The sequence below is a fragment of the Roseateles oligotrophus genome, from assembly GCF_025717515.1.
In the GTDB taxonomy this organism is placed as follows: domain Bacteria; phylum Pseudomonadota; class Gammaproteobacteria; order Burkholderiales; family Burkholderiaceae_C; genus Paucibacter_A; species Paucibacter_A oligotrophus.
The window spans coordinates 111,049-167,526 of the sequence record NZ_JAJIRN010000012.1 but is presented as its reverse complement, the minus strand read 5'-3'; the positions used below and the strand labels follow the sequence as shown (position 1 = coordinate 167,526).

The 56,478-nt window shown below is 62.4% G+C and carries 50 protein-coding genes (2 of these 50 cut by a window edge); 25 read left to right on the top strand and 25 right to left on the bottom strand.

Features of this window, described 5'->3' with window-relative positions; all coding sequences use genetic code 11:
- The 6 genes from LNV07_RS24035 to LNV07_RS24010 all read right to left on the bottom strand — a co-directional run.
- Nucleotides 1–550 carry the 5' portion of a hypothetical protein gene (locus tag LNV07_RS24035; RefSeq protein WP_263573737.1) on the bottom strand. It extends 257 nt beyond the left edge of the window, so the window shows 550 of its 807 coding nt (coding positions 1–550); it begins with the start codon at nt 548–550; its stop codon lies beyond the left edge, outside the window.
- Nucleotides 550–1,578, bottom strand: coding sequence for a hypothetical protein (locus LNV07_RS24030; RefSeq protein ID WP_263573736.1), 1,029 nt, complete (start codon nt 1,576–1,578; stop codon nt 550–552). Before LNV07_RS24030 ends, LNV07_RS24035 begins: the two co-directional genes overlap by 1 nt.
- Nucleotides 1,579–1,703: 125 nt before the next feature.
- On the bottom strand, nt 1,704–1,937 hold the full coding sequence (locus LNV07_RS24025; RefSeq protein ID WP_263573735.1) for a DUF2805 domain-containing protein: 234 nt from the start codon (nt 1,935–1,937) through the stop codon (nt 1,704–1,706).
- Nucleotides 1,938–1,970: 33 nt separating this feature from the next.
- Nucleotides 1,971–2,522, bottom strand: a complete 552-nt coding sequence (locus LNV07_RS24020; protein ID WP_263573734.1) for an adenine phosphoribosyltransferase — start codon at nt 2,520–2,522, stop codon at nt 1,971–1,973.
- A 61-nt stretch (nt 2,523–2,583) separates the two neighbouring features.
- Nucleotides 2,584–4,068 (bottom strand): sensor domain-containing diguanylate cyclase, encoded by a 1,485-nt coding sequence (locus tag LNV07_RS24015; protein WP_263573733.1) that lies wholly within the window; start codon nt 4,066–4,068, stop codon nt 2,584–2,586.
- A 67-nt stretch (nt 4,069–4,135) separates the two neighbouring features.
- Nucleotides 4,136–5,395: an acyl-CoA dehydrogenase family protein gene (locus tag LNV07_RS24010; RefSeq protein WP_263573763.1), complete on the bottom strand. Its 1,260-nt coding sequence runs from the start codon at nt 5,393–5,395 to the stop codon at nt 4,136–4,138.
- Between the two features lie 181 nt (nt 5,396–5,576).
- On the opposite strand from LNV07_RS24010, the gene gshA reads away from it, so the two are divergent.
- The 4 genes from gshA to LNV07_RS23990 all read left to right on the top strand — a co-directional run bounded on the left by gshA (nt 5,577) and on the right by LNV07_RS23990 (nt 10,496).
- On the top strand, nt 5,577–7,130 hold the full coding sequence (gene gshA, locus LNV07_RS24005) for a glutamate--cysteine ligase (RefSeq protein WP_263573732.1): 1,554 nt from the start codon (nt 5,577–5,579) through the stop codon (nt 7,128–7,130).
- Nucleotides 7,131–7,178: 48 nt separating this feature from the next.
- Nucleotides 7,179–7,394, top strand: coding sequence for a hypothetical protein (locus LNV07_RS24000; protein ID WP_263573731.1), 216 nt, complete (start codon nt 7,179–7,181; stop codon nt 7,392–7,394).
- Nucleotides 7,395–7,552: 158 nt separating this feature from the next.
- Complete coding sequence (locus tag LNV07_RS23995) at nt 7,553–9,154, top strand: M20/M25/M40 family metallo-hydrolase (protein ID WP_263573730.1); 1,602 nt, start codon at nt 7,553–7,555, stop codon at nt 9,152–9,154.
- Between the two features lie 4 nt (nt 9,155–9,158).
- Nucleotides 9,159–10,496, top strand: coding sequence for a M48 family metallopeptidase (locus LNV07_RS23990; RefSeq protein WP_263573729.1), 1,338 nt, complete (start codon nt 9,159–9,161; stop codon nt 10,494–10,496).
- Nucleotides 10,497–10,504: 8 nt separating this feature from the next.
- Here LNV07_RS23990 and LNV07_RS23985 read toward each other — a convergent pair whose 3' ends face one another.
- The 4 genes from LNV07_RS23985 to LNV07_RS23970 are packed head-to-tail and all read right to left on the bottom strand — an operon-like array spanning nt 10,505 to nt 13,947.
- On the bottom strand, nt 10,505–10,855 hold the full coding sequence (locus LNV07_RS23985; RefSeq protein WP_263573728.1) for a DUF3147 family protein: 351 nt from the start codon (nt 10,853–10,855) through the stop codon (nt 10,505–10,507).
- Between the two features lie 14 nt (nt 10,856–10,869).
- On the bottom strand, nt 10,870–11,310 hold the full coding sequence (locus tag LNV07_RS23980; protein ID WP_263573727.1) for a GNAT family N-acetyltransferase: 441 nt from the start codon (nt 11,308–11,310) through the stop codon (nt 10,870–10,872).
- Nucleotides 11,311–11,316: 6 nt separating this feature from the next.
- Complete coding sequence (locus LNV07_RS23975) at nt 11,317–13,128, bottom strand: DUF885 domain-containing protein (protein ID WP_263573726.1); 1,812 nt, start codon at nt 13,126–13,128, stop codon at nt 11,317–11,319.
- A 60-nt stretch (nt 13,129–13,188) separates the two neighbouring features.
- Nucleotides 13,189–13,947, bottom strand: a complete 759-nt coding sequence (locus tag LNV07_RS23970) for a class II aldolase/adducin family protein (protein ID WP_397545599.1) — start codon at nt 13,945–13,947, stop codon at nt 13,189–13,191.
- A 158-nt stretch (nt 13,948–14,105) separates the two neighbouring features.
- On the opposite strand from LNV07_RS23970, the gene LNV07_RS23965 reads away from it, so the two are divergent.
- The 4 genes from LNV07_RS23965 (at nt 14,106) to LNV07_RS23950 (ending at nt 23,158) form a co-directional block, all read left to right on the top strand.
- Nucleotides 14,106–16,337, top strand: a complete 2,232-nt coding sequence (locus LNV07_RS23965) for an ATP-binding protein (RefSeq protein ID WP_263573724.1) — start codon at nt 14,106–14,108, stop codon at nt 16,335–16,337.
- Between the two features lie 175 nt (nt 16,338–16,512).
- Nucleotides 16,513–19,041: a phosphoenolpyruvate--protein phosphotransferase gene (gene ptsP / locus LNV07_RS23960; RefSeq protein WP_263573723.1), complete on the top strand. Its 2,529-nt coding sequence runs from the start codon at nt 16,513–16,515 to the stop codon at nt 19,039–19,041.
- 37 nt (nt 19,042–19,078) lie between these two features.
- Nucleotides 19,079–20,857, top strand: coding sequence for a PTS glucose transporter subunit IIBC (ptsG, locus tag LNV07_RS23955; protein ID WP_263573722.1), 1,779 nt, complete (start codon nt 19,079–19,081; stop codon nt 20,855–20,857).
- A gap of 39 nt (nt 20,858–20,896) precedes the next feature.
- The gene (locus tag LNV07_RS23950) at nt 20,897–23,158 is read left to right on the top strand and encodes a glycoside hydrolase family 3 C-terminal domain-containing protein (protein ID WP_397545598.1); all 2,262 of its coding nucleotides are present in this window, start codon (nt 20,897–20,899) and stop codon (nt 23,156–23,158) included.
- Nucleotides 23,159–23,178: 20 nt separating this feature from the next.
- Here the strand turns inward: LNV07_RS23950 and LNV07_RS23945 are convergent, their stop codons facing one another.
- Nucleotides 23,179–23,667, bottom strand: a complete 489-nt coding sequence (locus LNV07_RS23945; protein WP_263573721.1) for a cache domain-containing protein — start codon at nt 23,665–23,667, stop codon at nt 23,179–23,181.
- A 100-nt stretch (nt 23,668–23,767) separates the two neighbouring features.
- On the opposite strand from LNV07_RS23945, the gene LNV07_RS23940 reads away from it, so the two are divergent.
- Entirely contained in the window at nt 23,768–24,373 is a 606-nt protein-coding gene (locus LNV07_RS23940) for a DUF2242 domain-containing protein (protein ID WP_263573720.1), read from the top strand.
- A gap of 111 nt (nt 24,374–24,484) precedes the next feature.
- A complete protein-coding gene (locus LNV07_RS23935) occupies nt 24,485–24,970 on the top strand; it encodes a GNAT family N-acetyltransferase (RefSeq protein WP_263573719.1) in 486 nt (161 codons plus the stop codon).
- Here the strand turns inward: LNV07_RS23935 and LNV07_RS23930 are convergent.
- The 4 genes from LNV07_RS23930 to LNV07_RS23915 form a co-directional block, all read right to left on the bottom strand.
- Nucleotides 24,938–26,359, bottom strand: a complete 1,422-nt coding sequence (locus tag LNV07_RS23930) for a GTPase/DUF3482 domain-containing protein (RefSeq protein WP_263573718.1) — start codon at nt 26,357–26,359, stop codon at nt 24,938–24,940. The genes LNV07_RS23935 and LNV07_RS23930 overlap by 33 nt on opposite strands.
- Nucleotides 26,352–27,785 (bottom strand): DUF2868 domain-containing protein, encoded by a 1,434-nt coding sequence (locus tag LNV07_RS23925; RefSeq protein ID WP_263573717.1) that lies wholly within the window; start codon nt 27,783–27,785, stop codon nt 26,352–26,354. The genes LNV07_RS23930 and LNV07_RS23925 overlap by 8 nt, the downstream gene beginning before the upstream one ends.
- 58 nt (nt 27,786–27,843) lie before the next feature.
- A complete protein-coding gene (kefC, locus tag LNV07_RS23920; RefSeq protein WP_263573716.1) occupies nt 27,844–29,697 on the bottom strand; it encodes a glutathione-regulated potassium-efflux system protein KefC in 1,854 nt (617 codons plus the stop codon).
- Nucleotides 29,698–29,825: 128 nt separating this feature from the next.
- A complete protein-coding gene (locus LNV07_RS23915) occupies nt 29,826–30,629 on the bottom strand; it encodes a CHAP domain-containing protein (protein ID WP_263573715.1) in 804 nt (267 codons plus the stop codon).
- 147 nt (nt 30,630–30,776) lie between these two features.
- Here LNV07_RS23915 and LNV07_RS23910 point away from each other — a divergent pair, with 147 nt between their 5' ends.
- The 10 genes from LNV07_RS23910 (at nt 30,777) to LNV07_RS23865 (ending at nt 39,222) form a co-directional block, all read left to right on the top strand.
- A complete protein-coding gene (locus LNV07_RS23910; protein ID WP_263573714.1) occupies nt 30,777–33,014 on the top strand; it encodes a helicase-related protein in 2,238 nt (745 codons plus the stop codon).
- Between the two features lie 176 nt (nt 33,015–33,190).
- Nucleotides 33,191–33,907, top strand: a complete 717-nt coding sequence (locus LNV07_RS23905) for a class I SAM-dependent methyltransferase (RefSeq protein WP_263573713.1) — start codon at nt 33,191–33,193, stop codon at nt 33,905–33,907.
- Nucleotides 33,908–34,207: 300 nt separating this feature from the next.
- Nucleotides 34,208–35,314 carry a 6-carboxytetrahydropterin synthase gene (locus tag LNV07_RS23900; protein ID WP_263573712.1) on the top strand — a complete coding sequence of 369 codons (1,107 nt, stop codon included), beginning with the start codon at nt 34,208–34,210 and terminating at the stop codon, nt 35,312–35,314.
- Between the two features lie 10 nt (nt 35,315–35,324).
- Nucleotides 35,325–35,960 carry a 7-carboxy-7-deazaguanine synthase gene (gene queE / locus LNV07_RS23895; protein WP_263573711.1) on the top strand — a complete coding sequence of 212 codons (636 nt, stop codon included), beginning with the start codon at nt 35,325–35,327 and terminating at the stop codon, nt 35,958–35,960.
- Nucleotides 35,961–36,291: 331 nt separating this feature from the next.
- Nucleotides 36,292–36,618: a nucleotide pyrophosphohydrolase gene (locus LNV07_RS23890; protein WP_263573710.1), complete on the top strand. Its 327-nt coding sequence runs from the start codon at nt 36,292–36,294 to the stop codon at nt 36,616–36,618.
- Nucleotides 36,615–37,292 carry a 3'-5' exonuclease gene (locus LNV07_RS23885; protein ID WP_397545597.1) on the top strand — a complete coding sequence of 226 codons (678 nt, stop codon included), beginning with the start codon at nt 36,615–36,617 and terminating at the stop codon, nt 37,290–37,292. The genes LNV07_RS23890 and LNV07_RS23885 overlap by 4 nt, the downstream gene beginning before the upstream one ends.
- 127 nt (nt 37,293–37,419) lie before the next feature.
- Nucleotides 37,420–37,938, top strand: a complete 519-nt coding sequence (locus LNV07_RS23880; protein WP_263573708.1) for a GNAT family N-acetyltransferase — start codon at nt 37,420–37,422, stop codon at nt 37,936–37,938.
- Nucleotides 37,939–38,184: 246 nt separating this feature from the next.
- Nucleotides 38,185–38,547: a hypothetical protein gene (locus tag LNV07_RS23875; protein WP_263573707.1), complete on the top strand. Its 363-nt coding sequence runs from the start codon at nt 38,185–38,187 to the stop codon at nt 38,545–38,547.
- Nucleotides 38,544–38,975: a PIN domain-containing protein gene (locus tag LNV07_RS23870; protein WP_263573706.1), complete on the top strand. Its 432-nt coding sequence runs from the start codon at nt 38,544–38,546 to the stop codon at nt 38,973–38,975. Before LNV07_RS23875 ends, LNV07_RS23870 begins: the two co-directional genes overlap by 4 nt.
- Before the next feature lie 22 nt (nt 38,976–38,997).
- Nucleotides 38,998–39,222 carry a hypothetical protein gene (locus LNV07_RS23865; protein ID WP_263573705.1) on the top strand — a complete coding sequence of 75 codons (225 nt, stop codon included), beginning with the start codon at nt 38,998–39,000 and terminating at the stop codon, nt 39,220–39,222.
- Between the two features lie 32 nt (nt 39,223–39,254).
- Here the strand turns inward: LNV07_RS23865 and LNV07_RS23860 are convergent, their stop codons facing one another.
- Nucleotides 39,255–40,016 (bottom strand): PEP-CTERM sorting domain-containing protein, encoded by a 762-nt coding sequence (locus tag LNV07_RS23860; protein ID WP_263573704.1) that lies wholly within the window; start codon nt 40,014–40,016, stop codon nt 39,255–39,257.
- A 186-nt stretch (nt 40,017–40,202) separates the two neighbouring features.
- Entirely contained in the window at nt 40,203–41,357 is a 1,155-nt protein-coding gene (locus LNV07_RS23855) for a hypothetical protein (protein WP_263573703.1), read from the bottom strand.
- Between the two features lie 119 nt (nt 41,358–41,476).
- On the opposite strand from LNV07_RS23855, the gene LNV07_RS23850 reads away from it, so the two are divergent.
- Nucleotides 41,477–42,463 (top strand): helix-turn-helix transcriptional regulator, encoded by a 987-nt coding sequence (locus LNV07_RS23850; protein WP_263573702.1) that lies wholly within the window; start codon nt 41,477–41,479, stop codon nt 42,461–42,463.
- A gap of 3 nt (nt 42,464–42,466) precedes the next feature.
- Here the strand turns inward: LNV07_RS23850 and LNV07_RS23845 are convergent, their stop codons facing one another.
- Nucleotides 42,467–43,069 (bottom strand): cob(I)yrinic acid a,c-diamide adenosyltransferase, encoded by a 603-nt coding sequence (locus LNV07_RS23845; protein ID WP_263573701.1) that lies wholly within the window; start codon nt 43,067–43,069, stop codon nt 42,467–42,469.
- Between the two features lie 145 nt (nt 43,070–43,214).
- On the opposite strand from LNV07_RS23845, the gene LNV07_RS23840 reads away from it, so the two are divergent.
- The gene (locus LNV07_RS23840; protein ID WP_263573700.1) at nt 43,215–44,006 is read left to right on the top strand and encodes a GNAT family N-acetyltransferase; all 792 of its coding nucleotides are present in this window, start codon (nt 43,215–43,217) and stop codon (nt 44,004–44,006) included.
- 52 nt (nt 44,007–44,058) lie between these two features.
- Here LNV07_RS23840 and LNV07_RS23835 read toward each other — a convergent pair whose 3' ends face one another.
- On the bottom strand, nt 44,059–44,316 hold the full coding sequence (locus tag LNV07_RS23835; RefSeq protein WP_263573699.1) for a hypothetical protein: 258 nt from the start codon (nt 44,314–44,316) through the stop codon (nt 44,059–44,061).
- A gap of 134 nt (nt 44,317–44,450) precedes the next feature.
- Between LNV07_RS23835 and LNV07_RS23830 the strand changes: the two genes are divergently transcribed.
- A complete protein-coding gene (locus tag LNV07_RS23830; protein ID WP_263573698.1) occupies nt 44,451–45,872 on the top strand; it encodes an FAD-binding oxidoreductase in 1,422 nt (473 codons plus the stop codon).
- Nucleotides 45,873–45,881: 9 nt separating this feature from the next.
- On the opposite strand, the gene LNV07_RS23825 is transcribed toward LNV07_RS23830, so the two are convergent.
- Nucleotides 45,882–47,123 carry an MFS transporter gene (locus LNV07_RS23825; RefSeq protein WP_263573697.1) on the bottom strand — a complete coding sequence of 414 codons (1,242 nt, stop codon included), beginning with the start codon at nt 47,121–47,123 and terminating at the stop codon, nt 45,882–45,884.
- Nucleotides 47,124–47,361: 238 nt separating this feature from the next.
- Here LNV07_RS23825 and LNV07_RS23820 point away from each other — a divergent pair, with 238 nt between their 5' ends.
- Nucleotides 47,362–48,783 (top strand): aminotransferase-like domain-containing protein, encoded by a 1,422-nt coding sequence (locus LNV07_RS23820; RefSeq protein ID WP_263573696.1) that lies wholly within the window; start codon nt 47,362–47,364, stop codon nt 48,781–48,783.
- Between the two features lie 40 nt (nt 48,784–48,823).
- On the opposite strand, the gene LNV07_RS23815 is transcribed toward LNV07_RS23820, so the two are convergent.
- The 5 genes from LNV07_RS23815 to LNV07_RS23795 form a co-directional block, all read right to left on the bottom strand.
- Entirely contained in the window at nt 48,824–50,332 is a 1,509-nt protein-coding gene (locus tag LNV07_RS23815) for a SpoVR family protein (RefSeq protein WP_263573761.1), read from the bottom strand.
- Between the two features lie 132 nt (nt 50,333–50,464).
- Nucleotides 50,465–51,745 (bottom strand): YeaH/YhbH family protein, encoded by a 1,281-nt coding sequence (locus LNV07_RS23810; RefSeq protein WP_263573695.1) that lies wholly within the window; start codon nt 51,743–51,745, stop codon nt 50,465–50,467.
- 115 nt (nt 51,746–51,860) lie between these two features.
- A complete protein-coding gene (locus LNV07_RS23805) occupies nt 51,861–53,783 on the bottom strand; it encodes a PrkA family serine protein kinase (protein WP_263573694.1) in 1,923 nt (640 codons plus the stop codon).
- Between the two features lie 304 nt (nt 53,784–54,087).
- The gene (locus tag LNV07_RS23800) at nt 54,088–54,999 is read right to left on the bottom strand and encodes a ParB/RepB/Spo0J family partition protein (RefSeq protein ID WP_263573693.1); all 912 of its coding nucleotides are present in this window, start codon (nt 54,997–54,999) and stop codon (nt 54,088–54,090) included.
- 14 nt (nt 55,000–55,013) lie between these two features.
- On the bottom strand, nt 55,014–55,565 hold the full coding sequence (locus LNV07_RS23795) for an RBBP9/YdeN family alpha/beta hydrolase (protein WP_263573692.1): 552 nt from the start codon (nt 55,563–55,565) through the stop codon (nt 55,014–55,016).
- Between the two features lie 51 nt (nt 55,566–55,616).
- Between LNV07_RS23795 and argC the strand changes: the two genes are divergently transcribed.
- On the top strand, nt 55,617–56,478 hold the 5' portion of the coding sequence (argC, locus tag LNV07_RS23790; protein WP_263573691.1) for an N-acetyl-gamma-glutamyl-phosphate reductase. 80 nt of this gene lie beyond the right edge of the window; 862 of the gene's 942 nt are visible here — the first part of the coding sequence; the start codon lies at nt 55,617–55,619; the stop codon falls past the right edge of the window.

The window sequence follows — 56,478 nt, the reverse complement described above, 5'->3', positions numbered from 1 at the left end:
TGCGCACCCGCCCGCTCGGGCCGCCGCCCAGCCAGGCGCCAAGGCGCCAGCGCGACTCGCCCCAGGCGGCGCCCTCCGAGAGCAGACCCAAGGCATAGATCCAATGCCCATGCTGCTCCGGGTAGCCAAGCACCGCTCCCGTCGTCGCCAACTCGCGCCGCGTCTGTTGGTGCTGCATCCGCATACCGAGCTTGAGCCCATCGAACAAGGGCCGCTGCACGCTCAAGCTCCACTCGTTGATGCGCAGCCTGCTATGTGTCTGTACCGACGCGCCGTGGTTGCTCAGGCCTTGGTAATCTCGCCGGCCGGCGCTATGTCGCCAAGACAGATCGGCCGACCAACTGCCGCAGGCCCCGCCGACGGTGAGCGTCGCCTCGGGCAGCTGCCCATGCTCCCGCAGCAAACGCCGACCTTCAGCGTCATGCTCCGTCCATTGGCTGTCATGGGCGCCGGCGCTCATTGCCAGCGCGTCGAGGCCGCAGGCGGCATGCGCTGAATTCGCCCACAGCAAGGGCGCAGCCGCCAGGGCCAGCAGCAGCGCCCGCCACATCAGTACAACTCGCTCCAGGCCTTGTTGACGCTGGTCTCGAAACTGCCGTTGCCGTCGGCATCGAGTTCGATCAAGACACGGCCGTTCGGCTGCACCGTCATCTGCACAACGCTATTGTTGGCGCCCTTGATCACCAACTTGCCCGCCGTCGGGTAGTTCAGATTCGAGGGCATCGTCAAGGCGATCGGCGTGTCGATGCTGAGGGTCTTGCCCTCCAAGGCCGTGCTGGAGAAGGTGCCGCGGAAGATGGCCGAGTCGGTGGACTGGCCATTTGCCTGCGTGGTGGTGCTGATGCTGATGACAAAGCCGGTCATCGTCTGCTGATACTCAAGCGCGCCCATCCGTCCGCTGCTGCTGAAGTTGGGAGCTTCGATTTGCAGACTGGTTTGCGTCGCGCTGCTGCTCGCGATCGAGAGCTTGAGCTCGCCTTTACCGATGGAACTGCTGGTCGGCGTCGTGACCGAAAAGTTATCCAACTTCATCCCTATCGTGGCGCTGAAGTTGGTGGAGTCGAAGACGCCGGACAGCTTGCTCATGCTGATCTCGATGCGCCCGGCCATCAGCGAACTGCCTTCCTTGCATGCGTTGGCCACCATGACGACGCTCTCGCCTTCATCGGGCAGGCCATTGTTGTTGCTGTCGGTGAGCGTGAAGTCGATCTTGCCGCCGTCGCTGCAGGGCTTGGAATCGCTGATGACGGCGCCGGCCAACAGGGCGGGCCGTTTGAACTGCTTCAGCAGACCGGGCAACTGTTTGACCGCGACACCCAAGGCCGAAGGCGCGGCGCCGGCTTGCGCACCATTCAGCAGGTCGCCGGAGTTCAACAGGTAATTGCCGGCGCTCAGCGCCTGTTGCGATGCCGACTGGTAATTGCTCGACGTCAGGCTCAGGGCCTTTTCCGGCACCGGCGTTGCCGAAGCAGGCTCATTGGTGGTGCTGCTGCTGCCTCCACCACCACAAGCGCTCAAGGCCGCAACGGCCAGCAGCGAAACCAGCGGGGCATGGCCCGCCAAAAGATTGACTTTCATGTTTGAAAACTCCCTGTTCTTGCCGCTCTATGTGGCCGGCGCAGGGAGTGTAGAGGTGCCAGCGCCGATCTGCAGGGCTGTCAGACACCCCCTGATGGGGGAGCCGGCAAGCGTCACCGACGCCTTCAGCGCCCGTGCGGGAACGTCGACTTGACGGTCGGCTTCTTGACGCCCTTGCCCTGCGCGACCCAGAGCTTGTAGGCGGTCGAGGTCAACTCGCGCTTCATCAACTGCATCAGCTCGCCTTCGCTGATGGCATGCTCTTGCAACACCTTGTTGTAAGGCGGTTTGTCCTCAAACGCGGTCGCGATCACGCGCTTGATTTGATCGGGGCTGAGACGGGGGATTGGTTTGGCCATAGCCGCTATTGTCGGTCAGTCGGGCCCGAGGATTCAAGCGCCCTCAACGTCCAGCAAGCTGAACAAGGCCAGCCCCTCGCCGCGCAGCTTGGCCGAGCCGCCCAGCTCGGGCAGATCAACGATGGCGCCGCATTCGATCAACTCGGCACCCAGACGCTGCAACAGCCGGGCACCGGCCAGCATGGTGCCACCGGTAGCGACCAGGTCATCAATCAGCACGATCCGGTCGCCCGGCTTGACCGCATCCGAGTGAATCTCCACCGTCGCGCTGCCGTACTCCAGCTCATAACTCTCCGCCACCGTGGTGAAAGGCAGCTTGCCTTTTTTACGGATCGGGATGAAGCCGACGCCCAACTCATAGGCCAAGACCGAGCCGATGATGAAACCGCGTGCATCGAGGCCGGCAATGGCGGTCGGTCTATGGTCAAAGTAGCGGTGCACAAACTGATCGATCAAGACCCGGAACACGCGCGGGTTCGAGAGCAGCGGCGTGATGTCGCGGAACTGCACACCAGCGACGGGCCAATCGGGTACGGTACGAATATGGCTGCGGATGTAGTCGGCGGGGCTGAGGTTGTGGGACATGAGGGCTCATTCCGAGACGCTGCTGAAGCGGCCGATGGTAAACCCAAGTGCTAGCGCGGACTCAGGCCGCCTGTTCGCTGCAAACCAGCCGCGCGCGGCCGTTTTGTTTGGCCGCGTAGAGCGCCGCATCGGCATGCTCGACCAAGCTAACGGCATCGCCCTGCGGACTCGCCACGCAGGCCGCCACGCCCAGACTGAGGCTGAGCTTGCGGCGCAAGGGTGAGGCCTCATGCTCGATGGCGGCCAGCCGGATGCTGTCTAGGCAGCGTTGCGCCACCACCTGCGCACCGGCCAGATCACAATCGGCCAGCAGCAAGACGAACTCTTCGCCACCATAGCGGCAAACCGCCTCGCCGCTGCGCCCGGCGCAGGCGCGCAAGAGCTCGGCCACGCGGATCAAGCATTCGTCACCTGCGACATGGCCGTAGCGGTCGTTGTAAAGCTTGAAGTGATCGATGTCGACCATGATGCAGGCCAGCGGATGGCCATGACGCGCGCTGCGCTGCCATTCCTGCTGCAGCAGCTGATCAAAGTAACGCCGATTGCCCACGCCGGTCAGGCCATCGGTGATCGATTGTTTGGCCAGTTGCGCGTTGGCCTCTTGCAGCGCCACTTCTTGGCGTTTGCGCTCGCTCAGGTCGGTGATGATGCAGACAAAGCTGTGGGCGGTCTCGGTCTTGACCTCGGCCACGCTCAAGAGCAGGGTCATCTCTTGCCCGTCACGATGCCGCGCCGTCATTTCCTGCGGGCTAGCCACCAAGGCTTGAGGACTCAAGCGCGCGCCCATCCAGATGCCGAACAGCAGATCGATATGGCTGCCCACCAATTCATTTGCCGCGAAACCGAACAAGGCCTCGGCGGCCGGATTCAAGGCCAGCACATGTCCGTCGACATCCAGCGTCAGCACACCATTTGGTGTGGTTCGCACAAAGGCCTGCAAATGGGCCTTGCTGGCGGCCAGGCGTTGCTGCTCATGGATCAGGTCGCTGACGTCCATGCGCACGCCGATGATGCCGCCGGCGCGGGTGTGGCGCTCATGGATGCGCACCCAACGGCCTTCATGCACATTCTGCAGCAGCGGCTCGGCCGGCGACTTGCGCGATGCCGCCCTGGCCGCCAGACGCTGCGCCAGCCATTCTTCTTCACAGCCCTTGGCCGCCGGCACACCACCCTGGGCAATCGACTTGCGAACCAGCTCTTCAAAGCGAACGCCGCGCTTGAAGTCGGTCGACATATGCGGGTAGATTTCGAGCAGATGCCGGTTGAACGCGACCAGACGGTCGGATTCGTCAAAAATTTCAACACTGGCCGGCAGCGCCTCAATGGCTTCCTCCAGAGTCCGTTTGGCACTCGCGGTTTCAAGCCAAGCTCGCCGCAGCGCCAAACCACCCAGCAGCAGCATCGTGCCTGCGCCGAGCAAGGCCACGGTCGCCAAACCGGGTTCCGCCGCAGGCCCAATCCATAGACTTCCCGACAGCAACACCATGACCGAGCCGGCGGCTATGGCCAGCAGGTAGCGAGGGTGAAGGGGTTTGAGGCCAAGCATGGGGGGCTAGCCTAAAGCAAACCCCCGCTTTCTGGATAGCACCCCCAAAAGATGGAAGCGTTAACCCTTAGCTTCCGCGCGTCACCGGCATGCTGACTTCGCCCGGCATGGCCATATGCCTTGCCAGCTCCAGCTTGGCGAGCGAGTTACGGTGGACTTCATCGGGCCCGTCGGCCAGGCGCAGCGTGCGCTGGTGCGCCCACATCATCGCCAGCGGCGTGTCGTCGCTGACGCCCATGCCGCCGTAGACCTGGATCGCCCAATCGATCACCTTCAAGGCCATATTCGGGGCGACGATCTTGATCATCGCGATCTCGGCCTTGGCACCCTTGTTACCGACCGTGTCCATCATGTAAGCGGCCTTCAGCGTCAGCAGGCGGGCCTGCTCGATGCTGCAGCGCGCCTCGGCAATACGCTCCTGCGTGACGGTCTGCTGGGCGATGGTCTTGCCGAAGGCGACCCGCGCGATCGCGCGTTCACACATCAGCTGCAGCGCCCGCTCGGCCGCGCCGATGCTGCGCATGCAATGGTGGATGCGGCCGGGGCCGAGGCGCCCCTGCGCAATCTCGAAGCCACGCCCTTCGCCCAGCAAGATATTGCTGGCCGGCACCCGCACATTGCTCAGCCGCAGCTCCATATGGCCATGCGGTGCATCGTCATAGCCGAACACGCTCAAGGGTCGCAGCACCGTGATGCCGGGCGTGTTGGCCGGCACCAACACCATCGCCTGCTGCTCATGTCGGCCGGCCTCCGGGTTGGTCTTGCCCATCACGATATAGATCGCGCAACGCGGGTCGCCGGCGCCGGACGACCACCATTTCGTCCCGTTGATCACATAGTCATCGCCATCGCGCTCGATCCGGCATTGGATATTGGTCGCGTCGCTGGACGCCACCTCGGGTTCGGTCATCAAAAAGGCCGAGCGCATCTCGCCTCGCAGCAGCGGCTCCAGCCACGCGCTCTTGTGGGCCTCGCTGCCGTAGCGCTCAATGGTTTCCATATTGCCGGTGTCGGGCGCCGAGCAATTGAACACCTCGGCGGCCCAGGACACCCGACCCATGATCTCGCACAGCGGTGCATATTCGAGGTTGGACAAGCCCTCGGGCGCCCGACTCGATTTGGGCAGAAACAGATTCCACAGCCCGGCGGCACGCGCCAGCGGCTTCAGCTCTTCGATCAGTTTCGTCGGCACCCAGGCATTGCCGGCGCGCCGGTTCGCCTCGACCTCGGCGAAGAAGCGACGCTCATTCGGGTAGATATGCGCGTCAAAAAACGCCAGCAAGCGCGCCTGCATTTCTTGCACCTTGGGGCTGTAGTCGAAGTTCATCATCAAACATCCTTGATTGGCCGGCAGACACGCAGTGTGGCCCAGCTTTAAGCGCTGGCCTGTCGCCGAGGCGGCAATGTCTTCCACATTAAGATCAGCCCCGCTCAAGACAGGTCTAGCCCGCGTCTGTTACCGTGCGCGGCTAACAAATGAAGTAGTTGCTGAATTGGACGGAAAACGGATGAGCGAACATACACAAGGCGTCAAGGCGAGCGCCATCGCTACGGCCGACTTAAGCGGCATTCGCCGCGGCATCGAGAAAGAAAGCCTGCGCGCAAGGCCCAATGGCCAGCTTGCACTCACACCCCACCCGGCCGCCCTCGGCTCGGCGCTGACCCACCCCCATATCACCACCGACTACAGCGAGTCGCAGGTTGAATTGATCACCGGCGTGCATGGCGACGTGGAAGCCTGCCTGGCCGAGCTGACCGAGGTGCATCAAGGCGTGTACAAGGTGATGCAGGATCTTGGCTGCGGGCAGGAAGCCGAGCGCCTGTGGGTCGGCTCGATGCCTTGCGAATTGCCGACCGACGAGACCATCCCGCTCGGCCGCTACGGCAAATCCAATGTCGGCCGCTCCAAAAGCGTCTACCGCATGGGCCTGGGCCAGCGCTATGGGCGGCGCATGCAGACGATCTCGGGCATCCACTACAACTGGTCGATGCCGGGCGTCACAAGCGAGCAATACTTTGCGCTGATCCGCAACTTCCGCCGCCATTCCTTCTTGCTGCTCTATCTGTTCGGGGCCTCGCCGGCGCTGAGCTCAAGCTTTGTCGAGGGCCGCCAGCACCGCCTGCAAAAGTTCGGCGACCATAGCCTCTACCTGCCGCACGCGACCTCGCTGCGCATGGGTCGCCTGGGCTATCAAAGCGACGCGCAATCGGCGCTGGCGGTCAGCTACAACTGCCTGAGCAGTTACGCCGACTCACTGCAGGAGGCACTGACCCGGCCCTACCCGCCCTATGCGGCGATTGGCGTGCGCAACCCGGGTGGCGACTACAACCAGCTCAGCACCAGCTTGCTGCAGATCGAGAACGAGTTCTACGGCACCATCCGCCCCAAGCGCGTGGTGCGCAGTGGTGAGCGCCCACTGCATGCGCTGCGCGAACGCGGCGTCGAATATGTCGAAGTGCGCTGCATGGACCTCGACCCCTTTGTGCCCGTCGGCATCACCGCCCAGACCGCGCGCTTTCTGGATGTCTTTCTGCTGCATTGCCTGATGAGCGCCAGCCCGGCCGACTCGACCGCCGAGATCGCCGCGCTGGGTGAGAACCAGCATCTGGTGGCCGAGCGCGGCCGCGAGCCCGGCCTGCAACTGCTAGACGCAGCGGCGCCCGGTGGCCGCCGGCTGATGAGCGAATGGGGCGCCGAGCTGCTGGATCAATGCGAGCCAATGGCAGCGCTGCTGGACCAGGCACAAGGAAGCCCAGCCCATGCCGAGGCGCTGGCCGCCGCAAGGCGCACGCTGGCCGAGCCCGACAGCACGCCGTCGGCGCGGGTCTTGAGCACGATGGCGCGCGACTTCGACAATCGCTATGTCGACTTCATGCGCCAGCAGTCCGAGCAAACCCGCGAGTTTCTGCTGGCCCTGCCCTATAGCGAGGCGATGGCACAGAAGTTTGCGGCCCAGGCGCGGGATTCGGTGGCGGCGCAACAAGCGATCGAGGCGGCCGACCAATTGCCCTTCGACGCCTATCTGCAGCAGTACATGGCACCCGAGCAGATTCGGGTTTAGCTGGGCCGGCTGCGAGTCACCGAGAGCGTCATTCCTCTCGGTGTCACCATGCCTCTTTATTGCATGTCCTTGCTGGCCGATCAACAGCGGCATTGCTTCGCCTCGACCTCGGGCATTCACCCCGTCCAAGCCGCGTCGCTGGGTATTGGCCCTGGCCACCTGCCTGTAGGTGCGGCCATTGCGGGCGTCAACCGCGCGCGCCAGCCCCTCACCACGCAGGTAGCAACCCTTACGCCCTCACCCGAGGCTGCTCCAAGCGCCTGACGAAAACCCTCTCTCTCGTCCTTCTACCGCGCTCTAACATCCGGCGGTCCTTGCTTACCAGCCGGGGCAACACCGAACGGGCCTCCACGCTTGGCCATCCAGCCACCGGCGTCGCAGGTCGGCCCGAATCAGACAAAAACCTACAGGGAAAGAATCACATGCGTCGTCATCCAAAATTTGGCGCTCTGGCCGCCATCGCTGCCGGATTGTTGTTGGCCGCCAGCCCCGCCGCCCAGGCCGGCGAGAAGGTCTGGATCAGCCTTGGCGACGCCGCCTTTGCCCAGCTCAAAAAACATGCGCCCGCCAGCATTGCGGTCGCGAGCACAGCGTCGGCGCAAAGTGAGCCGGTGACGGCAAAGTCGGGCCGCGTGGCCGGCAAGGTCGCCAGCAAGGTCGAAACCATTCACTTGGTCGAAGTTGACGAAGATCTGCTTGCCGCTTTGTCCGGCTCGGTACACGAAGAGCTGAACCGCTGCGGCGGTTTTATGTATCACCCGAACAAGCAGGCTGGCCTGGCCAATCTGCAGTCGCACGCCATCGTCGCTAACCGGCCATCGCGAGTGACCCGCCCCAGCTATGTGATTGACGAGCAGGCGACGCTGACACCGCTGTTGGCGCAGATGCAATCCAGCAATATTGGCCAGACCATACTGGATCTGTCCGCCTTCACCAATCGGTATTACAAGACCGCCGGCGGCGTCAGCGCCTCAAGCTGGTTGACGCAGCGCTGGACCAATATCGCCGCCGGGCGCAGCGACGTCACGGTGGAGCAATTCAGTCACCCGAACTGGGCGCAAAAGTCTGTCATCCTGACCATTCGCGGCAGCGACAACGCCCGCGAAGTGGTGGTGCTGGGCGCGCATCTGGATTCGATCAACAAGAACGGCACCACCGAGACCACCATCGCTCCGGGCGCCGACGATGATGCATCGGGCGTGGCCAGCCTGACCGAAATTCTGCGCGTGTTGATGAACGCTAACTACAAGCCCCGGCGCACGCTGAAGTTCATGGCCTATGCCGCCGAGGAGGTGGGTCTGCGTGGCTCGCAAGAGATCGCCCAGAACTACGCAAGTTTCGGCGTCAATGTGGTCGGCGTGATGCAGCTGGACATGACCAACTATATGGGCTCGCCCAAAGACATTTACATCTATACCGACTACACCGACGGCGGCCAGAACGACTTCGTCACCCGCTTGATCCAGACCTATCTGCCGACCTTGCAGATTGGCAGCGACAAGTGCGGCTATGCCTGCTCGGATCATGCCTCGTGGAATGCGCAGGGCTTCGCCACATCGATGCCGTTCGAGGCCGCCTTCACCCAGGACAACCCCTTCATTCACACCGCCAACGACACCTATGCCAACAGCGGCAACCAGGCCGAGCACTCGCTCAAGTTCGCCCGCATGGGCCTGGCCTACGCGGTGGAGTTGGGCACCGATGGCCCCGGCACCGCGCCGCCACCGGACAAGGTCGAATCCTTCAAGGGCAGCCTGGCCTTGAACGAGAACAAGAGCTTCGGCCCCTTCAAGGTCAAGGCCGGCGGCTCGCTCAAGGCCAGCACGGTGGGTACCGGTGACGTTGATGTGTATGTCAAGATCGGCGCACCCGCCAGCAGCGGCAGTTATGACTGCAAGTCCGATGGCGGCAGCTCGACCGAGAGCTGCAGCGTCAACGTTGCGGCGAACGGCGATGTCTACGTGCAGCTGATTGGCTACAAGGCCAGCAGCTATCGTCTGGACGTCAGCTACAGGCCGCAATAAGGCCATGCGCGCGAAGCTGCTCAAGCAAGGTTTCGGCGCGCTGCTGGCGTTTGGTCTCTTGACGGGAGCTGGCGCCGCGCCCGCCGAGGCAGTGACAGTAACGGCGGCGGCGCCCGCCCTGGCAAAGTTCCACATCAGCGCGGTCGAGCCCGGCTGGCAGGCCGGCTTGCCGCGCGACGCCGAGGCCGCGACGCAAGCCTATCTGGATCGACTGCCGGCCGACGTGGTGGCGCGCTCGAACGCCTACTTCGAAGGTGGCTACTGGTTGCAGCTGTGGAACTTGCTGCTCGGCTTGGCTGTCGCCGGGCTGATGCTGCGCGGCCGCAGCTCGGCGCGGCTGCGCGACTGGGCCAAAGGCGTTGGCCGCAAGGCCTTTGCGCGTGACGCAATCTATGGCTCCGTCTATATGCTGGTGGCCTGGGCTTTGTCGCTGCCGCTGACGATCTACCAAGGCTTTGTGCGCGAACATGCTTACGGCATGGCGACGCAGACCTTTGGCCCCTGGTTCGGCGAACAGCTGATCGGTTTGGGCGTCTCGATGCTGATAGGCGGCCTGGTCGTGGCGACGTTGTATGCGGTGATACGCCGCGCCGGCGAGCGCTGGTGGCTCTGGGGCACGCTGACCTCGACCGCGCTGCTGGCCGTCATGCTGCTGCTCGGGCCTATCCTGATCGAGCCGCTGTTCAATACCTACAAACCGGTCGAAGACGGGCCGATCAAGGCCGCCGTGCTGAAAATGGCTAAGGCCAATGGCGTGCCGGCCGACAATATTTACGAGTTCGACGCCTCACGCCAGACCACCCGCGTCAGCGCCAATGTGGCCGGCCTGTTCGGCAGCGCGGCGGTGCGCCTGAATGACAATTTATTGCGGCGCAGTTCGGAGGCCGAGATACGCGCGGTGATGGGCCATGAGCTGGGTCATTACGTGCTCAACCATGTCGTCAAGATGCTGATTGAAATAACCCTGCTCTTGCTCGCAGGCTTTTTGTTCACTCAATGGGGGATGAACAAGGTCTTGTCGCGTCATGGCAGCGACTGGGGCCTGGGCGGTGTCGGCGATGTGGCCGGCTTGCCGCTCTTGCTCGCGCTCTTTTCGGTATTCATGTTTGTGGGCACGCCGCTGATCAACAGCATGAGCCGCAGCGCCGAGATGGAGGCGGACTACTTCGGCCTGAACCTGGCGCGTGAACCGCACGGCATGTCCGAGGTGCTGCTCAAGCTGGCGGAATACCGCAAGCCCGATCCCGGTCCGATGGAGGAAATCATCTTCTTCGACCACCCCAGCGCCCGCACCCGCATCCATGCGGCGATGCGCTGGCGCGAGGCGATGGGCACGCCTTGAAATTCATCTCAAAGTAACTCGATCCCGAAGCGGCGCATGATCAGCGCGAAGGCGCCAAAGCAAAGCACCGTGAAGACCGCACTGAGGGCCAAGCTGATCCAGAACCCCAGCCGCGGCAGCAGCCACGGGAAGAGCAGAAACATCGGCAGCGTCGGGATCACATACCAGAAGGTGTAGCGCGCGTGGTTGGCGATCTTCTCCATCGGCTGCTTCTCCAGCTGCAGCCAGATCAGCGCCAGCAAGGTGATCAGCGGCAGCGCGGCGATCAGGCCGCCGAGCTTGTCGCTGCGCTTGGCGAACTCCGACACCGCCACCACCACGGCCGCGCTGAGCAGGTATTTGATGATCAGCCAAGCCATCTTGCTGTTCCTGCCTAGACCGGGGCGCGCAACGTGTAGAACACCTCGACGGCGTCCTTCATCTCGCCGCGCGTCCAGCCCTGCGCGAGATAGAAGCGGTCGGCGCGCGTGTTGGCTGCGGTGCCCAGCGTCACGGTTGGGTGCCCCTGACTGAACAGCCACTCGGTGGCCAGCTTCAGCAAAGGCGCGCCCGCTCCGAGGCCCTCTTTGTCCGGGCTGACAAACAAGGCCCAGATCGAGCCATCGGCCATTTCGGCGTAGGAAAAACCGATGATTTCGCCGTCCTGCTCACAGACCCAACCGCGCCCCAGCCGCTCCAGATAGTCCTCATACATCTGCGTCGTCACCCGCGCCGGGTTGTTCAAGACGTTCTCGCGTACGGCCAGGCGAATCGCCGACATCGCGGGGATATCGGCCGTCGTGGCCGCTCTGAATTGCAAGCTCATGTTCTTCATCAACTTCTACTGTCCCAACATTAATTTTTGCACCATGCGCACCGGCGCGCTGCCATGGCTGAGGAATTCCTCGTGGAAGGCCTTCAACTTGAAGTCGCTCCCTTGCTTGGCCTTGAGCGCCTCGCGCAGCGCCAGGATTTCCGAGAAGCCGGCGAAGTAACTGCTCAGTTGGGTGGAGCTGACCTGCGCCCGGTGCCACTTCTCGGTCGCCTCGGTATGCGACTGAAAGGCCTCACGCTGCAGCAGATTCATCGCCTCGGCCTCGCTCATCCCCAAGACATGCACGCTGTAGTCGAGGATCGCATTGCTGACCACGCGCAAATTCCATTTGGCATACATCAGCCCCATTTCGGCGCTTGGTTTGCCGTCGACCGCGCCCCAACCGCTTTCCATCATCATGCGTTCGGCATAGACCGCCCAGCCTTCGACCATCGCGCCGTTGCCGAACAAGGCCTTGACCTTGGAAGGCGATTTGTTCGAGTAGAGCAGCTGCACGTAATGACCAGGAATCGCCTCATGGATATTCAAGACCTGCAGCACCCAATGGTTGTATTCACGCAGGAAGGACTCGGCCTGTTCGGGTGTGTATTTGTCCAGCGGGTCGACGTTGTAATAGGTGACGCCCTTGGGGTCCATCAAGCCGGGCGCGCTGATCGAGGCACCGGCCACGCCGCGCATATAGGTCGGCGTCTCGCGCACCACCAGCGGCCGGCTTGGGTCCAGCGTCAACAGATCATGTTCGACCACCCACTTTTCCAGCGCCGGTATCTGCGCCTTGATGTCCTCGACAAAACGCTCCGGCGCCACATGGCGTTCGGACAACTTGGCGATCACGCGGGCGATCTTGTCGGAGCGATCGGCCGGCACCGCTTCGCCGGCCAAGCACTGCGGCCAGAGCTGGTCGGCGTAGGCGCTCATGCGCTGCAACAAGGCCTCCTTCTCGGCAAGGGCGCGCTGGTACAAGGTCTGAGCATCGACGCTGGCCTGGATCTCGTAGGCAAACTTCTGCTCGAACAAGGCCTTGCCGAGGCGGAAGCTGCGGCCCGCGCCGGCCTGGGCTTTTTCGATCTTCTGCAGCCCGGCAATGAACTCCTCCAATGCACTCAGCGCCTTGGCGTTATGTGCGGTGATCGCGGCAGCCTCGGCGGGCTTCAAACCAGCTTGCTTTATCGCCCTTGGAATGTCATCGCGAAACAGGCTCAGCGCGCCACTGTTCTGCTCGATCGCCAACTTCAAGTGCAAGGGGCTGGGTTCGCTGAGTTTGGCCAGCGCCGCCTGGTAATAGGCCGGCACCTGGCGCAGGCGCTGGTCCATCAGTTTGAGCCGTTGCGGCAGCGGCGCGAAATCGGGCTTGTTGAGCAACTGGGCGAAGGGGTCGGCGACGTTGTACTCGGTCGGGTCCCAGCGGTCGCTGCGCAGCTCGGTCAGGCTCCAGCGCAGCGCTTGCAGATGGTTGTCAAGCAAGAGCAGGTCGCCGGCTTGAGCGGCACTCAGGCCGGTGTTTTTGTTCAGGCCGGCGAGGCGTTGCAGCCATTGCTCGGCAAAAGCCAGCTGCTGCTTGCGCAGCGCTTCGGTCGGCGCCGGCAAGCGGGCTGCTTCGGCATAACGGCCGGCCGCGACGGCGGCGTCGGGAAACATTCTCCAGTAAGCCGCCAAGAAGGTGTTCACCTCGGCATCAAAGCTCGACAGGGGCGCCGCGACTTGTGGCCGCAGCGGCGCGGCCTCTTTCGCCTGTGCCCCTGGCGCAAGCGCCCCCATGCCGAACAGAAGCAGGGCGGCGGCAGAAGCCTTCAAGCGGGGGAATGGTTGGCGGGTCATGTGCTGAAGCGGATCGTCGGAAAAACGCAGATGCTAGCTCACCGGCCGCCGCCGCCCGCCTCAGGTCCGGTAGCCGGGATCAAGCCGCTCCGCCTTGCGCAACAAGGAAGGCCAGACAAAGCTGCCACCCAAGCCGCCAGTCTGCACCTTGAAGGCCTGCGCCGTGCCGGCGACGATGCGCGGGTCCACCTGCGTCAGCTCAGTGCCGCCGGATTGCGCGCCAATCTGGATCTGGCAGGCGCTCTCAAAGGTGTACATGGCCAAGAAGGCATCGGCGATGGTGCGGCCCACCGTCAGCAAGCCATGGTTGCGCAGCACCAGGAAGTTGGCCTGCCCCAGATCGGCCTGCAGGCTGGGCTTTTCTTCCGGCCGGAAGGCCACGCCTTGATAGCCGTGATAGGCGAGGGAGGCCAGCACAAAGGTCGACTGCTGGCTGATGGGCAGAATGCCGGCGGCTTGCGCGCTGACCGCCACCCCGGCGCGGGTGTGTGTGTGCAGCACGCATTGCACATCCTCGCGGGCCTCGTGGACGGCGCTGTGAATGACAAAACCGGCCGGGTTGACGGGGAAGGGGCTGTCGATCACCTTGTTGCAGCCCTCATCCACCTTGACCAGACTGGAGGCGGTGATCTCGTCGAACATCAGGCCGTAAGGGTTGATCAAAAAGTGGCGATCCGGGCCGGGCAGGCGCGCACTGATATGGGTGAAGACCAGATCGCTCCAGCCGTAATGCGCGACCAGGCGGTAGCAAGCGGCCAAGTCACAGCGCAATTGCCACTCTTGCTCGCTGACCTTTTCTTTGATCGAAGAAATGTTCATGAGTCGCCTCTGCATGATGTTGTGCGCCGCCTATTGTGCTCGGCGTCTTGCCTTGGTCGCCAGAGGTTTTCGCTAGTTTTGCCACGCTTGGCCGAGCGCTTCTGCTATCGTCTCCAACCAGTGGCTTGCTGCAAGGTTCTCAGTATGGTGGGTAAGAATTGATCGGCGCGAACATACTCGACAGGCTTGCAAGGCGGCGCCGTGCCGGTCAGGTGTTGAGCATTTTTGTGCTGCTCACGTCGGTCGGCATCGTGGGCCAAACTTGGTGGGCAATTCGCCAAGATAGGCAACTGACGATCGATGCTGAGCGGCAAAGCGGCTTGATGATCGCTCGCTTGCTGGAAGAGCATGCGAGCCAGCACCTGACCGTGGCGTCGGCCAAGCTCGAGGCGATAGCCACCTTCGTCTCCTTGGCCTCGCTGACCGACAGCGAGATCGATTCCAGCGTTCAGAACATCATTGACGAACAGCTGAAGATCAGTCGCGGGGCCAACGCACTGCAGTTCGTCAATTTGCATGGCAAGCGCTGGACCAGCATGATGGATTTCCCACCCTGGGCATATGCATTGGAGGAGCGTAGCTACATCCCTCTCCTGCTGGAGCATCCAGAAAACCATGGTTTGATTTTTGGTCGCCCGCTAAAACGCTTCATCGATGGCGAATTGATCCTGCCGTTGGCCCGCAATCTGTTTGACCGCAGCGGCCGCCATATCGGCCTGATCAGTACCGAGATCAATGTTGACTACTTCGGCGGTTTTTACGCCAGCGTAGCCAAGAACAATCAGGCGATGGTGCAACTCATTGCCGATTCCGGCTTCGTGGTCGTGCGCTCGCCGGCCGATCCCCGCTCGGCCCAGCTTGATCTGGCCTCCAACCCGACATTGAAGGCCTTGCTGGCCGGGCCGATCGAAGGCTCGGTCGAGGATGCCGGATTGTTGGTCGACGAGCGCCGACGCCTGCTCAGCTACCGAAAGATTCGGGGCTTCCCACTGATGATCGGGTTTGGCCGCGACTTTGACTCCGTCCTCGCCAACTGGAAGGCAAGAGCCTGGGACCAGGCGCTGTTCTCCGGCGTTTTCATTGCCTTCAACCTGCTGCTGAGCTACTACCTCTTGTTGCACATGCGGCGGGTGCAAGCATCGGAAGGTTTGCTGCGCGAAAGTGAATCCAAATTCGTGGACTTGTTCCAGCGTTCGCCTGTGCCCCTGGCGCTGATCTTGATTGATGGTCATGAGGTGGTGGAGGCCAACGACGCCTTGCTGACCCAGTTCGCCTATACGCGAACCGAATACACAGGCAAGTCACCGCTGGATGCAGCGCACTGGCAGAGCGCGCAATGCCGCCAAGACTTCCTCGGCTTGCTCGACCGGCAACTAGGGGCCGACGGTTTCGAGGCCCAGATGCTGCGCCAAGATGGCAGCCTCTTCACCTGTCTGCTGGCAATGCGAACGATAGATTCGGGCGGCCGCCGAGTTGGCATCGTATCGGTCATCGACATCAGCCGGCAGCGCCAGGTGGAACAGGAGATTCGAGAGCTGAACGCCGAATTGGAACAACGCGTATCGCAGCGCACCCTACATCTTGAGCAAGCGCTGGCCACCGTCAAGAATATGCAGGGGGAACTGGTGCGCTCGGAAAAGATGGCCGCCTTGGGCTCGCTGGTGGCCGGCATTGCGCATGAGCTGAACACGCCGATCGGCAATGGTCTCACCATGGCCAGCACCATTGAGGCGCACAGTCATGACTTGCTGGGCGAATTTGAATCCGAGCGGCCCCGCCGCTCGCGCATCACTCCGCTCTTGGAGTCGATACAGCAAGGCGCCGACATTTTGGTGCGCAGCCTGGAGCGCGCCGCCGCGCTGATCTCCAGCTTCAAGCATGTGGCGGTTGACCAGTCGAGTGACCAGCGCCGGGACTTTGATCTGAAGGCGACCATCGAGGAACTGGTGCTGATGCTGGCGTCAATGTATCGAGGTCTTCACCGGGTCGAACTGGATCTCAGCACGGGCGTGCAAATGAACAGTTATCCCGGTGCATTGACCCAGGCACTTACCAACTTCATCAGCAATTCGGTCGCCCATGCGTTCCCAGAAGGCAAGGGCGGCGTCATGCGCATCAGCAGCCGCTTGATGGCAGAGGGGCAAGTCGAGATCGTCTTCAGCGACGACGGCTGCGGCATTGCCGCCGCCGACCTTGAGCATGTGTTCGAGCCGTTTTTCACCACCAAACTTGGCCAGGGCGGCTCGGGCCTGGGCATGAGCATCGTCTACAACCTCGTGACCGGCGTGCTGGGCGGCAGCATTTCTTTGTCCAGCAGCGTCGGCAGCGGCACGCGCCTGCACCTGGTGCTGCCCTTGAAAGCGCCGACGCTGAGCGGGCCAAGCGACTAAAAGCGGGCTTGCGGGTAGCCACGACTTGACCGCAGGTCAGCAACTGCGACAATAATAATGAAAGCGCTTTCAATGCTTGAGCACCTGCCTGCTTGAGCCTTCGAAAGAAACGCGGCTGCCGGGACATTTCATCGGCCAGCAATAGCTCTGAGACAAGCCCGGAACCCGCCACGACATGCACCGTCCTGAACCCAAACAATTGCGCCTTCTAGCCCCGCTCTCGGGGGTGTTGCTGCCACTCGAACAGGTGCCCGACCTCGTCTTCGCTCAAAAAATGGTCGGCGACGGCATCTCGCTGGATCCCACGTCCGAGGAACTGCTTGCCCCGGTCGCGGGCAAGATCACCCAGCTGCATGACGCCCATCACGCACTGACGATCTTGACGGACGCGGGGCCGGAGATCTTGCTGCACATCGGTGTGGACACCGTGCTGCTCAAGGGCGCGGGCTTCATGCCCTTGGTCAAGCTGGGAGATCACGTGCTGGCGGGTCAGGCCCTGATCCGCTTTGATGCCGACGCCGTGGCGCTGAGCGCGCGCAGCCTGCTGACCCAGATCGTTGTCGCCAATGGCGAAAGCGTGAGCCGCCTGACGGTTGCGCGCGGCAGGGTCGTGGCCGGCCGGGACACGCTGATGGTGTTGGACTTGGCGGCTGCCGCCCGCCCGCAAGTCGAGGCCAGCCTGGGCAGCAGCGTGCGTTCGGACATGGTGTTACTGCCCAACCCTGCGGGCTTGCACGCCAGACCCGCCGCCGTGCTGGCCGCGGCGGCGAAAAAGTTTGTCGCCGATACGCGCTTGGTGCGCGGCGCCGAGGCGGCCAACGCCAAGTCGCTGGTGGCCATCATGGCGCTTTCCACCCAGGCGGGTGACGCCGTCCACATCCAGGCCAGCGGGCCGGATGCCGCTGAAGCGGCCAAGGCCTTGGCGCAGTTGCTGGCGCAAGGCTGTGGCGAGGCGGTCGGGGATGCACCAGCCGCCGCCGCACCCGTGCCGGCCCCCTCGGCGGCGCGGGCGAGCCCCGCATCGCTGCACGAACTGCTAGGTGTCTCGGCCTCGCCCGGCTTGGCGGTGGGCCATATCGTGCAATACCGTGTCGCCGCGATCGCCGTGGCGCAAACCGGCGGCTCGCCCCAGCACGAACGCGCTCGCTTGGAGGCGGCTTTGCATGAGGCCGGTCAACAACTCGAAACGCTGAAGCTCGCGCTGGCCGACCCGGCCAAAGGAGAGATTCTTGCTGCCCACCAAGAGCTGCTTGAAGACCCCGATTTGTTCGACGCCGCCATCGTCGGCATCAGCGCCGGACATAGCGCAGGCTACGCTTGGCGCGATGCCTTTGGCCGCAGCGCGGGCCAGCTTGAAGCGCTTAACAACGCGCTGCTGCGCGAGCGCGCCAATGACATCCGCGACGTCGGCCGGCGCGTGCTGGCCCTGCTGGCCGGGGTGGCGCAGGCGGCCATCGTGGTGCCGGAAAATTCCATTTTGATCGCCGAGGAATTGAGCCCGTCGGACACCGCGTCGCTGGATCGCAGCAAGGTCTTGGGCTTTTGCACCACCACCGGCGGCGCCACCAGCCATGTCGCCATCCTCGCCCGTTCGCTCGGCATTCCGGCCATCTGCGGCATCGCCGCCAATGCGCTGCTCTTGGCCGAGGGCAGCCAGGTATTGCTGGACGGCTCCAAAGGCATTTTGCATAGCGCGCCCAGCGCCGACGAGGTCGCCGGCGCGCGCAAGCGCATGGCGCAACAGGCCGAGCGCCGCGCCGAAGAACTGGCCCAGGCCGCCAGCCCTGCCATCACCCTGGACGGCCATCGCATCGAGGTCGTGGCGAATGTGCGCAACGCCGCCGACACGCGAGAGGGCGTCGCCAACGGTGCCGAGGGCGTCGGCCTGCTGCGTTCCGAATTTCTCTTTGATGAGCGCGAAACAGCCCCCAGCGAGGACGAGCAAGCGCAGGAATATTGCGCTGTGGCCGAGGCATTGGGCCCGAAGCGCGTGTTGGTGATTCGCACGCTCGATGTCGGCGGCGACAAGCCCCTTTCCTATTTGCCCTTGCCCAAAGAAGACAACCCGTTTTTGGGCTTGCGCGGCGTGCGCGTGAGTCTGGCGCAGCCGGCCATGTTCCGCACCCAATTGCGCGCGATCCTGCGCGCCGCAGGGCTGACGCAGTTGCACATCATGTTTCCGATGATCGCGACGCTGGAGGAGTTGCGCGAAGCCAAGGCGATCTTGGCCGAGGAGCAAGCGACGCTGGGCGTGGCTGAGGTCAAGGTCGGCTTGATGATCGAAGTGCCGTCTGCCGCGCTGTTGGCCGAGCAATTCGCCCGCGAGGCAGATTTCTTCTCCATCGGCAGCAATGACCTGACCCAGTACACGCTGGCGATGGACCGGGGCCACCCACAACTGGCGAAGAAGGCCGACGGCCTGCACCCCGCCGTGCTGAAGATGATTGCGCTGAGCTGCGAGGGCGCGCGCAAGCAGGGCAAATGGGTCGGCGTATGTGGCGGCCTGGCCTCCGACGCCATGGCCGTGCCGGTGCTGATCGGTCTGGGCGTTACGGAGCTGTCGGCCTCGGTGCCCGCCATCCCCGCGATCAAGGCGCAGGTCAAGCGGCTGTCGCTGGCCGCCTGCCAAGCGCTGGCGCAAGAGGTCTTGCTCTTGGCTACGGCCAGTGAAGTGCGCGCCCGTTTGGCGGCATTCGCCGAGTAACTGAATTAGAAAAACGACAGATAGAGAGACTTCAACCATGTTTCAAAATGCTTTTTCCGTGCTGCAAAAGGTCGGCAAGTCGCTGATGATGCCGGTCGCGGTGCTGCCCGTGGCGGGCTTGCTGCTGGGCCTGGGTGCGACCGATTTCCACACCAGCAATACGCTGGCTTTGGCAATATTGCTGCTGATGAAGAGCGCCGGCGATGTGATCTTCGGCAACCTGCCGCTGATCTTCGCCATCGGCGTGGCGCTGGGCTTTACCGAGAACGACGGCGTGGCGGCGATTGCCGCCACCATCGGCTTCCTCGTGATGACGGTGACGCTGGGCGTTATGGCCGGCATTCTGGGGCTCAAGCCCGACATGATCATGGGCCTGCCCTCGATTCAAACCGGCGTCTTTGGCGGCATTTTGGCCGGTGGCTTGGCGGCGATGATGTTCAATCGCTATTACCGGATTTCGCTGCCGGCCTACCTGGCTTTCTTTGCCGGCAAGCGCTTCGTGCCCATCGTGACGGCGCTCGGCGCGATTGCTTTGGGTGCCGTTTTGTCCATCGTCTGGCCCCCCGTCGGTGGCGCCATCAAGGCGTTTTCGCATTGGGCGGCGGTCAGTGACCCCACCACCGCAGCGACGACCTATGGCTTCTTCGAGCGCCTGTTGATTCCCTTCGGCCTGCACCACATCTGGAATGTGCCCTTCTTTTTTGAAATGGGCTCCTTCACCGATGTCAGCGGCAAGGTCGTCAGCGGCGACATCAACCGCTTCTTTGCCGGCGACCCGACGGCCGGCATTCTGGCCGGCGCCTTCCTGTTCAAGATGTTCGGCCTGCCCGCTGCGGCGATCGCGATTTGGCACACCGCCAAGCCCGAGAAGAGGCTGGCCGTGGGCGGGATCATGCTGTCGGCGGCGCTAACGTCTTTTTTGACTGGCATCACCGAGCCGATTGAATTTGCCTTCCTGTTCGTGGCTCCGGTGCTGTACTTCCTGCACGCCTGCCTGGCCGCTTCGGCGCAGTTTGTCGCCAACAGCCTGAACATGCATATGGGCTTCACGTTTTCGCAGGGCGGCATCGACTTTTTGATGTTCAACGTGATCGGTGGCAAGGCCCAAAACGCCTGGTATGTGTTTGTGCTGGGGCCAATCTACGCGGCCATCTATTACGGCGTGTTCCGCTTTGTGATCGTCAAGTTCAATCTCAAGACACCGGGGCGTGAAGACGAGGTTGAGGGCGCGGCAACGCCAGCCGCCAGTGCCGGCCAGCATGGCCGGGCGCTCGATCTGGTGCTGGCCTTTGGCGGCCGCAGCAATATCGCCAGCCTGGATGCCTGCATCACGCGGCTGCGCATCGCCGTCAAAACCCCCGCCATGGTCGACCAGGCCCGGCTCAAGGCGCTGGGCGCAGCGGGCGTGGTCGTCGTTGGCAATGGCGTTCAAGCGATTTTTGGCCCCTTGGCGGAGAACCTCAAGGGCGAGATGGAGGACTATCTCAAGGTCGCCGGGGCGGAGGCCGAAAGTCCGGTTGCAGCCGCCACACCAGCACCCCAAACCGTTGCCGCCGCTGCCGCTGATCTGGCCATCGCCCCCTGGGTGAGCGAAGCCGCGACGCCGCTGCTGGTCGCCTTGGGCGGCAAGGCCAATCTGCACAGCCTGGAAGCGGTGGCCTACACCCGCCTACGCGTGCAGCTGACCGACGCCGCCAAGTTTGACGAAGCGGCCGCCATCAAGGCGGGTGCCACGGCCGTGATGCGGGTCAGTGCGAATACCTTGCACCTGATCGTCGGCAGCGACGCGGCCCAGTTTGCGCGGGCGATGCAATAAGCAAGCCGCGCTTTGTTAATCAATTCTGAGAAATTCACCGTGACGTTTTCAAAAACCACCCTCGCTTTGGCCATCGCCTGCACGCTCTGCGGCACCGCCCATCAGGCAGTCGCTGCCGACCCGGCCAAACCTTTCACCGTGTTGACGGGCGCCTGGAGCAACCGGGCGCTCGACCCGGATCAGCGCAGTGCTTTGTTATTGGCGCAGATGACCCAAGACGAAAAGTTGAAGCTGGTCATTTCCCATTTCGGCAGCGACTTTGAGCCCAAGGGCACGAAGAAGCATCCCAAAGCCTTGCCGCATTCGGCGGCCTATGTGGAGGGTGTGCCGCGCCTGGGTATTCCCGATCTTTTTGAAACCGATGCCGGCATCGGCGTGGCCACGCAAGGCTCCGGCAAGGCCGCGCCGCGCGAGCGCACGGCCTTGCCCTCGGGCCTGGGCACCGCCGCCACCTGGAACCGCGAACTGGCCTTGCAGGGCGGCGCGATGATTGGCGCGGAGGCGCGCGCCTCCGGCTTCAACGTGATGCTGGCAGGTGGCGTCAATTTGCAGCGCGAGCCCCGCAACGGCCGCAACTTTGAATACGCGGGTGAAGACCCTTTGCTGGCGGGCACCATGGTCGGCCTGCAAATCAAGGGCATCCAGTCCAACCACATCGTCTCGACCCTGAAGCACTTTGCCGTCAACTCGCAGGAGACCGGCCGCTTCGTGCTCGATGCCCGCCTTGACGACGCCGGCGCGCGCATGTCGGACCTGTTGGCCCTGCAATTCGCGATGGAAGTGGGCGATCCCGGTTCGGTGATGTGCGCCTATAACCGCGTCAACGGCGTCTATGCCTGCGAGAGCAATTACCTGCTCAAGGAGGTGCTGAAACAGGACTGGGGCTTCAAGGGTTATGTGATGTCGGACTGGGGTGCCGTGCACAGCACGGTGGCGGCGGCCAACAGCGGCCTGGACCAACAATCCGGCTGGGAGTTTGACGCCAGCCAGTACTTTGGCGGCGCACTCAGAGAGGCGGTGGAAAACGGCGCGGTAGCCCAATCGCGGCTCGACGATATGGTCAAGCGCATCTTGCGCGCCCTGTATGCCACAGGCGTCATGGATCACCCGGTCGCCGAGGGCGGCGCCATCGACTACGCCGCCCATGCCTTGGTGAGCCGCAGCGATGCAGAAGAAGCCATGGTGCTGCTGAAGAACAGCAAAAAGCTGCTGCCGCTGAATGCCAATGTGCGCAAGATTGTGGTGATAGGCGCGCACGCGGATGTGGGCGTGCTGTCCGGCGGCGGCTCGTCGCAGGTCTACCCGGTCGGTGGCATGGCGGTGCAGGGCTTGGAGCCCTCCTCTTGGCCCGGCCCGGTGGTGTATTTCCCCTCCTCGCCGCTGGCGCATATCCGCGCCCAGGCGCCCAAGGCCGATGTCACCTTCCACGATGGGCGCGATGCAAAAGCAGCCGCCCGACTGGCCGCCGGTGCCGACGTGGTGCTGGTGTTTGCCGACCAATGGATTGGCGAAGCCAACGACGCGCGCAGCCTGAGCCTGCCCAACAACCAAGACGCCTTGATCGCCGCCGTGGCAGGCGCCAACCCGAACACGGCGGTGGTGCTACTCACGGGTGGCCCGGTCACCATGCCCTGGCTGGATCAGGTCGGCGCGGTGTTGGCGGCCTGGTATCCCGGCAGCAGTGGCGGCGAAGCGATTGCACGGGTCTTGTTCGGGGTGGTGAACCCGTCGGGCCGCTTGCCCGCCACCTTCCCGGCGGCCGAAAGCCAGCTGCCGCGTCCGCTGCTGGACGGTGACCGCGAGAACGAACACAAGCGTTTCAGCGTCAACTATTTTGAAGGCGCCAGCGTCGGCTACAAATGGTTCGACGCCAAGGGCCTCACGCCGCTCTTCCCCTTCGGCTATGGCCTCTCTTACACCAGCTTCGGCTACTCCGATCTCAAGAGCGAGGTCAAGGGCGGCAATTTGCATGTGAGCTTCAAGGTCAGCAACAAGGGCAGCGTCGCCGGCAAGGAAGTCGCGCAAATCTATGTGGCCCCGGTCAAGGGCGGCTGGGAAGCGCCCAAACGCCTCGGCGGCTGGGACAAGGTGGATTTGGCGCCCGGTCAAACCAAGCAGTTGAGCCTGGTGGTGGACCCGCGCTTATTGGCGATGTTTGACAGCAAGAGCAAGCGCTGGCGCGTGGCGGCGGGCCAGTACGAGGTCATGCTGGCCCAGCATGCCGGCGACACCCAGGCCAGCCGCGTGACGGTGAGCCTGCCCAAGCGCACGCTCGATGCGCGTGGCAAGGATGTCAAGTAGGCCGTCCCTGTAAGGCCGCCTTACTTATAGATGCCGGTGCCCAGGCACAGATCGGTATTGCCGATCCGCTCCACATAACCGGCCTTGTCTTCCATCTGCTTGCTGACCGGGTTGGGCCAACGATAGTTGACCCAACCACGGCCTTCTGGCGTGGCGAAGCAGACACGCACAAATTCGCGAATCAGGTAGACGCCATCGACGTCGCGCATATCGAACTTATTCGTCCCTCGAATGCGCGGGTTGATGCCGTGGACAACTTGAAAACCCTTGGGGTCGACCGAGTACAGATACAGGTCGCCATGCTTGTTGATGTCGCTCTTGCTGTTGAATGGGCTGTTCGGGTTGTTGAACTCGATGATCGATTTTTCGAGCCCATTGGTTTTCAGATACTCCTGCGCCTTTTTCAACAGGGCAACCGCCTCCGCAGACGAGCTCTTGGGTTCATTGGCCATGCCGGCACCGGCTGCGCTCAGCAACAGGCCGATAAGCAAGGTCTTGCGGAGAATCATGATGCACCTAGCTCCTTCAATTTATTGGATCTTGATCCTAGCTCGGGGGGACCATCAACGCTTGCCAGGATAATGGCGTTTCAATGGCTAATTCTCAGCGATGACTGGACTTTTTTCTCACCCTGCTGTCACCTGCGCTGGCCGCGCTGCCTTTGCTGTTTGCGTTTGCCTGCTGGCCGGCTGCGGCATCAGCGCTCCGTTCCCGGGTAAAGGCGAGCGGGCCTCCCACGCACAGGTCTATCAGAACGAGAACTTCCATGCCGACGAAACTTTCTCGCGCCTGTTTGATGGCCGCGTGGAGGAAACCTGCGAGGCTGCCCGCCGCGCGCTCTTGAGCCAGGGCTATCTGATCACCGACACACCCAAGGGCCGCATCACCGGGCGCAAGCATTTTCAGCCCGAGGGCGAGGTGCATGTGGAGATCAGCTTCAATGTGGTCTGTGTGCCGGACGGCCAAGGCGACGCGCTGACCACCGCCTTCGTGTCCGCACAGCAAGACCGTTACTCGCTGAAAAAAACCCCCAACTCGTCCAGCATCGGCGTCAGCGCCATCGGCTCGATCTCGCTGCCGCTCTCGTCCTCGGATGACTCGCTCGTCAAGGTCGCCTCGGAGACGATCCCTGCCGGCGCTTTTTACGACCGCTTCTTTGCGCTGATGCAGCGCCAATTGGGTGAACGGGCCAGCGACCGCACGGCGGATAAATAGGTCGCCCTGGTTGTTGCCCAGAGGCCCTGACGCAGCGCCATGACTTTAGGCGCCCGCCGCCGGAGCCACAACAATACGGTTGATCGACCGCAGCCCCTCGCACCACGCCTCATGATCAACGTTCGTGACTTCCAAGCCGGCGACGAAGCCGCCACTTTTCCGGTGTTCTTTTCGGCCATCCACGAGGTCGCATCGGCCCATTACAGCCCCGAGTTGATCGAAGCCTGGGCGCCGCACGACACCGACCCACAGCGCTGGGCCCAGCGCATCCAGGGCATCAAGCCCTTTATCGCGATGCGTGGCGGCGAGATGGTCGGTTATGCCGATCTGCAAGACAACGGCTATATCGACCATTTCTTTGTCTCGGCACGCGCCCAGCGCATTGGCGTGGCCAGCGCCTTGATGCGGCGCATCCTGCAGAGCGCCGCCGAGCGCGGCATCCTGCTGCTGTATTCGGACGTCAGCCTCAGCGCCCAGGGCCTCTATCAGCGCTTTGGTTTCGTCATCAAGGAACAGCAGACATTTCTATTCCGCGGCTTGGAGATGAGCAATGCCCGGATGGAGTTACGCCTTGCCCTTGGTGCCGGGCAAATTTGATCCGGCGAGAATTTCGGCCAAGACCTCGCTCAATGCCACGCCTTGTTGATGGCGACGGGCCGCTTCGCCGCCGGCAAGCGGGGCCTTGCCGGCCCAATCCGGATGAGCGCGGGCCACGCCCAGACTCGCCTGCAAGCGAGCCGCTTGCGCTTCGGTAAAACTCAAGTCGGGCTTGACCTGCAAGACTTCAAGCGCGGCGTGACCGCGCCGCTCCAAGGCCAGCAAAAGGGTCAGGTGTTGTGCCGCCAGCAGCAGCAACGCCCGGTTCTCCAGACTCAGCTCGACGATGCCGCGCAGTTTGTTGCTTAGCTGGCGGCCCATTGCGCCGAAGCCTTGCGATGCGACGCCCCCCAAGGCCGCGCCCAGGCTGGCGGCCACGCCTAAGGACAGGCCAGCCAGCGCCACATCCAGCCCCAAGCCGATCGCACCTCCAATCGCCGCGCCCGCGCCCAGGCGCTTGCCTGCCGATTTCAGTGCCTCGGGGTTGAACAGGTCGGACTCCCAGCGCCCGGCAAGAGCCGGCAGGTCTGCGACCTCGGCGCTACCGGGGTCAAAACCGTGCAGCGCCAATAGTTCCTCCATAAGCCTGCGACTGCGTTCCGCGACCTCGCTTTGAAAGGCCCGAATGCTGTCCGCTCGCTGCACCGGATTGGCCAGACTCGCCTTGGCAAGCTGCATTCGAAAGGCAGCCAAATTCAGCAGCAACTCAGACAGCAGGCGCAGACCGGCGGCGCGGCGGGATAAGGCTTCGTTTTTCAGATATTCGGCCACCCGGCTCAAGGCCTCGCGCCGTTCGGGCAGGAGCGCACCGAGGTCGGCATACAAATGCTGCTCGGCGCCGACAAACGGCGCCACCGCATCGAAGCGAACATAGGCGTGCAGGCCATGTCCGGCCAGCAGCCGCCGCCAAGCCGGCTCCTGCGCCTGCGGGTGGCTGACAAAGTTCAGCACCGGCATCAGCGGCCTTGCGCACAGCATCAAGACCTCGATCTCGCTGGCGAACTTGGGCAAGGGGGATTCGCGCGCATCGATCACCAAAAGCGCGGCATCGACCTCGAGCAAGCAGCGCAATACCTTGGCCTCCTGCTCGAATTCATCCTTCGCCGCCGGCCCTCCGAGAAAGGCCTGCAAGCGCTGTTGGCGGCTCAGGCCGGCCTCCAAATGCTGCAGATAGTCGAGCAGGGCGGGCGCGTCCTCAAGACCGGGTGTGTCCAGAAAACGCAGCGCATCGCGGCCATCTATCCGCAAACCCAAGGCCTCGACCTGACGGGTCGTGCCGGGCCGATTCGAGACCTCGCCGAAGTCGCTGCGGCGGGTGAGTGTGCGCAGCAAGGAGGTCTTGCCGGCATTGGTGTGGCCGACCAGTGCCAAAGCGATCGGCTTAGCCATGTTGGCTCACCCCGGTCGAGGCCCAGGCAGCGGCATCCACAGCGGCGTCAAAGACCGCCTCCAGCGGTGGTTCAATCCGGATCTCGGCCAGCCAGTCGCGCCAGCGCTGGGCAGATTCTTGATGCCCTGGCACCGACTCGAGCAGCAGCGCCGAATGGCCCGCGCAGGCAGCGGCGGCACGCAGAAAGCGCTCGGTGGCCCGGTCCGGGCTGGCACCGGCATTGCAAACCAGCAGCAAATGCGCGGGCGCCAATTGCTGCAAGTGCTCCAGGAGCTGACGCTTACCGGCCAAGGCTCCGTCGGTACGGGCCAGGAGTAGGCCATGCTGCCAAGCGGCAATGGCCGGCCAGCCCTGACTATCCGGCAGCTCGAATCCGATCACAGCCAAACCGGCTTGGTGGTCTGTAGCTAAGTGAGTATTTACAGACCTGCCGGCAGCGGGCGACTCGGCATCCAGCACTTGGGCCGCCTGCATCGCGTCGAAACGGGCCATCAAACGGCGCACATAGGGGTCGCTGCCGTCTGCGAGCGCCAGCCCCGCCAGCAAACTCCGGGCGCGCAGGCCGCTCAAAATCACCAGGACGAGCCGGAGTCCGAGGCCATACACCAAGGTGCAGCCCATCAGCCAGATCGCCCAAGCACGGTGGTCACCATGGCCATCTAGCATATGGTCGACTGCGGGTGTGGCAAAGCCGAAGAGCGCCGGCAAGCGGCCGGTCATATGCGCAAAGCGGGCAAAGGCCTCGCCGTCAAGAATGGTGGTTTCCCAGCTCAGCTGATAAGACAGGAAAGAGAAGGCCATCAGCAGGCCCAGCAGCGTGAACACAAAAGCCAGCGACCAAACCAGATGGGTCATCAAGCCGAACAGCCAAGCGCTCAGGCCACGCGAGCGACCCATCACTTCGAGCGTGGCCTGCAAGAGCAAGCGACTGGCCTGACCGCCCAGACCGGGCAGACGCGTACTCAAATTTAGCAAGCCTTTTGCCAAGCCACCCCCTGAGCCGCCAAACAACAAAGCCAAGAACCACAAGAGCAAGCTCAGAAAATGCGGGCCCAGCACAGCGACCAAGGCGGCCATCGCATTGATGCGCCTGTCATGTCCCACCACGCTAAGGACCAGACTGTAGGACAGCACGGCAACCAGGAAGGCGGCCAGCAAGGCCACCACGGCCAAGCGCTCGCGCCCGCCGGCCAAGGCTTGTTCGATACCGAGTTGCGGGGCCAGCCTGTCGGAGCGGGTCAGCAATCGCTCTTGTATTCCCTCATGGGCGGCATAGGCTGCGCGCATCGCCTGCACATCGTCAAGCGCTTGCGTCTGTTCGGCGATGCGCACCGCCTGAAACTGGATCAAGCGCGCCAGCCTGCCGGTGGGCGGGGCTGCCGGCGTCACAATTGCCGCCGCTGCTGCGTCTTTAGGCAAACTCAAACTTCACTCCCCATATGAATCGAGCCGAATCACCGCACGTCGTAGCGCATCCAGATATTTAAGGTCGAGGCAGTGTAGGTTCTTGCTCCGCCTGCGCGATCCAACCTTTGCTGCCTTGCTTGAGCGCCATTTCGCGCTCCTGGGCAAATTGCTCCTCAAGCTGCTGGCGGCCTTGTTTGCTCATGGCGATCAGCTGATCTTGGTCGTGATGATGCGGGTAGAGCAATTCCAGTTGCGCCACATTGTGAAGACGAAAGCGCTGCGCCGATTCGCGCGCCTCGGCGGGCGCCAAGCCCATCAACTCCAGCACCGATGTGGCACTCGCCAAGGCCGCGTCCAGCGTCTCCCGCTCGATCAAGGTAACGCCCAAGTCACGCAGACCGTAGTAATGCTGCACATTGCGGGCTCGGGCGACAATTTGCAGTTGCGGAAAATGTTCGCGCACCAGCGCCGCCAGTTGCAAGCTCTGGGCCATATCGTCGATGGCCAGCACCAGTATCCGGGCCTTGGCGGCTCCGGCGGTGCGCAACAAATCCAGTCGGGTGGCGTCGCCATAAAAGGGTTGCCAGCCGAACTTGCGCACGGTCTCTATCATTTCGCTGTCATGCTCCAGCACGGTAGCCGGCAGGCCCTTGGCATAAAGCAGACGACCGACGATCTGCCCATAACGGCCAAAGCCGGCAATGATGATGGGTGCGTCTTGCGCCTGGTCGAGCTCCTTCAGCGCAGGCTTGGGCGCGCAATACTTTGCCAGCCAGGGTTCGAGCCAGCGCTGGCTGGCCAAAAGCAGGGCAGGCGTGCACAACAAGGACAAAGCCACCGCAGCGACCAGCGTGGAAGACTGGCCGGCGCTGATGATGCCGGCCTGGCTGGCGGTTTGAAACACCACAAAACCAAACTCGCCGCCCTGGGCCAGCAAGATCACGAACACCGGGCGTTCCATCAATGGCAGAGGCATCCAGCGCGCCATCAGCATCAGCACCGCCGCCTTGATCAACAACAGCCCCAAGAGCATGGCTGCGATCAGAAGCGGCTGCTCGCGCAACACGCTCAGCTCCAGCCCCATGCCCACGGCGATGAAGAACAGACCCAGCAGCAGGCCTTTGAAGGGTTCGATATCGGTTTCCAGCTCATGGCGGTATTCGCTCTCGGCCAGGAGCACACCGGCCAGAAATGCGCCTAGCGCCATCGACAGGCCGACCGCCTGCATCAAGGAGGCCGTGGCCACGACCAAAAGCAGGGCGGCGGCGGTAAAGATCTCCGGCGTCTTGCTGCAGGCAATCCAGCGCAGCGCCGGGCGCAGGAGCAGGCGCCCGCCCAGCACGATGGCCGCGATCACCCCGACGGCCTTGGCCGCGCTCAGCCAGGCGCTGCCCTGCGGATGGCTCTCGCCACCAATGGCCAGCAGCGGGATCAGGGCCAGCAGCGGAATGGCCGCGATGTCTTGCAGCAAGGCCACGCTCAAGATGCCTTGGCCAGCGCTGGTCGGCGCCAGATTGCGCTCGGCCAGGACCGCCATGGCCACCGCGGTCGAGGACATCGCCAGGCCTATCGAGGCCACCAGCGCCATCCGCCAGGGCACGCCCAGCGCGACCGCCGCCAAGCACATCAAGGCGGCCGATCCCAGCAACTGCGCATTGCCCCACACAAAAATCGGGCGGCGCATCGCCCACAAGCGGCGAGGTTCCAGCTCCAAGCCGACCAGGAACATCATCAACACCACCCCGAATTCGGCAAATTCGAGAATCGCGCCGGCGTCGCTGACCCAGCCCAAGACGCTGGGGCCGATCACGATGCCTGCCGCCAGATAGCCAAGGATGGACCCCAGCCCCAAAAAGCGCGCCAGCGGGACCGCCACCACGGCGGCGCCGAGATAGATCAAAGAGGCATTCAACCAAGAGTGATGTTCCATAGAGTGCAGGACTTGGAATTGCAAATTAGAGAAAAAATGAAAAAACAAATGGGGTCAGGTTCATTTTTGCGCCAAAGCGGCGGCAAATAAATGAACCTGACCCCATTTTCGGGGCCGTACAAGCAAGCTCAGCGAACGCCAGAGTAGTCGATATAGCCCTTGTTGATCTCGCTGACCTTGCGGACCAGCCGGTAGACGCCGCCGCCTTCGCGGGTGCCGCTGCCGTCGGTATTGCCCTCGATCGTGGTCAGCAGGCCACCGGCGACCGACTCGATCAGCCCGGTGTGGCCCAGCCCTTTGCCATGATCCATGATGAAGAGCATGCCCGGCCGCAAGAGGCCCGGATCGGCCAGCGCCGCAGCCGCCGCGATCAGCTTGGCGCCCTTGCTCGGCGCCTCATTCCAATGCTTCAAACAGCCGCCCGTGCGCACCATGGGGTTGCTGCGCTTGAGCTGCCTGGCCGCCTGCTCGAAGCACCAATAGGTGAAGGAACAACACCAGGAAAAGCCGCTGCCAAGGCCGACACTGGCCAGATAGGCGTCCACCTCGGGGCCGCCATTCGAGTTGCGCGGTTGTTCGCGTACTTTTTTGGCTTCCTCGCCCTGCGCCACCTTGATGACTTCGGCCAGCAAGGGGTCGATCGCCTGGCTCAAGTTTTGCACCGCCTGTTGACCAAACAAGACCGCCCAGGTGATTGCGCCGACCTCGCCGTCCTGCTTCAGAGGCCGGCCTTCGGGGTCCACATTGCGGGCCTGAAACAGCTTCACCACCTGGCGCATCTTGGCGCCAAAGTTGGCATCCGTTTCATCCAGGCGCAGCGCCGGATCATTGCCGATGCCAAGTTCGGTATTCAGTCGCGCCTTCAGCGCTTTGACAACGGCGGCATCGGTTTCACCGACCTTGACGATGTGACCTGGATATTGCATGGGCATGATGTTGCTCTCGGTTATGCAGATGTCATGAAGGCCCGGCCGGGATGGCGCAAGCCGCGCTCGAGTGTCTGTAAATTGGCGCCGCGCTTACATCCCTAAGTCGCTGCCCCTGCGACCAGGCCTGTCAAGCTGTGGTCAACTCCCGGGGTGATTGAAAATAACAAGCAACCCAGCCCCCCCACCGCCAACAAGGGCCCCGCCCTGCCGGTCGCCCGCCACCTCAGCCGCCTTCCGCCCGATATCGGACCCGAGCAGTTGCTGCGTATTCGCCAAGCCGCCTATCAGCTGCCTCAGGTCAGCACACCGGCTGATTTCAACGATGACAAGGATGTAGAAGAACAACTCGACCGCCAGGGTTTGATACTGCTGCAGAAGGCCGTTGCCGGCGCAAGGCCCAGCCGCTGGATCGCACCCGAGTTGATGAGCGTAGCGCTGGCGCATCTCGACGTGGTCGGCACCGCCCCCGGCGTGCGAGCGCTGATGCAACAGCGTGCGGCTCAACTGGAGGCAGCCGGCCTGAGCCGCAGCGGCCTCAGCTGGAGCCGCTTGTGCAGCCATCGACTCCAGCTCTCGCAGCCCGGCTGGCAGTTGCCGGTCGCCTTCAAAGTTAGCGCCGACACCGGCCCGGTCTGGGACTTCTTCCGCAGCGGCGATCAGCCGGCGCTGCAAGCCGCGATCGGCCCGCAGCCGCCGTACGAACATGCGGCCGAACTGCTCGCCCATATCGAGGGCTTGCTGGCGCGCAGCGCCTCGGGCCACGCCGAACATATGGATTCGCTGCTGCCACGCCTGCAGGCCGAATGCGCGACGCCGCAAGGCCTTGCCGAGCTGAAGATCGCCTGCACGCGCGCGCAAGACCGCTGGGAGAACCGCGTCGCCGAGCTCAACACGCTGGCCGGTCTGAACAGCGAGCTGGCTTTTCAAGGCTACCCCGACACCTTTGACGCGGCTCGCCGCTTGCAGCGCACCGTCACCCTCTATGTGGGTCCGCCGAACAGCGGCAAGACCCACGCAGCGTTCGAGCGCCTAACGCAAGCGCATGACGGCGCCTATCTGGCCCCGCTGCGTCTGCTGGCGCTTGAGGGCCGCGACCGCCTGGTCGGCCGCGGCGTACCTTGCTCGCTGCTGACCGGCGAAGAGAATGTACCGGCCGAGGCGGCCCGCGTGGTCTCGAGCACGATCGAGATGGTCAACACGACGAAGCCCATCGACGTGGCGGTGATCGACGAGGCGCAGATGCTGTTCGATCTCTACCGCGGCTGGGCCTGGACGCAGGCAATCGTCGCGGTGCCGGCGAATGAGCTGATCATCATCTGCTCGGCCTACGCGGTGCCGGCGATCGAGAACCTCTTGGGCCTGTGCGGCGAGCGCTGCACGGTGCGCCATTTCGAGCGCAAGCAAGAAGTGCAACTGCTGCCCGCGCCGGTGTCGATCGCGGCCTTGAAAAAGGGCGATGCGGTGGTCGCCTTCAGCCGCCGCGAGGTCTTGATGTTGCGCGACCAGATCGCCGCCGAGGGCCACCCGGTCTCGGTCATCTACGGTGCGCTGCCGCCCGAGGTGCGCAGGCGCGAGGCCGAGCGTTTTGCCCAGGGCGCCAGCCATATCCTGGTCGCCACCGATGCGATCGGCATGGGCCTGAATCTGCCGATCCGGCGCGTCTTGTTCAGCACCATGAGCAAGTTCGACGGCCAGGGCGACCGCGACCTGACCGTCTCCGAGGTCCACCAGATTGCCGGCCGGGCGGGGCGTTATGGCATGCATGACGAAGGCTTTGTCGGCGTGCTGCGCGAGGCCGAGGTCAAGGCCGCCCGCACACTCAAGGAGCTGCTGCCGAAGACGCCGCGCGCGCCGCGCGAGTTCAAGGCGGCGGTGGCGCCGAACTGGTGGCATGTGAACACGATCGCCACAAGATTGGGCATCAACAAGCTGCATGCGGTCTTGACCGTCTTCATGGATCAGCTGCGCCTGGACGATGCGCATTTCGAGGTGGCCGAGCTGGAGCAGATGCTGGAGCTGGCCGATGAGCTGGACCGCAGCGCCGGTAGCTTGGGACTGAAGCAGCGCTTCATCTACGCGCAGGCGCCGGTCGACACGCGCACCGACGCGCAGGTGCAGCAGTTCCTCGAATGGACGCACCGCCATGCGATCAGCGGCAAGGCCGGCTCGCCCTGGTTCCTGCAGGAAGTCGACGAACATAGTCGACTCGACCGTATGGAGCAGGCGCTGCGCTCCTGCACACTGTGGTTATGGCTGGACCTGCGCTTCCCCGGCGTTTTCGGTCAGGTCAAAGATGTGGTTGATCTGCGCAGCCGCCTTAACGACGGGATCGAGCGGCATTTGAAGGGCAAGAAGCCGCTCTGGCAGTCGCGCGGCGGCCGCCGTTGATCCACTGAGTTATCAGTTGGAGAGCCTACACTGAGGGCTCTACGTCTTGCCTCCGTGCTTGCATCCCGTCAAAGTCCACCAAGCCTTGACCAGACCATCCCCGTGCTGCATTGCGCCGATTGAATGACCGCGTGCCGCGCGATTGTGGCGGGCGGCGACCCGTGAGGGGAATCGTCATGCCCGGTTTTCTGTTCAAACAGGAATGCATCAGCATCGAAGGCGCAGCCACGCTGCAGATTCGCTCGCTGCTCGACAAGCAGCAGTTCGCCGACCCGCTGGGCGAGGCCGAGGCACTCGGTATCTCGTCGGCCGCCTGGCCCTTGTTCGGCATGCTGTGGCCGTCAGGCCTGCATTTGGCCGAGGCGATGGCCAAACGGCCCTTGATCAACGGCGAAAGCATCCTGGAGATCGGCTGCGGCCTGGGGCTGGCCAGCCTGGTCAGCCACCGCCGTGGCAGCCTGGTCACCGCCAGCGACTGCCATCCGCTCGCCGCCAGCTTCATGCTGGAAAACCTGCGCCTGAACGATTTGCCGCCGCTGCGCTATTGCCATGGCAATTGGGCCGCCCTGATCCCCGGCCAAACGCCGAGCTTGCGCGTGCCGCTGGTACAGGGCCGCTTCGACCTGATCATGGGCAGCGATGTGCTGTACGAACGCGATGACGCCGGCATGCTGGCCGAGTTCATCTCCACCCATGCGATGCCGGCCAGCGAGGTGATGATCGTTGACCCCAACCGCGGCAACCGCGCCGCCTTCAGCAAGCGCATGGCGGCGCTGGGTTATGCGCTGGACGACCGCAGCATCAAGCTAAGCGCCACCGCCGACTCACCGGCTTACAGCGGCCGGCTGCTGCACTATCGGCGCAGCCATATCGGCATCAGACACCGTTGTTGAACGAGCCACCAGGCTTGTGAATAAGCTTGTGGATAAAATTTGCACAAGTAGCCGCTTATCCACAGACCCGGCTCGCCGCGCAAAGTTGTTGTATGGCGGCGCAAGAGTTCAGGCCCAACAGCCCACATTGTTCGCGCCGTGCCAAGTGCTTGAATCGATTGATGAAAATCGACTTACCCACAGAAGCGGGCCAGCACTACTACGACTACCAAGTATAAAAATTACAATAAGAAGATAAATACAGGGCGAAAATTTTCGCCCGCACAGGCCTTGCCTTGCCGGCCGGCAACAAATTCACTCATGCGCAATCAAACCATTTACTCCGCCTCCTGCAGCTTCGAATCGGCTTGCCAGATTTCGGCGCTGCCCGAGGGCCACCGCAGCCGGGGCCTGCATGGCCATAGCTATTTCGCCACCATCCGCGCGCATTTGCCGGCCGACTGGGCACCCTTTCCCGGCGGCGAGGTGGAAGAACTGCGACGCCGGCTGGAAGCTTGCGCGGCCCCCCTCGACCATGCGCTGCTGAATCACTCGATCACCGAGCCGACCGACGAGAACATCGCCCGTTGGATCAAGCAGCGTTTGGAGAACGAATTCGGCGTGCCCGGCATTCAGCAAGTCGGGATTCAAAGCACCCAGCATTCCGGCGTCGACTTGGACGCCGATGGCATGGCCCATGTCTGGCGGCGCTATCGTTTTCAGGCGGCGCACAAGCTGCCGAATGTGCCGGCCGGGCATAAATGTGGCCGCATGCATGGCCATGGTTTCGAAGTCATCGTCCACGCCAATCAAGACCTGGGTGAACGCGATCTGAGCGTTGACTACGATCATCTGGACGAGGTCTGGGCGCCGTTTCATATGCAGCTCAATTACCAATGCCTGAATGAGATCGAGGGCTTGAGCAACCCGACCAGCGAAGTCATCTCGGCTTGGGTTTGGGCGCGCATGAAACCGCAGCTGCCCGAGTTGTCATGGCTGACCGTTTACGAGACCGGCTCCTGCGGTGCGAACTTCGACGGCCAGAACTACCGCATCTGGAAAGAGCTGACGCTGGACAGCGCAATTCAGCTCAAACGCGCGCCGGCCGAGCACCCGCTGCGCGGCATTCATGGCCACACCTACACCTTGCGCCTGCACCTGAGTGCCGAGTTAGATCAGCTGATGGGCTGGACGGTGGACTTTGGCGATGTCAAGACGCAGTTCGATCCAATCTTCAAGGCGATCGATCACAGGCCGCTGTTCGAAATTGCCGATCTGCCCGATGGCGACACCGCCAGCTTGGCCGCCTGGGTGCTGGCCAAGGGCCGCGCGGTGTTGCCGCAGTTGGACCGGGTCGATATGTACGAGACGCGGGGCTGCGGGTCCATCGTCAGCGCCGATGTGGACGGCCCGGTGATACCGGTTTAAGAGGCTCAGCATGGCTTACGCAGTCAAGGAAATGTTCTACACGCTGCAAGGCGAGGGCGCTCAGGCCGGCCGCGCCTCGGTGTTCTGCCGCTTTGCCGGCTGCAATTTGTGGAACGGTCGCGAAGAAGACCGCTCGGCCGCCGTCTGCAGCTTCTGCGACACCGACTTCATCGGCACCGACGGCGAGGGCGGCGGCAAATTCGCCACGGCGGCCGAGCTGGCCGATTCAATCGCCTCCAAATGGCCGGCCGGTGTGGCCGGCAAGCCCTATGTTGTCTGCACCGGTGGCGAGCCGCTGTTGCAGATCGACGCGGCCTTGATCGAAGCCTTGCATGCGCGCGGCTTCGAGATCGCGGTGGAAACCAACGGCACCCAGCCCGCGCCCGCAGGACTGGACTGGATCTGCGTCAGCCCCAAGGCCGATGCCGAGCTGGTTTTGACCCAAGGCCACGAGCTGAAGCTGGTATTCCCGCAGCCCTTGGCGCGGCCCGAGCGTTTCGAAAAGCTGGCCTTCGAGCATTTCTTCCTGCAACCGATGGACAGCATCCTTAAGGCTCAGCACACCCGCGAAGCGGTCGCTTACTGCATGGCCCATCCTCAGTGGCGGCTGTCGGTGCAGATGCACAAAGTCATCGGTATTGCCTGAGGTAAGGCCAATGCCGAGCTTGGCTTGGAAGTCAAGCAATAAAGCTGTGGATAAATATTGATCAACCAGGAACTTATCCACAGCCGAATTGGAATTTTGAAAGTTGTTAGCGATTCGGGTACAGCAGCAGCAGGCCTCCACCCACATACTTTTGGATCGGCTAAGTCCTTGTCTTAATTGATAAAAAATGGCTTATCCACAAAAAACGCTGCGCTCTACTAAGACTACTAAGTTAAAAGATTGAATTGATATGAATAAGAGTCGCTTGAACAAATTTTGAGAATGCACAGTCGGCCCTGAAGCGCCGCCAGCCATGCCACACTTGCATCCCATGAACATCGAAGACTTGCAAAAGCGGCTGCGCCAGTTCGCCATTGAGCGCAACTGGCAGCCCTATCAAACGCCGAAAAACCTGGCCATGGCGATGGTGGTCGAGGCGGCCGAGTTGGTGGAAATTTTTCAATGGCTGACGCCTGAGCAGTCGCAGCAGATCCAGGCCGACCCCGCCAAACATCAACATCTGGGCGAAGAAATCGCCGATGTCATGCTCTATCTGCTCCAGATAGCCGACCACAGCGGCGTTGATATCGAAGCCGCTGTTGAGCGTAAATTGCGTTTGAACGCCATCAAGCATCCGCCGCTGGCTGCCAGCGCATGAAGCTGGAAGTGAAGCCGTCGAAAGCGCAAACGGTCGCGGTAATCGACTTCGAGACCACCGGCTTGGCACCCAATGGTGGCGGCCGCGCGACCGAAATTGCGGCGGTCTTGGTGCGTGACGGTGCAATCGTTGATTCCTACCAAAGCCTGATGAAGACCGGCGCTTGGGTGCCTCCCTTCATTCAGGAGTTGACCGGCATCAGCAATGAAATGCTGGCCGAAGCGCCCGCCGCCGAGAGCGTGATGCAGGACCTGGCGGTCTTCACCCGAGCCTGCCCCCTGGTTGCACATAGTGCGGCCTTTGATAAGGGTTTCTGGCAGGCCGAGATGGCTTTGGCCGGCTGCACGCCCGATCCGGCGCATGAGAGTTTTGCTTGCACCGTGCTGCTGTCGCGCCGGCTCTACCCCGATGCACCGAATTGCCGCTTGGGGACGTTGGCGCAATTTCATGCCTTGCCCAATTCGGGTCGAGCTCACCGTGCGCTCGCCGATGCGATGACAACAGCCCATCTGCTGCTGCGTATTCAAAACGATGTCGAGGAGCGGTTTGCGACGGAATTGGCCGGCATGCAGGCCGAACATTTGCTCTTGAGTCGGCTGCAACGCGCCAACAAGGCGGCACTGAAGCGCTGTGTGCAAGACTTTGCCAAGCGCCAGGTTTTGCAGGCCGCTTGAGCTCAAGACTTAAATGTGAATCAGGGCGGCTGAGAAAATATCGCGCTGTCAAGCGTTGATCCGGGCTGCTTTGGCGGGCAAAATCCTGCCCTTCCGATTCGTGTTTGTTCCATCAAAGTTGCTTCGTATGTCGAGTATTCAGGTTCGCCCCGCCACGCTGCGTGATGCCAAAGGCATTGCAGAAATCCATGTTGCTGCTTGGCAAGACGCTTACAAAGGGCTGTTGCCCGACGCCGCGCTGGACGCGCTTTCGGTGCAAAAGCGCCAGGCCTTCTGGCGTGAAGCGATCGATTTGTGCGAGCCGCAGGTGATGGTCGCCCATATCGACAATGAGTTGATGGGCTTTGTTGGCTTCGACCGTTCGCGCGACAAGGGCACGCCGTCCAGCACCGGCGAGATCTGGGCGATGTATGCCAACCCCATCCACTGGGACAAGGGCGTTGGCCTGGCTCTGTGGGACGCCGCTCGTGACGGCCTGCAAGAAGAGGGCTGCACCAAGGTGACGTTGTGGTCCTTTCTGCGCAACGAGCGCGCGCTGCGCTTCTTTGATCTGGCCGGATTCAAGCGCGAGTTGGGCAGCGCCAAGACCACCGAGGTGGCGGGCACGCGTTTGGAAGAATTGCGCTTGCAGCGCTCACTGGTCTGAACAGTCCATAGTCAGCGCCTCCGTCGTCAGATGGAGGCCAAAAAGAAGCCGTGAGCCCGAGTGCCGCGGCTTTTTTTTCGGCCGACCTTACGGGCTTTTGCTACCGATCATTTTCAGCATTACTTTCGCCGCCGGGCCTAACAAGGAAGCGCGAAAGCAAGGATTCCTTACTTTCAGAAATTCCGAAAAGACGAAATTTTGCTTGCCAAACTGACTTCAAAAAACCAACTGACGCTGCCAAAAAGCGTGACGCAAGCACTCGGACCGGTGCAGTACTTCGAAGTACAAAGCAAGGCCGGGCAAATCATCCTGACCCCGGTGCGAATTCAACGTGGGGATGCGCTCAGGGCCAAGTTGGCCGAACTCAAAATCGACGCCAAAACCATTGAGTCGGCGCTGGCATGGGCCGAACCGGTGCCGGCCAAACGGGCGCGCAAGATCGCGACTGCGACAAATGCGGCCGTAAAACCATTGAGTGAAAAGACGCCGACGGCCAAGAGCGCAGTTAGCGTGGTGAGCGCGGTGGCGGTGCGGCAAATCAGCCGGGCGCCGACCGCTGGCTTGAAAGCGAGCCTGAGTCTTGTGCTTGCCAAGGCTGCCAAGCGATGAGTGGCCGGCCGCGGGTTGCCTTCGATACGGCCATCGTGCTGAGGGCGCTGATATTCAATAACGCCGAATCAAAGCGCATGCGGGCCGCCTGGCAGACCGGGCAATGTCAAGCCTTGATTGGCAGCGGGACGGCGCGGGCCTTGATGAAGTCATTGGCCTTTCCGGCATTCAAGTTGGATGAAGCGCAGCAGCTCGAATTGTTGGCTGACTTTTTGCCCTATGCCGAGGTGGTGGATGACAAGGCCGATGTCGGCTTAGGCAAGAGCGCTAGTCCTGTGGCCGCGCTCGCTATCGCTTGCGCGGCGTCGCTGGACTACTTGGTCAGTGATTGTCCCAAGCTGCGCGGTGATCTGGCGCGCCGGGTGAAGTCGTCCAAGCGGGTAGGCATTGGCTGCCTTGGTTCCGAAGAATTCTTGAGCCGTCTGTAGCCGGATAGCGTGCCGCCATTTCATGATCAATAACAGTTTTAACCAAGCCGTCTCCAACGGCATGTGGCGGGTCGTGTTCTACGAGCGCCGCGCCAATCGCGTCATCGTCGACAAGACGGGGCCCTGGTTGCCGACAAAAAAATTGGCCCAGCAATGGGCCAATTGGTTCGGTGCTTTGGGCTACCACGTCGCCTTGCAAGATCAGTTCGGCGAATTGGAGCGACTCAGCATCGGCCTGCCGGGCTGAGCCCGGACAGGCGGTTTGGTGAGTTTGATTTCTTACTTGGCAGCGCGGCGGCGAGCGACGAAGCCGATCGCGCCCAGGCCGGCCAGCAGCATGGCGTAGGTTTGTGGCTCGGGGACGGCGGCTGCGACGGTGAAGGCGGTGGTGTCGGGGACAAAAGCAGCGGCAACCGCGTTAGTTCCTGCATCGTTCCAGTTGGCTACATTGCTGACCAGGGACTTGTAGTCGCTGAATTCGGCCAAACCGGCACGTGCGCCGTTGTATTCGGCGTAGTCGGAACCCACGGACAAGGTGATTGCACCGGTGCCATTTGCGAGGCCGGTACCCACTAGGCTGCCAGCAGTAGCACTGCCGAAGGTGCCGGTCGTGATTGCACTCAGGAAGGTCGTAGCGGCCGTGGCGGAGGTGCCAAGGTAGGCATAGATGGTGTCTTCGCTGGTGCTGACGCCCCAGTTAGCGCTGTTGGCCACTGTTTCGCGGCTGAAGGTACCAACTGATGCCTTCAGAGTCGTAGCGTTGTCCACATTGCTGAAGCGAATTACGGTGCCGGCTGCGATCGCGGATGTGCCGGAAGTCCAGGAAGAATAGCTCTCACCGCTGTTGAAGGCGCTGCCGGTCCACTCGTTGTCCGAGAAGTAGACCTTGGTGCCGGCGGCGATTTCGGTGAAAGCAACCATGGCCCAGCCGTCTTCATCGGCATTGAAGGATGTGAAAGCCAGGTCACCGGTTGTCAAAGCCGCTTGTGCCGGCGCGATGGCCGCAGCCGCGAGGGCCAGGGCGAGAAAGGTCTTTTGCATGGGGTACTCCAAAAAGTAAAGAAACAAGTTCGTGATGTTCATTCACCCCATTGCAAAACCTCGGGCGGTTCCTCCTCCCTGTCAGCGCTGGTGGTGCAGGCGGACTGTGCTTGCGGCGCGTGACGAGGGTATGAATTCAGCGTCGTAGTCCTCCCCCTCGTTCAGGGGGTTCCTGCGTTAACCGGGTCAATGCCTTTCGATTTGGCTCGCGCCGCAAAACCCGCCCCGCTCCAAGGCCCAGCCCTCGATCGCGTTCGGCTGGCTCAGCTGCTGCACATGAACGGCATTGACCAAATGCTTGGCGGCCGCGCGTTGCACCAGAGCTTCGGCTTGCGCCGCCGTCAGATGCAGCGCAAAGCGGGTCCAGCGTTTCAGCAGCAAGGGCTGCTGCCAAGCGTCTTCCAGCGCCCAGCGGATCTCCTGCTCGCGGTGCAGATTCGTAACGGCCAGTACGCGCGGTGCCAAGGCCAGCACAAAGCGATTGAAGTCGGCCTTGCATTCATCGTTGGGCAGCAGAGCTTCGATGCGCGCCAGCCGCGCGCTCCAGCCCGGCGTGGCCAGTTGCCGGGTCAACATCGCTTGCAGGGCCTGAACGGGATTGAACATACGCAGCCGGTTCGGTGGCAAGACCAGCAAGGGCAGGGCGGCCGCCTGCTCATGCGGCAGCTCGGTCACAAAGCTGCACAACAAGGCCACGCGTTGCCACTCGGCCGCGCCCAGACCGGCGATCCGGTGGATCGGCCCGGCCTCGACGCTGCGGGCCAGCTCGGTCGCGCCCAGCCAGCCATGCTCGGCCTTGGCCAGATTGGCGGCGCGGCTCATCATCACCACATTGCCGGCGGCGTAGCCAGCATCGTTGCGCACGCGGTCGATCTGCGCCTGGTTGCGGCTGCCTTTGTGGGCATCCAGTGGCTGGCGGGTGATGGGGCAATGACTCACCTCGATCTGCTGCAGATAGTTGGGCGTCAGCTGCACATCTTCGAAGCTGCGTCCGCGCGTCCAAGCATGGGTGCGCAGCAGCAGCCATTGTTGCGTGTGGCGTTTGGCGCGCAGCGTGCGGCGGCCGAAGGTGGCGCTGCCGGCCTGATAGCCCTGGCGCAAGGGTGAGTTCGCATAAAGGTGCAGGGCGGGTGGAGGCAGGCCGTGGTGGGCGAAGTCCCAGCCGAGCGCGAAACCTAGGCTTTGGGTGGCGGCTACTGGGCCGGCCGTATCGCTGCTGGTGTCGCTGTTGGTGACATTGGGCATGTCTATGCCCAGCTCCATTTGGGCCGGCGACTGGACCGACTGAACATCTACAACTGCTGCTGCTACTACTGCTGCTACTGCGCTGATCTGTGCCATGGTTTTGCTCCTGGGTTGCCGGCCGATGCGAAAGCCTTTTTCGTCTGACCTTGAAATCAAGTGTCCGGGCCAGCTGGCTCATGGGATGATCCAGCTAAATTTTTTGCAAAAAAATAGATATGGACAGAACCGAGCGCTTTTACAAAATCGAGTTGTTGATTCGCTCCAGCGAATGCGTCAGCTTTGCCACCTTGCTGGCGGCGCTGGAGGTGTCTCCGGCCACCTTGAAGCGTGATCTGCAATACCTGCGCGAGCGCATGGATGCGCCGATCGAATATGACGCCGGCGCCAATGGCTACCGTTTCGGACAGCAATGGAGGGGCCGTCAGCATGAGTTGCCGGGCGTCTGGTTCAGCGAGAAGGAGTTGCATGCGCTGTTGACCATGCACCAGCTGCTGGCCAGCCTGGATGACGACGGCATTCTGAGCCGGCATCTGCTGCCGATGTTCGACAAGCTGACCGGCATGTTGGGCGCCGATGCCGATGAGGCGCGCGAGCTGACGCGCCGGGTCAAGCTGATCAGCACGGCCAAGCGGCGGGTGGCGTCGGAGTATTTCGAGACGGTCGGCAGCTCGGTGGTCAAGCGCCAGCGCTTGAGGCTGAGCTACCGATCCAGGGGGCAAGGCCGGGCGGCGGCCAAGGCCAGCGAGCGGGTCGTCTCACCGCAGCGCCTGGTCCATTACCGCAATACCTGGTATCTGGACGCCTGGTGCCACCAGAGTGAGGGCTTCAGGCGTTTTGCGCTTGATGCGATGGAGTCCGCCGAGTTGCTGGACGAGAAGGCCAAGACGGTGTCGACCAAGCAGTTGGAGGCCGAGCTGGATCAGGGTTATGGCATTTTTGCCGGCGCCAGCCCCAAGCTGGCCGTGCTGATTTTCAGCGCCGAGGCGGCGCAATGGGTGGCCAAGGAGGAATGGCATCCTGCGCAAGCCGGTGAATGGTTGGCGGATGGTCGTTGGCGCTTGAGTTTGCCCTTTGTCGATGCCACCGAATTGCTGATGGATCTGTTGCGGCATGCCGGCCAGGTGGAGATCGAGGCCCCGGCAGACCTGCGGGCGGCCTACGCAAAGCGGCTGCGCGAGGCGGCCGCCTTGCTGGTCGCCTGATGCTTAGCTGGCCGATTCAGCTTCATCTTGTCCGTCCTGCTGCTTTTGCAGACGCTCGCTATGCCAGTAGACATCGTCACCGCCGAGGCCATCGAGATTGGCCCGGTTCAGCACGCGAGCCAGTACGAATAACAAGTCGGACAAGCGGTTCAGGTATTGGCGTGGCGCGGCGTTGATGGTCTCGTTCGCGGCCAGCGTGACGACGGCGCGCTCGGCCCGGCGGGCGACGGTGCGGCAGACATGCGAGATCGCCGCGCTGCGGGTGCCTGCCGGCAGGATGAATTCCTTCAGGCGCGGCAAGGCGGCGTTGTAATGGGCTAATTCTTCATCCAGACGCAAGACGGCGTCCATCTTGAGCAGCTCGTAACCCGGCATGCAGAGCTCGCCGCCGAGGTTGAACAGCTCATGCTGGATGGTGATCAGCAACTCGCGCACATCGCCCGGCAGCGGCTCGGCCAGCAGCAGGCCAAGATTGGAGTTCAGCTCATCGACATCCCCCATCGCTTGCACGCGCAAATGATCCTTGGGCACGCGGCTGCCGTCGCCGAGGCCGGTCGTGCCGTCATCACCGGTACGGGTCGCTATTTGTGAGAGTCGGTTGGCCATGGTTGTGCTGATCTGAAGTTCGTGAGTGAATGATTGATTGGAACAAATAAAGTCCGTCGGGGCGAAATATAGTCCGTTGGGCCTTCGCATAGCCGAAGCGAGCGCTGCGCCATCCTGCCTCCACGTCACTTTTCCCGCCCACACGATGAACACCGAACTACAACTCTTCGAAGCCTATCGGCAAGATCGCCAGGACCATGCCATCGAAGGCTTCTCGCTGGATTGCTTGCCCCATTTGCGACGCCATCTGCCGCTCTCCGGCCCGGCCGGTGGAGAGGCGCTTTTGTGCTTCTCGCGGCTTGATCCGGGTCAGGAGTCGGCGCAGATAGGTGCACAGATCGAACAGTTTCGAGCCTTGGGCCAAGACTTTGAGTGGAAGGTCTACGCGCTGGAGCAACCATCGACGCTAAAACAGATGCTCGAATTGCAGGGCTTCGTGGCCGGTGAGCCGGAGCTCTTCATGCTCTATCCTCTGCTTGAGAGCAGGCCCAGGGGCAAGGATCAAAAATGCCTCCCGGCCGGTGTGGAGCTAAGGCGAATCACCGACGCAGGGGATCTCGGCGATGTGCTCAGCGTGCAGGCTCAAATTTGGGGTCGCGATTTCGAATGGCTGCGCGACAAGCTGGCCGCCGGTTTGGCCAAGGGCGATGGCGAGATGAGCATGTTCTGCGCTTATGCAGACGGCCAGCCGATAGGCACCGGCTGGACCGACTATCCCCCCGGCTCACGTTTCCCCGAGTTGCACGGCGGCGGGGTGCTGCCGGCTTGGCGCGGCCGTGGTGTCTATTCGGCCTTGTTTGATGTGCGTTTCGTCGAGGCCCGCGCTCGCGGCTATGAGTGGATGGCGGTAGATGCCTCGATCATGAGTCGGCCCATTTTGGAAGCCATAGGCTTCAAGCCCATCTGCCCGACTTGGCCGATGCAATACAAGTTCTGAGGCGTCAAGCGTTTGACTCGGCGCCCCTGGCGGCGCCGATGGGCTTGGACCTTCAGTGCCGTTTGCCCGAGCGATGGATTTCGGGCTTGTGATGGGCCGGGTGCTGATGCTGTTCGGCATGGTGCATCTCACGCGGTGGCTCGCCGAACTCGGCTTCGGGCTTTGGCACAGCGACGTTAGCCTTGGGTTGGGCGGACTTTTCGAGTGCGTCGCGCCCCATGGCTCGCAGCAAGTCCCAGCGCATTACGCCGGCCACCGCCAGCAGCAAAACCACGATGAGCGCGAGCCAGCCAAGATCGATTCCGAACATAGACACCTCCAAGAATTTGTTGATACTTCATGCTCGCACCGCGCCGAGACATTGACAAGCGCTTTGAATCAATCGTTGGCAGTCTTTCTGTGGCTTGTTCCTAGAATTGTGCCAAGCCACCGAGAGACTGATGAATGAATACAGTTTTGCCCAAGCAATCGACACCGATGAGCGAGCGGTGTCCGCTGCCTGAAGCCTTGCTGCTGGCCCTGCAGCAACGCTTTGGGGAGCGCTGCAATATGTCGATGGCGATGCGTGAGCAGCATGGCCGGGATGAATCTCCATTCGACGTGGCGCCGCCCGATGCGGTCGTGTTTGCCGAGTCGGCGGATGAGGTCGCCTTCGTGGTCGGTCTCGCCAATCAGCACCACATAGCGGTGATTCCTTACGGTGCCGGCAGTTCGCTGGAGGGTCATCTGCTGGCGGTGCAAGGGGGCATCAGCCTGGATGTCTCACGCATGAATCGCATCCTCACCGTGCATGCCGAAGACCTGACCGTCACAGTGCAGGCGGGCGTTTCCCGCAACCAGCTCAATGCCGAGCTGCGCCATGCCGGCCTGTTCTTTCCCATCGATCCCGGCGCCGATGCGACGCTGGGCGGCATGGCCGCGACCCGGGCCAGTGGCACCAACGCCGTGCGCTACGGCACGATGCGGGAGAACGTATTGGGCCTTGGCGTGGTGACGGCCGGCGGCGAGCAGATCCGCACCGGCACACGCGCCCGCAAGAGCAGCGCCGGCTATGACCTGACGCGGCTGTTCGTCGGCAGCGAGGGCACGCTGGGCGTGATCACCGAGCTGACTTTGCGCATCTACCCGCTGCCCGAGGCGGTGTCGGCGGCGGTTTGCTTCTTCCCCGGCATTGACGCGGCGGTGCAGACCGCCATCCAGGTCATCCAGCTCGGCGTGCCGATCGCGCGCTGCGAGCTGCTCGATGTACACGCGATCCGCGCGGTCAATACGCATGACAAGTTAGGCCTGCGCGAGTTGCCAATGCTTTTGATGGAGTTCCATGGCAGCCCGGCCGGCGTGGCCGAGCAGGCTCAAGCGGTGCAGGAGATCGCGTGCGATCTGGGCGGCGAGGACTTTGAATGGGCGACAACGCCGGAGGCCCGCAGCAAGCTCTGGGCGGCCCGCCATCACGCCTATCTGTCGGGCCTGCAGACCAAGCCCGGCTGCCGCAGCGTGACGACCGATGTCTGCGTGCCGATCTCGCGCCTGGCCGAGATCATCAAGGCCTCGGTCGCCGAGGTCGAGGAGAGTGGGCTGGCTTATTTCATCGTCGGCCATGTCGGGGATGGCAATTTCCATATCGCCTATCTGATCGACCCCTTGATTCCCGCTGAGCGCGAGACGGCTGAACGCCTGAGCCAGCAGATGGTGGCACTTGCGCTGCGCCTGGAGGGTACTTGCAGCGGCGAGCATGGCATCGGCCTGCACAAGCAGGGCTTTTTGATCGCCGAGGCTGGAGACGGCGCGGTGGCGCTGATGCGCAGCGTGAAGGCGGCGCTGGACCCGCACAACATCATGAATCCGGGCAAGATATTTGCATCTTGATCTAGGTTTTTAGCGGCGCGCTGCAAATGCTTCGGGGTAGCGCCGGCCGTACCAATTTTTGACCTGCTCATGGTCCAGCCGCAGGAAAGGTCTAAGCTCCGGCACGGCCAATAGAAGCAGGCCGCTGCCCAGGAATCCTGCCGCGAGGCATAGATAAACATCGGCCACCTCCCAGTGCAGCAGTAGCAAGCCCGCGATCGCTGGGGCGATGGCTCCAGCCAACTGAGCAATCATCATTTGTCCGGCTGCCATGCGAGCGCGGAAGTTCTCCGGCACGGCAAGGGCTCGGTGGGTCTGACCGACCAATTGCGTGACCGACATGCACAGACCGATCAGCGCAAAGATGGCCAGCAAGCCTGGTGCGGATATGCAAACGCCAATCGAACCGACGGCGAGTCCGCACAAGGCCACCGCCACGCCGATTGCGCGAACCCGGTCGAGGCGGTGAATCAACGCATCGGCAAGGCCGGCCAAACCCAGCAGCAGGCCGACCGACAAGGCCGCCCCGCAAGCGCCGAACCATAGCGCTGAAAGCTGCAGTGACTGCAAGCGCAGGGGCAGCAGCATGCCGATGGCGGGTAGCAGGAAGATCATCATCAAGGCGCCGGTCAGGGACCACCAACGGTCGAGCGTGACGCCCCATTTGGCGCGCAGGCCGGCAGCAATGTCCCTGAGTAGGCAGGCAGAAGCCGGCGGCTTAGCGGCAAAAGGCGCTTGTTTCAAACGCTGTGCAGCGATGCTCGCCAAGCCGAACAGAAACACATTCAGCATCATCGCTTGCGATACCCCGCCGAAGGCAAGCATGGCGCCACTCAAGCCAGGACCCAGCAGACCCCCGATCGCCTGGGAAGCGCGACGCAGTCGTATGGCCTCGGGGAGTTGTTCGGCAGCTACCAGTTCGGGAAGGAGGCTCGCCTGTACCGGCAGGAGCAGTGCGTTGGCGAGGGTGGCAAGCACCGAGCAAACACATAACAGCGCTAGGTTGTAGAGGCCGCTCCAAGCAAGCAGAGCGAGCACCAGCGCGTCCAGCAGCAGACCTGTTCTTGCCAAACGAATCAGCTGCTGTTTCGGCCATCGGTCCCCAAAAGGAGACAGCAAGGGCATGGCGAGCAGCGAACACAGCGCTGCCACTGCACCATAGGCGGCCAGGTCGGCTCCGCCGCCTTGGCTCGCAATCCACCAGGCCACGCCGGTCTGGGTGGCGGTGCTCGCCAGCAGGCCGAGCAGTTCACTCAGCAGAAGCTGCCGCACGCATGGCGCGCATGCTTGGAGGCGGGTAGTTAGGTATTGCATGGCTGTTCGTTCGCTCGTTCGATGTCATGGCCCCCACAGTCTAGGAATGGGCCCCATCGGCGCAAAGACTCAGCGCTCTGTCTGCTAGATAGATACAGGGACTGCCAGCGACTGCATCGCTTGTTCTTGGGTGCTGTGTATCGATTCAGGGTGGCCAATTGGCGGTATCGTGCGAGCCTTTAGCCGGCCCTGTTGCATGACATCTCGCCCCCTTCGTTACCGGACGCTCGCAGCTACGCTGGCCGCGGCTCTGCAAGCCGGGCGCTATCCAGCCGGCAGTCGCCTGCCCTCGGTCCGCCATCTCTGTGCGGAACATCGGGCGAGCTTGGCCACGGTGACTCATGCGCTGCATGATCTGGAGGATGCGGGGCTGATCGAGGCGCGCGCGCGCCGTGGATTTTTTTCCTGCCAGGCTCCTGCGCCTATCGGTGTTGCGACGCGGGCCATGGCGATGGAGTTGGATGGGCGGCGCCGGCGACTGATGAGCTTGGCCGCTTCGCAGGCGGGCTTGCTATCGCTTGGCCATCTCGCATTACCCCAGGAATTGCTGCCTGTTTCGACGCTGCGAAGGCTGCTGGCGCAGCAATGCCGCTCGGCCTCATCATCACCGTTGGCGACTGGAAGCGTTTTCGGCGGTGAGCCATTGCGCCGGCAACTGGCCTTGCGGGCTCCTCGGCTGGGCTGCGCCTTCGGTGCCGACGACATCGTCGTGACGCAGGGCGAGGGTGAGTCGCTGCAGCTTTGCTTGCGGCTGCTGACTCAAGCCGGTGATTGGGTCGTGGTCACCAGCCCCGCGCCGATGCGGGCGCTGGAACTGATCGCGAGCATGGGCTTGCGCGTGCTTGAGATTCCCGTCTCGAACGAGAGCGGCCCCTCATTGGAGGCTTTGGGCCATGCGCTGAGTCATTACCCTGTGGCCGCCTGCGTGTTTGACCACAGCCTGAGCGCAGCGGCAGGAGGCCGGTGGAGTGACGCCGACAAAGAGGAACTCGTCACGCTGATCACCCAGCATCAGCTTCCCCTGATCGAGTGCGACATGATGGGCGAGCTCTATCGTGGCGCCTATCGGCCGCGTCCCCTGAAGGCGTTTGATCGCGAGGACAGAGTGCTGTACTGTGGCAGTTTCGCCTGCATCAGCGGGCCTGGATTCAGTCTTGGCTATGTCGTCAGTGGCCGCTTGAGTGTGCAGTTACGGGCAGCGCGTGCGGTGCATGGTGAGTTGATGCCGTCTTTGATCGAGCAGGTACTGGCTGAGTTTCTGGCCAGCAGCAGTTTTGACGCGCACCTCAGGCGGCTGAGGCAAAGCTTGAAGGCGCAGGTCGACCTTTATCAGCGCGAAATCTTGGCGCAGTTTCCAGCCGGGACAAGGCTGCATAGCGGTGATACAGGCTATGCCTTGTGGGTCGTTTTACCGGGTGGCTTGGATGCTTGCACCCTGCTTGAGCAAGCGAGGGCGCGCGGCTACAACTTCGTCCCCGGGGCGGTCTTCAGCACCGGCACGGGCTTCGACCATTGCTTGCGGCTGACGGCAGCACATCCTCTGAGCGAGGAGAGAGCAAATGGTATTCGCGTGTTGGCGGACATCGCCAATGCGCTGCTGGCTGAAGCATTGCCATAAGCGGCCACCAGAGGCCGCAAGTCGAGCCCGAAGTTCGCGATCAAGCCGGCGGCGCCGCCACCGTCCAGCGCTTGCTGACCTCGCCCTTGTCATCGACGCTTTCCAACTGAACCCCGAAGCCCCACAACCGGGCGACATGCTTGAGCACTTCTTGCGCGCTCTCATGCAGCGGCCTGCCCATATGTTGCGTGTGGCGCAGGGTCAGCGAGCGGTCGCCGCGCAGATTGACGTTCCAGACCTGGATATTTGGCTCGCGGGTCGAGAGATCGTATTGGCGTGACAAGGCCTCCCGCACATGCTGATAGCCGGCCTCGTCATGGATGGCGGAGATTTCGTACTCGGACAGCTTCTCGTCATCGAGGATGGAGAACAGCCGGAATTCGCGCATCAGATTCGGGCTCAGATATTGGCCGATAAAGCTCTCGTCCTTGAAGTTGCGCATCGCGTGGTCAATGGTGGGCAGCCAGTCGCCGCCGGCGATATCGGGGAACCAGCGCCGGTCTTCCTCGGTCGGGTTTTCGCAGATGCGCTTGATGTCGGTATACATCGCAAAGCCCAAGGCGTAGGGGTTCAGATTCGCCATTGGCTGCTGCGCCACCACATTGGTATGCGACTTCAGCCATTCGATCATCATGCCGTCGCTCAGATAGCCGTCGTCATACATCTGGTTGAGCAGGCGGTGATGCCAGAAGGTGGCCCAACCTTCGTTCATCACCTGGGTCTGCCGCTGCGGGTAGAAGTACTGGGCGATTTTGCGCACGATGCGCACGATTTCGCGCTGCCAAGGCTCCAGCAGCGGGGCGCTTTTCTCGATGAAATAGAGGATGTTCTCCTGCGGTTCGTCCGGAAAGCGCTGCGCCGCGGCGGCCTCGGCGGCGGCGTCGGCACGCTTGGGAAGGGTGCGCCACAGGTCGTTGATCTGCTGCTGCGCATGGGCCTCGCGGTCGGCCATGCGCAAGCGCTCTTGTGCCAGCGAGAGTTTGGCCGGGCGCCGATAACGGTCAACCCCGTAGGACATCAGCGCGTGGCAGGAGTCCAGCAATTGCTCGACTTGCGAAACACCGTGGCGCTGCTCGCATTCGGCCACAAAGTTCTTCGCGTAGACCAGATAGTCAATGATGCTTGATGCATCGGTCCACATGCGGAACAGGTAGTTGCCCTTGAAGAAGCTGTTGTGGCCGTAGCAGGCGTGCGCAATCACCAGGGCCTGCATGGCCATGGTGTTTTCTTCCATCAGATAGGCGATGCAGGGGTCGGAGTTGATGACGATTTCATAGGCCAGGCCCATCTGGCCCCGCTTGTAATTGCGCTCGGTGGCGATGAACTCCTTGCCATAGCTCCAATGGCGGTAATTGACCGGCATGCCGACCGAGGCGTAGGCATCCATCATTTGCTCGGCGGTGATGATTTCGAGCTGATTCGGGTAGGTGTCCAGGCCATAGCGCTCGGCGGTGGCGCGGATGACGTTGTGATAATCGTCGATCAGCTCGAAGGTCCAGTCGCTTGGCGAAGGCAGCGGGCCGGCAGGCCGAGGGCCGGCCGGTTTCATCTCCTTCAAGGCCGGCTTGCAGCGGCGCCCACCGTAATCATCGGTGCTGGGGGCAATGCCGCGTTGGCGGCGGTTCTCGATGTCGGTCATGTCAGCCCCTTATTTCTTCAATTAGCGCTTGAGTGCAGGCACTCACTTAGCTGAACTTTCCTTCTTGAACAGATCCCTGAAGACCGGGTAGATTTGCGACACCTCGGTGGCCTTGCGCATCGCGAAGTGGCGCACCTCCTCACTGAGTTTGCAATATTCATCCCAGAGGTTCTGCTCCTGCTCGGCCACCTGCACATAGGCAAAGTAGCGGCACATGGGCAAGATCTTGTCGGCCAGCAATTCGCGGCAGCGGCCGCTGTCATGGTGCCAGTTATCGCCATCGCTGGCCTGTGCGCCGTAGATATTCCACTCATTGCGCGGATAGCGCTCGCGGATGATTTCTTCCATCAAGACCAGCGCACTCGAGACCACGGTACCGCCGGTCTCGGTAGCGTGGAAGAAGTTCTGTTCGTCCACTTCCTGTGCCTGGGTGTGGTGGCGGATGAAAACGACTTCGATCTTCTCGTAATGCCGGGTCAGGAACAGATAAAGCAGGATGAAGAAGCGCTTGGCCAATTCCTTGCGACTCTCATCCATCGAGCCCGACACATCCATCAGGCAGAACATGACCGCGCGGCTGGTCGGCACCGGCACCCGCACCCGGTTGCGAAAGCGCAGGTCAATGGGGTCAAGAAAGGGAATCGCCTTGATGCGCTGGCGCAGATGGCCGATGCGCGCCTCGGTTTCCAGCAGCATGCGCTGAACCTCAGGGTCGGCCTGGTTCTCATGCTTGAGCAGGGCGAGGCGTTCTTCCAGCTCCAGCAACTCGCGCCGCTTTTCCGTCCCCAGCGCAATACGGCGGCCGAGTGCACCGCGCATCGAGCGCACGATGTGCAGATTGGTCGGGTTGCCATCGCCGGTGTAGCCGGCTCGGTGGGTCTTCCATTCGGGCGTGTCGGCGAGCTGGGTGCGCTCCAGATTGGGCAGCGCCAAGTCCTCGAAGAAGACCTGCATGAACTCCTCCCGGCTGAGGTGGAAGACGAAATCGTCCTCGCCTTCGCCGGAGTCGCTCGCCTGCCCTCCACCTTGACCCTGGCCACCGCCCTTGGGTTTGGCCAGGCGGTCACCCTTGACATGTTCGACGTTGCCGGGCCGCACAACTTCGCGCACGCCGCCTTCGCCATGGCCAAAGACCGGCTCGTTCAAATCCTTTTTGGGAATATGAACGTCTTCACCATGTTCCATGTCACGGATACCGCGGCCGTCAACGGCCCGTCGCACCGCCTCACGCACCTGCTCCTTGTGGCGCTGCAGGAAGCGTTCGCGATTGCCGATCGACTTGTTCTTGCCGGACAGGCGACGGTCGATGATTTGCTGAAGCATATGAACGTTTACCCCCGGTAGCCGTAATACAGCCAAGCACCCCCCGAGACGGTCTTGCCCGCCTCAGGGTGGCCCGGCGGCGGCCTCGGCTACTTCGAACGATATTGACGAAAACTCAAGAGCTCTTGCGAACCCTCAAATACCATTCACACAGCAGTCGCACCTGTTTGGCTGTGTAGCCCTTGTCGACCATGCGCTGGACGAAGTTCTCATGCTTCTTGGCCTCGTCGGCGCTGGCCTTGGCGTTGAAGCTGATGACGGGAAGCAACTCCTCGGTGTTGGAGAACATCTTCTTCTCGATCACCGTGCGCAGCTTCTCGTAGCTGGTCCATGACGCGTTCTTGCCGGCATTGTTGGCACGCGCGCGCAGCACGAAATTGACGATCTCGTTGCGGAAATCTTTCGGGTTGCTGATGCCGGCGGGCTTTTCGATCTTTTCCAACTCGGTGTTCAAGGCCGAGCGGTCAAACACCTCGCCGGTGTCGGTGTCACGGTACTCCTGGTCCTGAATCCAGTAGTCGGCATAGGTGACATAGCGGTCGAAGATGTTCTGCCCATATTCGCTATAACTCTCCAGATAAGCGGTCTGGATCTCCTTGCCGATGAATTCGGCATAGCGCGGGGCCAAGTTCTCCTTGATGAAGCCGACATACTTGGTCTCGGTCTCGGACGGGAACTGCTCGCGCTCGATCTGCTGCTCCAGCACATACATCAGATGCACCGGGTTGGCGGCCACCTCGGAGCTGTCGAAGTTGAAAACCTTGGACAGAATCTTGTAAGCGAAGCGGGTCGAGATGCCGCTCATGCCTTCGTCGACGCCGGCGTAGTCGCGATACTCCTGATAGCTCTTGGCCTTGGGATCGGTGTCCTTCAGGCTTTCGCCGTCGTAGACCAGCATCTTCGAGTACAGCGACGAGTTTTCGGGCTCCTTCAGCCGGGTCAGGATCGCAAACTGGCTCATCATCTTCAGCGTTCCCGGCGCGCATTTCGCAAACACCAGCGAGGAGCCTCGGATCAGCTTCTCATAGATCTTGACCTCTTCGCTAACGCGCAGGCAGTACGGCACTTTGACGATGTAAATGCGGTCCAGGAAGGCTTCGTTGTTCTTGTTATTGCGGAAGGTCTTCCACTCGCTCTCATTGCTATGGGCCAGCACGATGCCGTCGAAGGGGATCGCGCCGAAGCCCTCGGTGCCCTTGTAATTGCCCTCCTGCGTGGCGGTCAGCAGCGGGTGCAAGACCTTGATCGGAGCCTTGAACATTTCGACGAATTCCAGCAAGCCCTGATTGGCCAGGCAGAGGCCACCGGAATAGCTATAGGCATCCGGGTCGTCTTGCGAGAAGGTTTCGAGCTTGCGGATATCAACCTTGCCGACCAGCGAGGAGATGTCCTGGTTGTTCTCGTCGCCCGGCTCGGTCTTGGAGATGCCGACCTGCTTGAGCACGCTGGGGTAGCGCTTGACCACCTTGAAGCGGCGGATGTCGCCACCAAACTCCTCCAGACGTTTGACCGCCCAGGGGCTCAGGATGCGGTTCAAGTAACGGCGTGGAATGCCGTACTCCTGTTCAAGCAAGGGGCCGTCTTCGGCCGCGTCAAACAGGCCCAGCGGCGACTCGTTGACCGGCGATCCCTGCAACGCATAGAAGGGCACTTGCTCCATCAAGCCCTTCAGGCGTTCGGCGATCGAGCTTTTGCCACCGCCGACGGGGCCCAGCAGATAGAGGATCTGCTTCTTTTCCTCCAGCCCCTGGGCTGCGTGGCGGAAGTAGCTAACGACTTGTTCAATCGCTTCTTCGAGCCCGTAGAACTCGGCGAAAGCGGGGTAGACCTTGATCGTCTTGTTGGCGAACAAGCGCGACAGCCGCGTGTCATTGCGGGTGTCAATCATCTGTGGCTCACCGATCGCCTGCAGCATGCGCTCGGGCGCGGTGGCGTAGGTGATGGGATTGCGCTTGCACTCGGCGAGGTAGTCTTCCAGCGAGAGTTCTTCAACGCGAGTGCGTTCGTAGCGAGCGGTGAAACTGCTGATCACGTCCATATTGAGCTCCAGTAAAGCCCCATCCAGCCCCGGACACCCGTTTGTCCAAGGACTTCAGGGAAGTTCTGATGGCGTCCCAGCCGCTGCCGCCAGTGGAGTCTGGGGCGTCATCAGAGCTTTCCTTGCTGCTTCTGTCTGGAGTAGAGCTTGCTACTTATGAACTCAAAATAAAAGAAGAATAAGGCCGAACTTATGGCTCCTTCACGCTATTTCAATACCGTAACTCTAGGTGAATGCTACGCCAATTTTACTTGTCGTGTTGGAGGGGGCATGACCTGACCCCGCATCGCAATAGGTCATGCAATTATTGGGGTCCGCGCAGTCGATCGATCAAGCCATTGAGCTCATCAAGCGATGCAAACTGAATTGACAACTCGCCCTGCTCGCCGCGCTTGGTGCGCTTCTTGACGCGCACCTCGACCACCGCCGTGAGCAGGTCCGACAGTTCTTCTTCCAGCCGCAAGAGGTCACGGCTCTTGTCGTTCTTGGCCCGCAGCAAGGTCGTCTGGCGACCCACACCTTGGCGGGCAACCATTTTTTCGGCCTCGCGCACGCTGAGTTTTTTGGCGGCAATTTCGGTCGCGCAGGTGATCTGATGCGCTCCGTCCAAGGGCAGCAGCGCGCGCGCATGACCCATGTCGATATCGCCGGCCATCAGCATGTTCTGCACCGGCTCCACCAGCTGCAGCAGGCGCAACAAATTGCTGGCGGCGCTGCGTGAACGGCCGACCGCTTGGGCCGCTTGTTCATGGGTCAGATGGAACTCGCTGACCAGACGCTGCAGGCCTTGTGCTTCTTCGAGCGGGTTGAGGTCTTCGCGCTGAATGTTCTCGATCAAGGACATCGCGGCGGCGGCCTCGTCGGGCACCGCTTTGACCAGCACCGGCACCTCGCGCAGACCGGCCAGCTTGGCGGCCCGGAAGCGCCGCTCGCCAGCGATGATCTCGAAACGGACCTCGCTCAGATCCGAGGGCGGCTTGATCGGCCGCACCAGGATGGGCTGCATGATGCCTTGCGCCTTGATGCTCTCGGCCAGCTCATACAGCGAGCCTTCATCCATGCGTGTGCGTGGCTGATATTTGCCGGCCTGCATCTGCTCCAGACGCAAGGCGTTAGGGACACCTTCGCGGGCGGCTGCTGCATTGGAATCGCTGACGGTGGGGCCTAAGAGTGCTTCCAAGCCGAGGCCGAGGCCTTTGAGTTTTTTTGTGACCATCTGACAATTGTCCCTTACTCGCGCGGCACGCTGAGCAACTCAGCCAGCAAGGCCTGACCCGCCTCCCATTGGCCGAGATTGGCGGCCGTATTCAGATGACCGTATGGCCCCGCCTCGACCAAGCGGCTGCCCCAATCTGTCGCCATCTGCGCAGCGCGATCGAACGCGCAAAACGGGTCATCGCTGCTGACCACGGTGATCGAGGGGAAGGGCAGGCGGCTGCGGCGGATGGGCCGCCAGTTGTGCAATTGGGGCGGCATATCGGCCGCCTCGGTGTCGGGCGGCGCCACCAGCAAGGCTCCCGCCACGCGAGCGGCATGTTGCGAATGCTCGGCCCAGCTGGCGACCAATTGGCTGCCGAGCGAATGGGCGACCAAGAAGGTCGGGCGCTCGTCCGCGAGCAAGACCTCGTCCAGGCGCGCCATCCAGTCGCCGCGCCGCGGCCATTCCCAATCGGCCTGTTCGACCCGCTGGTAGCCAAAGCGCTGCTCCCAATGGCTCTGCCAATGATCGGGGTCGGAGTTCAACCAACCGGGTAGTAAGAGGATGCGTTGCTGAATCTTCATCGGCTTGCTTTATGCTTTCGTTTCTTTGGATTTGATTGTGCAGGAGAGATCATGACTTACGCGGTATTTGTGGACGGACAAGAGGGTACGACGGGGCTGCGTATTCATGAATACCTAGCGGCGCGCAAGGATGTGGAAGTGCTGCGCATTGATGCCGACAAGCGCAAGGACGCCGCCGAGCGCGCGCGCTTGTTGAACGCCGCCGATGTGGCTTTCCTGTGCCTGCCCGACGCCGCTTCACGTGAAGCCGCCGCGATGATCAGCAACCCGAACACCTGTTTGATCGACGCCAGCACCGCGCACCGCACGGTCTCCGGCTGGGCCTTTGGCCTGCCCGAATTGGCCAAGGGTCAGCGCGACAAGCTGCGCGCCGCCAAACGCATCTCCAACCCCGGCTGCCATGCCTCGGCCTTCATCCTGGCCTTGCGGCCGCTGGTGGATGCGGGTCTGCTGAGCCCGGCCGCCCTGGTTTCGGCCACCTCGATAACCGGTTACTCGGGCGGTGGCAAAAGCATGATCGCCGAGTATGAAGCCGGCGGCAATCCGGCCTTGCAGTCGCCGCGCCCCTATGCGCTGGGCTTGGCGCACAAGCATCTGCCCGAGATGATGAACTACACCGGCTTGGCTCACGCGCCGGTCTTCATGCCTATCGTCGGCAGCTTCTACAAGGGCTTGTGCGTGACCGTGCCGCTGCATCTGAGTCAGCTGCGCGCCGGTACCCGCGCCGAAGACTTGCAGCAGGCCTTGGCCGCGCATTACGAGGGCGAGCGCTTCATCCGCGTGATGCCGCTGCGCGATGCGGCGACGCTGGAGAGTGGTTTCTTCGATGTGCAGGCCTGCAATGACAGCAACCGGGTCGATCTGTTCGTGTTCGGCTCCGACACGCAGGTGCTGGTGATGGCTCGCTTGGACA

Bases quoted from the DNA above. Each gene is read 5' to 3' on its own strand.
- LNV07_RS24025 (WP_263573735.1), bottom strand. From the start codon at position 1,937: ATGGCCAAACCAATCCCCCGTCTCAGCCCCGATCAAATCAAGCGCGTG.
- LNV07_RS23865 (WP_263573705.1), top strand. From the start codon at position 38,998: ATGATCAATAACAGTTTTAACCAAGCCGTCTCCAACGGCATGTGGCGG.
- queE (WP_263573711.1), top strand. From the start codon at position 35,325: ATGGCTTACGCAGTCAAGGAAATGTTCTACACGCTGCAAGGCGAGGGC.
- LNV07_RS23980 (WP_263573727.1), bottom strand. From the start codon at position 11,310: ATGAAGAACATGAGCTTGCAATTCAGAGCGGCCACGACGGCCGATATC.
- LNV07_RS23945 (WP_263573721.1), bottom strand. From the start codon at position 23,667: ATGATTCTCCGCAAGACCTTGCTTATCGGCCTGTTGCTGAGCGCAGCC.
- LNV07_RS23940 (WP_263573720.1), top strand. From the start codon at position 23,768: ATGACTGGACTTTTTTCTCACCCTGCTGTCACCTGCGCTGGCCGCGCT.
- LNV07_RS24015 (WP_263573733.1), bottom strand. From the start codon at position 4,068: ATGCTTGGCCTCAAACCCCTTCACCCTCGCTACCTGCTGGCCATAGCC.
- LNV07_RS24020 (WP_263573734.1), bottom strand. From the start codon at position 2,522: ATGTCCCACAACCTCAGCCCCGCCGACTACATCCGCAGCCATATTCGT.
- LNV07_RS24000 (WP_263573731.1), top strand. From the start codon at position 7,179: ATGCCTCTTTATTGCATGTCCTTGCTGGCCGATCAACAGCGGCATTGC.
- LNV07_RS23820 (WP_263573696.1), top strand. From the start codon at position 47,362: ATGACATCTCGCCCCCTTCGTTACCGGACGCTCGCAGCTACGCTGGCC.
- LNV07_RS24030 (WP_263573736.1), bottom strand. From the start codon at position 1,578: ATGAAAGTCAATCTTTTGGCGGGCCATGCCCCGCTGGTTTCGCTGCTG.
- LNV07_RS23815 (WP_263573761.1), bottom strand. From the start codon at position 50,332: ATGAAACCGGCCGGCCCTCGGCCTGCCGGCCCGCTGCCTTCGCCAAGC.
- LNV07_RS23800 (WP_263573693.1), bottom strand. From the start codon at position 54,999: ATGGTCACAAAAAAACTCAAAGGCCTCGGCCTCGGCTTGGAAGCACTC.
- LNV07_RS23990 (WP_263573729.1), top strand. From the start codon at position 9,159: ATGCGCGCGAAGCTGCTCAAGCAAGGTTTCGGCGCGCTGCTGGCGTTT.
- LNV07_RS23860 (WP_263573704.1), bottom strand. From the start codon at position 40,016: ATGCAAAAGACCTTTCTCGCCCTGGCCCTCGCGGCTGCGGCCATCGCG.
- LNV07_RS23900 (WP_263573712.1), top strand. From the start codon at position 34,208: ATGCGCAATCAAACCATTTACTCCGCCTCCTGCAGCTTCGAATCGGCT.
- LNV07_RS23985 (WP_263573728.1), bottom strand. From the start codon at position 10,855: ATGGCTTGGCTGATCATCAAATACCTGCTCAGCGCGGCCGTGGTGGTG.
- LNV07_RS23840 (WP_263573700.1), top strand. From the start codon at position 43,215: ATGAACACCGAACTACAACTCTTCGAAGCCTATCGGCAAGATCGCCAG.
- LNV07_RS23915 (WP_263573715.1), bottom strand. From the start codon at position 30,629: ATGCCCATGCAATATCCAGGTCACATCGTCAAGGTCGGTGAAACCGAT.
- LNV07_RS23795 (WP_263573692.1), bottom strand. From the start codon at position 55,565: ATGAAGATTCAGCAACGCATCCTCTTACTACCCGGTTGGTTGAACTCC.
- LNV07_RS23810 (WP_263573695.1), bottom strand. From the start codon at position 51,745: ATGCTTCAGCAAATCATCGACCGTCGCCTGTCCGGCAAGAACAAGTCG.
- LNV07_RS23805 (WP_263573694.1), bottom strand. From the start codon at position 53,783: ATGGACGTGATCAGCAGTTTCACCGCTCGCTACGAACGCACTCGCGTT.
- LNV07_RS23930 (WP_263573718.1), bottom strand. From the start codon at position 26,359: ATGGCTAAGCCGATCGCTTTGGCACTGGTCGGCCACACCAATGCCGGC.
- LNV07_RS23995 (WP_263573730.1), top strand. From the start codon at position 7,553: ATGCGTCGTCATCCAAAATTTGGCGCTCTGGCCGCCATCGCTGCCGGA.
- LNV07_RS23880 (WP_263573708.1), top strand. From the start codon at position 37,420: ATGTCGAGTATTCAGGTTCGCCCCGCCACGCTGCGTGATGCCAAAGGC.
- LNV07_RS23890 (WP_263573710.1), top strand. From the start codon at position 36,292: ATGAACATCGAAGACTTGCAAAAGCGGCTGCGCCAGTTCGCCATTGAG.
- gshA (WP_263573732.1), top strand. From the start codon at position 5,577: ATGAGCGAACATACACAAGGCGTCAAGGCGAGCGCCATCGCTACGGCC.
- LNV07_RS23830 (WP_263573698.1), top strand. From the start codon at position 44,451: ATGAATACAGTTTTGCCCAAGCAATCGACACCGATGAGCGAGCGGTGT.
- ptsP (WP_263573723.1), top strand. From the start codon at position 16,513: ATGCACCGTCCTGAACCCAAACAATTGCGCCTTCTAGCCCCGCTCTCG.
- LNV07_RS23835 (WP_263573699.1), bottom strand. From the start codon at position 44,316: ATGTTCGGAATCGATCTTGGCTGGCTCGCGCTCATCGTGGTTTTGCTG.
- LNV07_RS23885 (WP_397545597.1), top strand. From the start codon at position 36,615: ATGAAGCTGGAAGTGAAGCCGTCGAAAGCGCAAACGGTCGCGGTAATC.
- LNV07_RS24010 (WP_263573763.1), bottom strand. From the start codon at position 5,395: ATGAACTTCGACTACAGCCCCAAGGTGCAAGAAATGCAGGCGCGCTTG.
- ptsG (WP_263573722.1), top strand. From the start codon at position 19,079: ATGTTTCAAAATGCTTTTTCCGTGCTGCAAAAGGTCGGCAAGTCGCTG.
- LNV07_RS23970 (WP_397545599.1), bottom strand. From the start codon at position 13,947: ATGAACATTTCTTCGATCAAAGAAAAGGTCAGCGAGCAAGAGTGGCAA.
- LNV07_RS23975 (WP_263573726.1), bottom strand. From the start codon at position 13,128: ATGACCCGCCAACCATTCCCCCGCTTGAAGGCTTCTGCCGCCGCCCTG.
- LNV07_RS23905 (WP_263573713.1), top strand. From the start codon at position 33,191: ATGCCCGGTTTTCTGTTCAAACAGGAATGCATCAGCATCGAAGGCGCA.
- LNV07_RS23870 (WP_263573706.1), top strand. From the start codon at position 38,544: ATGAGTGGCCGGCCGCGGGTTGCCTTCGATACGGCCATCGTGCTGAGG.
- LNV07_RS23935 (WP_263573719.1), top strand. From the start codon at position 24,485: ATGATCAACGTTCGTGACTTCCAAGCCGGCGACGAAGCCGCCACTTTT.
- LNV07_RS23845 (WP_263573701.1), bottom strand. From the start codon at position 43,069: ATGGCCAACCGACTCTCACAAATAGCGACCCGTACCGGTGATGACGGC.
- LNV07_RS23850 (WP_263573702.1), top strand. From the start codon at position 41,477: ATGGACAGAACCGAGCGCTTTTACAAAATCGAGTTGTTGATTCGCTCC.
- kefC (WP_263573716.1), bottom strand. From the start codon at position 29,697: ATGGAACATCACTCTTGGTTGAATGCCTCTTTGATCTATCTCGGCGCC.
- LNV07_RS23855 (WP_263573703.1), bottom strand. From the start codon at position 41,357: ATGGCACAGATCAGCGCAGTAGCAGCAGTAGTAGCAGCAGCAGTTGTA.